General features: G+C 62.5%; 38 protein-coding genes and 2 tRNA genes. 26 read left to right on the top strand and 14 right to left on the bottom strand.

Going from position 1 to position 50,643, the window contains the following annotated elements; translation table 11 throughout:
* The 4 genes from ACK5L9_RS08605 to ACK5L9_RS08620 all read right to left on the bottom strand — a co-directional run.
* On the bottom strand, positions 1 to 333 hold a 333-nt coding region (locus tag ACK5L9_RS08605; protein ID WP_416911053.1), incomplete at its 3' end, for an IS5 family transposase.
* Between the two features lie 68 nt (positions 334 to 401).
* Complete coding sequence (locus ACK5L9_RS08610; RefSeq protein WP_416911054.1) at positions 402 to 1,397, bottom strand: BsuBI/PstI family type II restriction endonuclease; 996 nt, start codon at positions 1,395 to 1,397, stop codon at positions 402 to 404.
* Positions 1,398 to 1,538: 141 nt separating this feature from the next.
* Positions 1,539 to 1,613 (bottom strand) — tRNA-Thr (locus ACK5L9_RS08615).
* Between the two features lie 116 nt (positions 1,614 to 1,729).
* Entirely contained in the window at positions 1,730 to 2,086 is a 357-nt protein-coding gene (locus ACK5L9_RS08620; protein WP_416911055.1) for a hypothetical protein, read from the bottom strand.
* Between ACK5L9_RS08620 and murA the strand changes: the two genes are divergently transcribed.
* The 4 genes from murA (at position 2,066) to ACK5L9_RS08640 (ending at position 6,987) form a co-directional block, all read left to right on the top strand.
* A complete protein-coding gene (murA, locus tag ACK5L9_RS08625; RefSeq protein ID WP_416911056.1) occupies positions 2,066 to 3,337 on the top strand; it encodes a UDP-N-acetylglucosamine 1-carboxyvinyltransferase in 1,272 nt (423 codons plus the stop codon). The two genes, ACK5L9_RS08620 and murA, sit on opposite strands and share 21 nt — an antisense overlap.
* Positions 3,338 to 3,339: 2 nt before the next feature.
* Positions 3,340 to 3,816 carry a DUF2948 family protein gene (locus ACK5L9_RS08630; RefSeq protein ID WP_416911057.1) on the top strand — a complete coding sequence of 159 codons (477 nt, stop codon included), beginning with the start codon at positions 3,340 to 3,342 and terminating at the stop codon, positions 3,814 to 3,816.
* 504 nt (positions 3,817 to 4,320) lie between these two features.
* Positions 4,321 to 6,141, top strand: a complete 1,821-nt coding sequence (gene typA / locus ACK5L9_RS08635) for a translational GTPase TypA (protein WP_416911058.1) — start codon at positions 4,321 to 4,323, stop codon at positions 6,139 to 6,141.
* A gap of 192 nt (positions 6,142 to 6,333) precedes the next feature.
* The gene (locus ACK5L9_RS08640) at positions 6,334 to 6,987 is read left to right on the top strand and encodes a TetR-like C-terminal domain-containing protein (protein WP_416911059.1); all 654 of its coding nucleotides are present in this window, start codon (positions 6,334 to 6,336) and stop codon (positions 6,985 to 6,987) included.
* A 408-nt stretch (positions 6,988 to 7,395) separates the two neighbouring features.
* Here ACK5L9_RS08640 and ACK5L9_RS08645 read toward each other — a convergent pair whose 3' ends face one another.
* Positions 7,396 to 7,854, bottom strand: a complete 459-nt coding sequence (locus ACK5L9_RS08645; RefSeq protein ID WP_416911060.1) for an Lrp/AsnC family transcriptional regulator — start codon at positions 7,852 to 7,854, stop codon at positions 7,396 to 7,398.
* 122 nt (positions 7,855 to 7,976) lie between these two features.
* Here ACK5L9_RS08645 and ACK5L9_RS08650 point away from each other — a divergent pair, with 122 nt between their 5' ends.
* The 3 genes from ACK5L9_RS08650 to ACK5L9_RS08660 are packed head-to-tail and all read left to right on the top strand — an operon-like array spanning position 7,977 to position 13,203.
* Positions 7,977 to 9,761 (top strand): tyrosinase family protein, encoded by a 1,785-nt coding sequence (locus ACK5L9_RS08650; RefSeq protein WP_416911061.1) that lies wholly within the window; start codon positions 7,977 to 7,979, stop codon positions 9,759 to 9,761.
* 58 nt (positions 9,762 to 9,819) lie between these two features.
* Positions 9,820 to 11,568 (top strand): hypothetical protein, encoded by a 1,749-nt coding sequence (locus tag ACK5L9_RS08655; protein WP_416911062.1) that lies wholly within the window; start codon positions 9,820 to 9,822, stop codon positions 11,566 to 11,568.
* Between the two features lie 27 nt (positions 11,569 to 11,595).
* Complete coding sequence (locus ACK5L9_RS08660; protein ID WP_416911063.1) at positions 11,596 to 13,203, top strand: hypothetical protein; 1,608 nt, start codon at positions 11,596 to 11,598, stop codon at positions 13,201 to 13,203.
* 37 nt (positions 13,204 to 13,240) lie between these two features.
* Here the strand turns inward: ACK5L9_RS08660 and ACK5L9_RS08665 are convergent, their stop codons facing one another.
* From ACK5L9_RS08665 to ACK5L9_RS08675, 3 genes are all read right to left on the bottom strand, one after another.
* Positions 13,241 to 15,025, bottom strand: a complete 1,785-nt coding sequence (locus ACK5L9_RS08665; RefSeq protein WP_416911064.1) for an SLC13 family permease — start codon at positions 15,023 to 15,025, stop codon at positions 13,241 to 13,243.
* A gap of 241 nt (positions 15,026 to 15,266) precedes the next feature.
* Positions 15,267 to 15,455: a twin-arginine translocase TatA/TatE family subunit gene (locus tag ACK5L9_RS08670; protein WP_416911065.1), complete on the bottom strand. Its 189-nt coding sequence runs from the start codon at positions 15,453 to 15,455 to the stop codon at positions 15,267 to 15,269.
* Positions 15,456 to 15,567: 112 nt separating this feature from the next.
* The gene (locus ACK5L9_RS08675) at positions 15,568 to 15,801 is read right to left on the bottom strand and encodes a hypothetical protein (RefSeq protein WP_416911066.1); all 234 of its coding nucleotides are present in this window, start codon (positions 15,799 to 15,801) and stop codon (positions 15,568 to 15,570) included.
* A 437-nt stretch (positions 15,802 to 16,238) separates the two neighbouring features.
* On the opposite strand from ACK5L9_RS08675, the gene ACK5L9_RS08680 reads away from it, so the two are divergent.
* Positions 16,239 to 18,170 carry a potassium transporter Kup gene (locus tag ACK5L9_RS08680; protein ID WP_416911067.1) on the top strand — a complete coding sequence of 644 codons (1,932 nt, stop codon included), beginning with the start codon at positions 16,239 to 16,241 and terminating at the stop codon, positions 18,168 to 18,170.
* Positions 18,171 to 18,180: 10 nt separating this feature from the next.
* On the opposite strand, the gene ACK5L9_RS08685 is transcribed toward ACK5L9_RS08680, so the two are convergent.
* Positions 18,181 to 19,287 (bottom strand): ROK family transcriptional regulator, encoded by a 1,107-nt coding sequence (locus tag ACK5L9_RS08685; protein WP_416911068.1) that lies wholly within the window; start codon positions 19,285 to 19,287, stop codon positions 18,181 to 18,183.
* Positions 19,288 to 19,429: 142 nt separating this feature from the next.
* On the opposite strand from ACK5L9_RS08685, the gene ACK5L9_RS08690 reads away from it, so the two are divergent.
* From ACK5L9_RS08690 to ACK5L9_RS08750, 13 genes are all read left to right on the top strand, one after another.
* Positions 19,430 to 20,473 carry an ABC transporter ATP-binding protein gene (locus ACK5L9_RS08690; RefSeq protein WP_416911069.1) on the top strand — a complete coding sequence of 348 codons (1,044 nt, stop codon included), beginning with the start codon at positions 19,430 to 19,432 and terminating at the stop codon, positions 20,471 to 20,473.
* Complete coding sequence (locus tag ACK5L9_RS08695; protein ID WP_416911070.1) at positions 20,470 to 21,324, top strand: ABC transporter permease; 855 nt, start codon at positions 20,470 to 20,472, stop codon at positions 21,322 to 21,324. The genes ACK5L9_RS08690 and ACK5L9_RS08695 overlap by 4 nt, the downstream gene beginning before the upstream one ends.
* Positions 21,321 to 22,148, top strand: a complete 828-nt coding sequence (locus ACK5L9_RS08700) for an ABC transporter permease (protein WP_416911071.1) — start codon at positions 21,321 to 21,323, stop codon at positions 22,146 to 22,148. Before ACK5L9_RS08695 ends, ACK5L9_RS08700 begins: the two co-directional genes overlap by 4 nt.
* 32 nt (positions 22,149 to 22,180) lie before the next feature.
* Entirely contained in the window at positions 22,181 to 23,284 is a 1,104-nt protein-coding gene (locus ACK5L9_RS08705) for an extracellular solute-binding protein (protein WP_416911072.1), read from the top strand.
* A gap of 58 nt (positions 23,285 to 23,342) precedes the next feature.
* Positions 23,343 to 24,413, top strand: a complete 1,071-nt coding sequence (locus tag ACK5L9_RS08710; protein WP_416911073.1) for a UDP-glucose--hexose-1-phosphate uridylyltransferase — start codon at positions 23,343 to 23,345, stop codon at positions 24,411 to 24,413.
* A 1-nt stretch (position 24,414) separates the two neighbouring features.
* Complete coding sequence (locus tag ACK5L9_RS08715; RefSeq protein WP_416911074.1) at positions 24,415 to 25,173, top strand: DUF1868 domain-containing protein; 759 nt, start codon at positions 24,415 to 24,417, stop codon at positions 25,171 to 25,173.
* 42 nt (positions 25,174 to 25,215) lie between these two features.
* Positions 25,216 to 26,841: a Na/Pi cotransporter family protein gene (locus ACK5L9_RS08720; RefSeq protein ID WP_416911075.1), complete on the top strand. Its 1,626-nt coding sequence runs from the start codon at positions 25,216 to 25,218 to the stop codon at positions 26,839 to 26,841.
* A gap of 142 nt (positions 26,842 to 26,983) precedes the next feature.
* On the top strand, positions 26,984 to 28,039 hold the full coding sequence (locus ACK5L9_RS08725; protein WP_416911076.1) for a LacI family DNA-binding transcriptional regulator: 1,056 nt from the start codon (positions 26,984 to 26,986) through the stop codon (positions 28,037 to 28,039).
* Between the two features lie 100 nt (positions 28,040 to 28,139).
* Positions 28,140 to 29,393, top strand: a complete 1,254-nt coding sequence (locus ACK5L9_RS08730; protein ID WP_416911077.1) for an ABC transporter substrate-binding protein — start codon at positions 28,140 to 28,142, stop codon at positions 29,391 to 29,393.
* 57 nt (positions 29,394 to 29,450) lie between these two features.
* Positions 29,451 to 30,362, top strand: a complete 912-nt coding sequence (locus ACK5L9_RS08735; RefSeq protein WP_416911078.1) for a carbohydrate ABC transporter permease — start codon at positions 29,451 to 29,453, stop codon at positions 30,360 to 30,362.
* Positions 30,359 to 31,231 (top strand): carbohydrate ABC transporter permease, encoded by an 873-nt coding sequence (locus ACK5L9_RS08740; RefSeq protein WP_416911079.1) that lies wholly within the window; start codon positions 30,359 to 30,361, stop codon positions 31,229 to 31,231. Before ACK5L9_RS08735 ends, ACK5L9_RS08740 begins: the two co-directional genes overlap by 4 nt.
* A gap of 24 nt (positions 31,232 to 31,255) precedes the next feature.
* Positions 31,256 to 33,172: a glycoside hydrolase family 127 protein gene (locus tag ACK5L9_RS08745; RefSeq protein WP_416911080.1), complete on the top strand. Its 1,917-nt coding sequence runs from the start codon at positions 31,256 to 31,258 to the stop codon at positions 33,170 to 33,172.
* A 3-nt stretch (positions 33,173 to 33,175) separates the two neighbouring features.
* The gene (locus ACK5L9_RS08750; protein WP_416911081.1) at positions 33,176 to 34,258 is read left to right on the top strand and encodes an ABC transporter ATP-binding protein; all 1,083 of its coding nucleotides are present in this window, start codon (positions 33,176 to 33,178) and stop codon (positions 34,256 to 34,258) included.
* A gap of 46 nt (positions 34,259 to 34,304) precedes the next feature.
* On the opposite strand, the gene ACK5L9_RS08755 is transcribed toward ACK5L9_RS08750, so the two are convergent.
* Positions 34,305 to 35,441 (bottom strand): TIGR03032 family protein, encoded by a 1,137-nt coding sequence (locus ACK5L9_RS08755; protein ID WP_416911082.1) that lies wholly within the window; start codon positions 35,439 to 35,441, stop codon positions 34,305 to 34,307.
* Positions 35,442 to 35,622: 181 nt separating this feature from the next.
* Between ACK5L9_RS08755 and ACK5L9_RS08760 the strand changes: the two genes are divergently transcribed.
* Positions 35,623 to 44,511 carry a Calx-beta domain-containing protein gene (locus ACK5L9_RS08760; protein ID WP_416911083.1) on the top strand — a complete coding sequence of 2,963 codons (8,889 nt, stop codon included), beginning with the start codon at positions 35,623 to 35,625 and terminating at the stop codon, positions 44,509 to 44,511.
* A 27-nt stretch (positions 44,512 to 44,538) separates the two neighbouring features.
* Positions 44,539 to 45,117, top strand: a complete 579-nt coding sequence (locus tag ACK5L9_RS08765) for a hypothetical protein (RefSeq protein WP_416911084.1) — start codon at positions 44,539 to 44,541, stop codon at positions 45,115 to 45,117.
* A 487-nt stretch (positions 45,118 to 45,604) separates the two neighbouring features.
* Here the strand turns inward: ACK5L9_RS08765 and ACK5L9_RS08770 are convergent.
* A tRNA-Gln gene (locus tag ACK5L9_RS08770) sits at positions 45,605 to 45,679 on the bottom strand.
* A gap of 94 nt (positions 45,680 to 45,773) precedes the next feature.
* Here ACK5L9_RS08770 and ACK5L9_RS08775 point away from each other — a divergent pair.
* Positions 45,774 to 46,958, top strand: coding sequence for an NAD(P)/FAD-dependent oxidoreductase (locus tag ACK5L9_RS08775; RefSeq protein WP_416911085.1), 1,185 nt, complete (start codon positions 45,774 to 45,776; stop codon positions 46,956 to 46,958).
* Here ACK5L9_RS08775 and ACK5L9_RS08780 read toward each other — a convergent pair.
* Entirely contained in the window at positions 46,955 to 47,746 is a 792-nt protein-coding gene (locus tag ACK5L9_RS08780; RefSeq protein WP_416911086.1) for an IclR family transcriptional regulator, read from the bottom strand. The genes ACK5L9_RS08775 and ACK5L9_RS08780 overlap by 4 nt on opposite strands.
* 193 nt (positions 47,747 to 47,939) lie before the next feature.
* On the opposite strand from ACK5L9_RS08780, the gene uraH reads away from it, so the two are divergent.
* Entirely contained in the window at positions 47,940 to 48,293 is a 354-nt protein-coding gene (gene uraH, locus ACK5L9_RS08785; RefSeq protein WP_416911087.1) for a hydroxyisourate hydrolase, read from the top strand.
* A 3-nt stretch (positions 48,294 to 48,296) separates the two neighbouring features.
* Positions 48,297 to 49,553, top strand: a complete 1,257-nt coding sequence (locus tag ACK5L9_RS08790; RefSeq protein ID WP_416911088.1) for a urate hydroxylase PuuD — start codon at positions 48,297 to 48,299, stop codon at positions 49,551 to 49,553.
* Here ACK5L9_RS08790 and ACK5L9_RS08795 read toward each other — a convergent pair whose 3' ends face one another.
* Both ACK5L9_RS08795 and ACK5L9_RS08800 read right to left on the bottom strand, forming a co-directional pair.
* Complete coding sequence (locus tag ACK5L9_RS08795; RefSeq protein WP_416911089.1) at positions 49,554 to 50,330, bottom strand: alpha/beta fold hydrolase; 777 nt, start codon at positions 50,328 to 50,330, stop codon at positions 49,554 to 49,556. It abuts the gene before it with no gap.
* On the bottom strand, positions 50,327 to 50,643 hold a 317-nt coding region (locus ACK5L9_RS08800), incomplete at its 5' end, for a DsbA family protein (protein ID WP_416911090.1). The genes ACK5L9_RS08795 and ACK5L9_RS08800, both read right to left, overlap by 4 nt.

Raw genomic sequence — 50,643 nt, forward strand, 5'->3', positions numbered from 1 at the left:
CCCTTTTGCGCCGCTCGCCTTCTGGTGAGCCTGAACGATGGTTCCGTCGATCAACGCGTATTCGAAATCGGGTTCTCCACGTATCTCTTTGAACAGGCGCTCGAAAACACCCCCCTTGGCCCATCTTCGGAACCGCCGGAACACGCTGTTCCAGTTCCCGAATTCCACCGGCAGATCTCGCCAGGGCAGACCGGTGCGCACGCGCCAAAGGACGGCCTCCAGAAACAGGCGATTGTCCCTGCCCGTCACGCCTCTATCGCTCTTCTTGCCGGGAAGATGGGGTTCGAGACGCGCCCAAATCTCATCCGTCACCACAAACCGCTGCTCGTCCATTCAATCCTCCTTTTGGGAAGCTTGAATCAGAAATCACGCAGCTAAGGAACCCCAAATGTCCACGGACCCTAGCCTTCCACCCGGAGGTGCTTCGCCGGGTCAGACTGGATCCAGATGTAGGTTCCGACCGCGACGTTGCCGTGGGCCGACTGCCGGGCGGCGGCGTCCTTCCACGTCCGGTAGGTGGTGGTGAACCCGACCCCGGACTTGCCGCAGCGCGCGGCCATCCGCTCCATCTGGGCGACCTTGTGGAAGTCCACCTCGCCGTCGCTGGTGACGGCTTCGATCACCCAGAGGTGATCCGTCTCCGGGTTCCACAGCAGCGCGTCGGGCATGGCGTCCTCAAGGGTCAGCGTCACGCCCGCCTCGGCCATCCGCGCCCGCTCCGCCGCCGACACCCGGTCCCCGTCGCTGTCGTCAACGTAGAGAAGCTGGTAGCCCGGCAGGAACCGCGCCGCGTAGTGGTCCACGCTCGCCCGGATCAGGTCAGCGTGGCCGCTGTCCACGAGCTTCCGCGAAGCCTCTTCCATCTCGGCCTGGAAGGCGCGGCGTGACCGCGCGGCGTCGGCGCTCGCCCAGGCGGCCAACATTGCCCGCCAGTCCGGGTCGGGGGCCTTGAGGATGGCGACGAGCTCCTCGTCCAGCCGGTAGCATGAGTTGGGCGACTTCGCTTTGACGTGCCCGGCGATGAACGCGCCGTCCATGAGCGTGATGGGGACGATGCCGCCCAGCTCGCGCAGGGGCTTGATCCAGTAATCCCGGCCCTCGCGGTCCAGCTTGCCGCCGCCGCGCTGGAGGATGCCGATGTGGCAGGCGAGGTGGGCCGTGGTCGCGCCGTCCGCGACCTTCGCCCCGTCCGGGGCCTTCGGGAACCAGCTCGGGGTCTCGTCGTCCAGAAGCGCGAACACGCCGTCAGCGATGTCCCCGTTGCCGCCCAGCGCGACCGCGCCCAGCACCTCCGCGACCTTCGCACGGGTCACGCCCTGAAGCGTCTCGGGCACGGCAGGCCCGCCCGCCTTGAGCCGCCGATTCCTCAGCGCCAGAACATCGTCGTGCAGTGCCAAGCCGCCGCCTCCCCCGTGTGTGCCTCGGGGAAGTGCATACAACGCTGAGAACGTTCTGTGAATACACGAGTGGGGTAACTCTGGGTAACGGGCTCGCCCGCGCCCGCCGCGCCGCCCAAGTGCCTGATATGTGGTGGTTTCTGGTGCTGCCGGAGAGATTTGAACTCTCGACCTCTCCCTTACCAAGGGAGTGCTCTACCCCTGAGCTACGGCAGCAAGCCGTTCCCGTCGAAGTTACCCCGGGCGTTACCCCGGGGTGGAGGCGGGTCCGGGAAAACCCTACCTCCGTAACACGTTAGCGCCGCAGCCCCGCCCCTTACCAAGGGAGTGCTCTACCATTGAGCTACCACAGCGCCGTGGGGGGCGTTTAGACAAAGCTGGTCGGGCGCGCAAGGGGGAAAGTCGGAAAAATGCCTGCCCGGAAAGGCTGGCGGGGCACGGGTTTTCTGGACCTTGGCGTGCATGAAGGCTAACACGGGCGAATGACGGATCGGACGAAAGACAGGCGACAGCCCGGAAAGGGTGACGGCAAGGCCCGCGAAGAGCGGTTGCGCGATGCGTTGCGCGCCAATCTTCAGCGCCGCAAGGCGCAGGCGCGGGCGCGCCGGGAACAGGCCGCAGAGGACGATACCGCGAGCAGTTCTGATACAGGTGGAGATAACAGCTAGATGGACCAGATCATCGTTCACGGGAACGGCCCGCTGAAGGGCGAAATCCCGATTGCGGGGGCGAAGAATGCCTGCCTGACGCTTATGCCGGCGACCCTGCTGACCGATCAGCCGCTGACGCTGACCAATGCGCCGCGGCTGTCTGACATCCGGACGATGACGGCGCTGCTGCAAAGCCTTGGGGCCGAGGCGGCCAGCCTTCAGGACGGGCAGGTGCTGGCGCTGTCCAGCCACGATCTGACCAGCCACCGCGCCGACTATGACATCGTGCGCAAGATGCGGGCCTCGATTCTGGTGCTGGGGCCGATGCTGGCACGGGACGGGCATGCCGAAGTGTCCCTGCCCGGCGGCTGCGCCATCGGGGCGCGGCCGGTCGATCTGCATCTGAAGGCGCTGGAGGCAATGGGGGCGACGCTGGATCTGCGCGATGGCTATGTGCATGCCAGAGCGCCTGCCGGGGGGTTGACGGGGGCGGTGGTGGAGTTTCCGCTGGTCTCGGTCGGGGCGACAGAGAACGCGCTGATGGCGGCGACGCTGGCGCGCGGCACCACGGTCCTGAAGAATGCCGCGCGCGAGCCCGAGATCGTCGATCTGGCCCGCTGCCTGCGGGCGATGGGCGCGCAGATCGAGGGCGAGGGCAGCAGCACCATCACCATTGAAGGCGTCACCGCGCTGCATGGTGCGACTCATGCCGTGGTCACGGACCGGATCGAGCTGGGTACCTATATGCTGGCCCCCGCCATGTGCGGTGGCGAGGTCGAATTGCTGGGCGGGCGCATCGACCTGTTATCTGCCTTTTGCGACAAGCTGACCGAGGCCGGGCTGACCATCAGCGAGACCGCACGTGGCCTGCGGGTCGCCCGCGACAACGGCCGTGTGCGCGCGGTGAGTGTTTCCACTGCCCCCTATCCCGGCTTTCCCACCGATCTTCAGGCGCAGTTCATGGCGCTGATGTGTCTGGCCGAGGGGACCAGTGTTCTTGAGGAAACCATCTTCGAGAACCGCTTCATGCATGCGCCCGAACTGACCCGGATGGGGGCCCGGATCGAGGTTCACGGTGGCCACGCCACCGTCACCGGGGTCGAGCGGCTGCGCGGCGCGCCGGTCATGGCGACCGATCTGCGCGCCTCGGTCAGCCTGATTCTTGCGGGTATGGCCGCCGAGGGCAAGACCACTGTCAGCCGGGTCTATCATCTGGATCGCGGCTATGAGCATGTCGTGCGCAAGCTGCGCGGCGTGGGTGCGCAGATTGAACGAGTGAAAGAGGAATAGCCATGGCCGAAGATGCCCGTTTCGCCGATGCCGATCCGCGCCCCCTTGCGTTGCTGGCAACGGATGACGAAGATTTGCGGATCGTCTCGGCGCTGGTGCAGGACGCGATCGTGCCGGCGGCCGAGATCAGCTTTGATCCCAGAGCCCGGCGTCTGGCGCTGCTGATCAACCGGTTCCGTTGGGAGGATGCCGATCAGGCACGGGCCGAGGGGCGCGGTTTTGAGCGGGTGCAGAGCCTGCTGCTGCTGGGCGATGTGCTGCGGTTGCAAAGCGACGGGATCGACCGCAGCGGCGATACCGTGCTGGAGCTGCTGGCGCTGGTCTGGCAACCGGGCGAGGATGGCATGGGCCGGATGCTGCTGGAATTTGCGGGTGATGGCGCGCTGGCGGCCGAGGTGGAATGCATCAATCTGGAACTGCGCGACGTGACGCGGCCCTATCTGGCACCTTCGGGCCGGGCACCCAGCCATCCGGAATGACGCCCGTAACGGGCGTTTCCGTGATATGGACAGAGGTGGAAGGGCCCGTTCCACAGGGCCGGGCCCGGAAAGAACAGGAAACAGGCAGGGAAAAAGGAAGCCTTCCATGAATACCATCATCTATCTGGTCGGGCTGGTTGTCGTGGTCATGCTGATCATGTCGCTTCTGGGGTTTAGATAAGCGGGCGGTGACAAGGGGGACGGGCAAGTGGCCTTGGGCGGCGGCTGCGGGCGTGATGTCGCCGGAATGTCCGGTGGCCGCTGCGTGTCGCGAATCGGGCGGGTGTACTGGTCGGCGTGACTCTGGCCTGATGGCGCTGCACCCACCGCCCCCCGATCCTCCTTTCCATCTGCCTGCGCGACTTTTGGGTGCGGCGCGGGCCCGGTTCTGCCCTTCCGGCCCAGACCCGCATTCCTGTCGGATTGCGCCGATCTTTGGATTGCGTCTGGCCTTTCCGCTTTCCTTTCGTTAGGGCGACGGGCGTCAGCAAAAAGGCCATTCTCATGGATATCCGCAATATCGCCATCATCGCCCATGTCGACCACGGCAAGACCACGCTTGTGGATCAGCTGCTGAAACAGTCGGGTGCGTTTCGCGAAAATCAGGCGGTGGCCGAGCGGGCGATGGACAGCAACGACATCGAACGCGAACGCGGCATCACCATTCTGGCAAAGGCCACCTCGGTCGAATGGAAGGGCACGCGGATCAATATCGTGGACACGCCCGGCCATGCCGATTTCGGTGGCGAGGTCGAACGGATCCTGTCGATGGTGGACGGGGTCTGCCTGCTGGTCGATGCCGCCGAAGGGCCGATGCCGCAGACGAAATTCGTGACATCGAAGGCTCTGGCTCTTGGGCTGCGTCCGATCGTGGTGCTGAACAAGGTGGACAAGCCCGCCGCCGAACCCGATCACGCGCTGAACGATGTGTTCGACCTGTTTGCCAATCTGGGTGCCAGCGATGAACAGCTTGATTTTCCGCATATCTATGCCTCGGGAATCGGTGGCTGGGCGGATGAGGCGCTGGACGGTCCGCGTCAGGACATGTCAGCGTTGTTCGACATGATCCTGCGCCATGTCCATCCTCCAAAGCAGATCGCCCGCGAGGGTGAGCCGTTTCAGATGCTGGCAACCACGCTTGGTTCCGACAATTTCCTTGGCCGGCTTCTGACCGGGCGGGTCGAGGCCGGGCGGGCGAAGGCGGGCGACACGCTGAAGGCGCTGTCGCGCGATGGCCAGCGGATCGAACAGTTCCGCATTTCGAAGGTGCTGGCCTTTCGCGGCCTGACCCAGCAACCCATCGACGAGGCTGTGGCGGGCGATATTGTCACGCTGGCAGGTATGGCAAAGGCGACGGTGGCTGACACGCTTTGCGCCGCGGAAGTCGAGACCGCGCTGCCCTCGCAGCCCATCGACCCGCCCACCATCAGCGTGACCTTTGGCATCAACGATTCGCCGCTGGCCGGGCGCGATGGCAACAAGGTCCAGTCGCGTGTGATTCGCGAGCGTCTGATGAAAGAGGCCGAATCGAATGTCGCCATCAAGGTCGAGGACACGCCCGGCGGCGAGGCTTTTGTCGTCTCGGGACGCGGCGAGTTGCAGATGGGTGTGCTGATCGAGAACATGCGCCGCGAAGGGTTCGAACTGTCCATCAGCCGTCCGCGCGTGATTTTCCGCGAAGAAGAAGGTGAGCGGCTGGAACCCGTCGAAGAGGTCATCATCGATGTTGATGACGACTATACCGGCGTGGTTATCGAAAAGCTGACCGGCGACCGCAAGGGCGAAATGGTGGACATGCGCCCGGCAGGCCATAGCAAGACCCGGATCGTCGCGCATGTACCCTCGCGCGGGTTGATCGGCTATCACGGAGAATTCATGACGGATACGCGCGGAAACGGCGTTCTGAACCGTATCTTTCACGGATGGACGCCGTACAAGGGCGCCATTCAGGGCCGCCGTCAGGGCGTGCTGATCAGCATGGAGGATGGTATCAGCGTCGCCTATGCGCTGTGGAATCTGGAAGAACGCGGCAAGATGTTCATTGGCGCGCAGGAACAGGTTTATCAGGGCATGATCATCGGCGAACACTCGCGCGATAACGATCTTGAGGTGAACCCTCTGAAGGGCAAGAAGCTGACCAATATCCGCGCCTCGGGCACCGACGAGGCCGTGCGCCTGACCCCGCCCGTCCGTCAGTCGCTGGAAGAGGCCATCGCCTATGTCAACGATGACGAGCTGGTCGAGGTGACGCCGCGTAACATCCGGCTGCGCAAGCGTTATCTGGATCCGCATGAACGCAAGCGTCAGGCCCGCGCCGAGAGCTAGCGCATAAGTTGTGAGTTTACTTTCAAACTATCCCACAACCTGCCGATTTAGCTAAGTTCTCGCTCTGGATACGCCATGCTAGCATCTGCCAGCATGCAAGATCCGGAGTACACGGATTGTTGGGCGAAGCCGGGTTGTATCGGCCGGACGCCAGCTTTCCGCTTTTAACGAACAGAGACCATGGCAATGAACATGACCCCGACGCTTTCGTTCCCGCATGGCTTGGGCATGCATGAACGCGGCATCGCCGCATTGCTGACCCTGCTGGCGCAGGAAAGCCATGAATTGCCCGAATTTGACGAGGTGGTGCGCGTCGCCAAGGCCGATCCTGATCAGTTGCGCCGTCTGTTTCCGGACAGCAAGGCCGTTCTGGTCGCGGCTGCCGAACAGGCGCTGGTGCATCTGCTGGATGCCTGCACCAAGGCAGTGGTCAAGGTCGATCCCGATGACGCGATGGCGCAGTTCGGTGCGGTGGGGCAGGCTTATCTGGACTGGGCCGCGACCCATCACGTCCAGTTCCGGCTGCTGTCGGATCCCGACCGCATTGATCTGACCCGGCACCCTGCACTGCAACGCTATGCAAATTCGATCCGCGCGCTGCTGCTGCGGATGCTGGAACGCGCGCGCGACGCAGGTGCCTTGCACCCGAACGAGGATTTGCAGACGCTGCTGCTGACCAGCGGAATTTTCGCCTATGGTCTGGCGCGGATGGTCGTGGATCAGCAATTGATCGAATGGTGCCCCGGCGAGGATCCCAGGGATTCGGCGCAGCGTGCGCTGCTGGAGTTTTTGCGTCGGCTGGGCCGGGGCGCGTTGCGCAGTTCATCGCCGGTCGAGGCGCAATAGGGCCGTTTTCGGCCCCGACGCGCATTATTTCGCCGACTTTTTTCGCGATTGAGCGCATGACAGCCCACTGACCGGTGCAGCAATTGCCCGATAGTTATTTTCCTGCAATCATTGCGACAGGCGACGGTTTTTTCTCCACTCGGCCTGAAAGTGTCCGGATCGCCGCCGGACGCTGCGGGCGGCATTGTGTGGTTCTCGGCTGACGGAACCCTGCTTCTGCCCTTTTCGAATGGCGAACAAGCGATCGCCAAAGATGCGGGACAAGGTGGCGCACCGCCGTGTCCCCAAGGCTGCGGCAGTTCTGGGGTACTGCCGCAGCCACCTTTGACCGCCTTCTTCGCATCATCAGACATCCGGGGCAAGTAGATCAGGGCAGACGCACGACGTTCAGATCGGCGTTCAGATCGTTCAGATCGGCAGTCTGGTTTCCTCGCGCAGGGTCCGCACGACCAGCGACGAGCTATAGGCCTGAATAGGTACTTCGCGGAATGTGTCCAGAAAACTGTAGATATAATCCGTGTAATCCCCGGCGGTTCTGAACCGGGTGATCAGCAAGAAGTCATATTCTCCGGTGACCAGATAGCAGGCTACGACATTTGGCTGTCGGCGCAGGCTGATCATCATCCGCTGATCGACATCCGCAGTATCACGCGCCAGCCGGATCATGAATATGCCCGTGATCATCAGGCCCAGGGCGTGTGGGTTCAGCAGTGCGCGGCGACAGATGATGGTTCCGTTGGATTCCAGCGACTTGATGCGCCGGTGGCAGCTTGCGGTGGACAGATTCACCTTCTCGCTGATGGCGGCCAGCGGCAGCGAGCAGTTCTCTTGCAAAACCCTGAGAATGGCCAGATCGGTATCTGTCATATCTTCTCACCAGATGGAGGATCGGTGAAACAAACTTACACGATTTAGGCGCAACTAGAAATATAATTCACCCTTAAGGTGATACCTTTTCCTTAGGGAAATTTAAAAGGGGGGTATTTCATATGATCACGGCAAGGCCCACCTGGGACGACGAGATTTCCAAGTTGTTCGCATCCCCTTACTGGATTCCCGCAGACAGGCGTGCCGCTGTGGGGAAAAGCTGGATAGAGGAGATGAAGCCCTTTCTGGTCAGCCTTGACGACTACGCTTCGGTCAGGGAATGGTCAGTTACCATCTATGATCATGTCGCTTCGCGGGCGATGCCTCTGACCACGGATCCCGCCGAATACTGGCCCCTTGACGCGCTGGAGACCTTTCGGCTTTGGGTCAATCAGGGCTGGAGGCGCGATCAGGATGCGCCGTTCGATCACGCCGTGCGCCTGCCGGTTCCGACGCAGCCAGCCACACAGCCGTGGGTCCGCAAGGATCTGGCCAGCCTGTCGCAGGACGAAATCGATGCATTCCGGGCGCGTCTGGACGATGTGATGCAGGTGGGGCAGGCGGATCCCGCGTCCCGTTGGCAGCAATGGGCCTATCTGCACACCAACTGGTGCCTGCACTACCAAGAGGCTTTTGGCCTGTGGCACAGGGCCTATCTGATCCACCTTGAGCGGCTTTTGGGCATGCCGGTCCCCTATTGGGATTTCATGGCGTTGGATGCCAGCGATCCGGAAAGCCCGCGGGCCGGATTGCCTCGGGTGTTTCTGGACGAGACCTATCGTCATCCCGCGACCGGAGAGCTGCGGCCCAACCCGCTGCGGTTTGCGACGGCCAAGGATGGCCGGTCAAAGCTGTGCGAGAACAGGCCGGATTGTGGCCCGGATTGCCGTTTCGTGCAGCGCAATCCGCTGTTCTTCGGTTCTGATGACAAGAATCGTGCCGCACGGGACAGGCTTTTGGGGATGGTGCGGCTGTTTCAGCAGCAGGTGGTCGATGCCCTGGCCTTCGACAGGTTCAGTGTCCCGCAGGGGCCACTGGGCTATCCCTGGGCCAATCTGCCGGCCTTCGATCCGCCGCAGCCGGACAAGCTTTACCCGCACAGGTTGCAAAATTTCGATGGCGCGTTCGAACAGCCGCATGATAACTGGCATGGCTGGATCGGGCCGGATATGGCCGACAACGCCTATACCGCCTTTGACCCGATCTTCATCTGCTATCATGCCAATATTGATCGTATGCTGGAAATCTGGATCCGGGCGCATCCCGTGTCGCAATTCACCACCAATGTGGCCCTGCGGCCATTCATCGGGCCTCAGGTTGACCAGGTCGATGAAGCCACGGGCGATGTCTGGCGCTATACCACGCTGGGGGATATGGCGCAGGACAGTCGGCATATCGGCTATGATTATGGCCTGCCGGTGGCACCGCAATTCATCGGGGACAGCACTGTTTCCGGGGCCGGATCGCCTGCGGCGCAGCCGACCGGCGATGCGGGTATGCTGGCCGCATGGGTGATATTCGACGGCGTCCGCTGTACCCATGACAGCTATGCGATCGACGTGTTTCTTGGGGGCAGCAGCGAGGCTGCCGACGGGTTGGCCCATCCGGATAACCCCGCCTATGTCGGGCGGTTTTCGCGCATCGGGATGGGGATCGAGGACGACAAGGGGCGCTGTATCCGGCACGGGGTGAGGCGGGTGCTTGACGCCTCGCGCGCGGCGGCGGCACTGGGGATCGTTGCCGGGACCGATCCGGGGCTTGCGATGCGCGTGACCCATCTGCACAGCGGAGCCGAACTGACACCGGACGAATATCGTGACCTGCCCGGCTTTGTACCCGGTTTTCACTGGGGCGCGCTGGCCGATGCGCCTGTGAACGCTTTGCCGCCGGGGCGTTGCTGCCACTGACCGGTCCTGCCGGATGGTCTGTCTGCCGGCGGCGTCAATCGAGTAAAGGAGGCTTCTCATGCCTGAACCATGGGTTCATCTTTTTGCGAATATGTCACGGGCGGGCCGCATTCGCCGCAAAAGGGTCCGGCCGGCCGGTCTGGCCGCTGTGTTGCTGCTGACCTCGGGGGCTGCCGCTTGCGCGGATATGTTCGCGGCGCGTTCGTACCGGCAGCCGGTGCAGGCGATGGGCGCGGGGTCGGTCCCGTCGGTCAACGCCTGTCCGCAGGTCAGTCCGGGCATGCTTTACCGTTTTGTCGCGGGCATGGATCAGTGCGTGACGCCGCTTAGCCCGTCAGAGCTGGGCTTGATCAACAGCTTCTTTGCCACCAATGTCCTCAAGAAGGGACTGGCCCCCGGCAATGTCGCGGATATTGTGACATATCTCGATCAGGCCAGTCAGCCCGGTACGCGCAAGTCCTTTGTTGTGGGCGAGGGTGGCCAGATTCCGCTAAGCATCGCCAGCCGCGATGCACCGCGCGACTATCGCTATGTGGTCAGTTGGGGCACGTCTGCGTTGCTGAGTGCGGCTCCGGGTGGGCATTCGTCCTTTTTGCAGGTCATTTCCTGGGACGAAACAGCCAGACATTTCGATTATTTCCAGTATATGCCGCAAATCGACGACCAATCCGGGGCGGACAAGGTTTGGGCCTGGGCCGGGCGTTCGGATTTCGCCTATGACAGCCGGTCGCGCGGCAAGGGCTGTTTCGACTGTCATACGAACGGCACCATCATCATGAAAGAGCTGGAAACACCGTGGAATAACTGGAATTCGGAAACCGCGTCGATCGTGTCATCGCATGTCCCGCAGGCAGTGGCGGCCGAGGCGCTGTTTCAGGGCAGTTCCGGGGCGGCACAGCTGCAAAATCTGATTGAGGGCGGTTTGAACATTTTTCACGCCGAAAGGATCAAGCGCAACACGATATTGGACGCTTCGTCCCATACCTGTACCCTGACCGGAGTGCCGGACTTTCTGCATCACGTCACCACGGGCACCACAGTCAATTTCGTTTCAAGTCAGGTCCGCAGCGCGGGTGAAGAAGATGTTCCCGTGCCTCTGGCTCTGCTGTTTGGTGCGCGGCTGCTGCGCGAGACCCTGAATGTCAACCCTGATTTTTCGGGCGATCTGTCCGTCCCGCGCGCGGTTTACAACAATTTCCTGACGCAGCAGAAATATGCGTTGGTGCAGCAGGGGCGGAACGGGCCGCTTTATACTGCGCCCGGCTCGACCTATTTCGCGGCTTTCGTGCCCGATCTGTCTTTCGAGGATGTGCTGGTCGCGCGGCTTTTGACAAACGAGCAGGGCTGCTTCAGCGTTCCGCTGATCCCGGCAAAGTTCTTCGCGGCCATTGCGATGACCGATTTCGCGAACCCGGTATTTTCCGACAAACGCCCGCTGCTTCAGGCTTATGCGGACAAGATCGAACAGGGCACGGTTTCCGCCTCGCAAAACACCATCGTTGACGATTTCGTCGGCGCGGTGCGTCAGGCTGCCGGGGCGCAGGCGCCATGCGATTTTCAGGGCGACAGCGCGAATTGTTCCGCTGAACAGCAGTTTCTGGGCTATTGGGACATTCCCGGCGACTGGCGGACGGCCTATGCCGATCTTGTCGGTGCCTATTTGAAGAACTTTATGGGCAACGCGGGTGCAAAGACTGATCTGCTGCTGCGCGCCGAGGCGGTGCGCCACCAGTTCACCCAGTGGCCCACCATCAGCAATCTGGACGAATTCAGCCTTTTGTTGCCCGAACCCGGTGCAGCCAACTGATTTTATGGTTTTTTCAGGAGAAGACCCATGCCAAAACTGACCAGCTTTGATACTCCGGCCGGGATCCGGGATTTTCCCGGCGACGCCGTCAAACAGGCGGCCATGTCCGCCCGGTGGAGTGACAATATCAACAGGTTCACCGAACAGACCCTGCAAAACGATCCTTGGGATGCGACCAATCAGCCCGCCCTGACGCAATATTTCAACCCCCGTGACACTGACATTCCCGACGGTGCCCCGGTGGTCAGGATCCCCTGGACGGCATTTCCCCGCAGGATCATCTCGACCTTTCCCAATGTCGGCCAGAGAAAGCAGTGGGAATATGCCGATAACGGCCCCGACGATCCCAAATATCAGCCCAAGGGGCCGCGTGGCTGGCAGGACGAATATTGCGAATGGAGTGTGACCCGCAACGATCAGGGCAAGATCACCAGGGTGATGTTCACCTGCGAGAACCGGGAATATTGGTATACGCTGTGGGAAATCGACCCGCAGAAGGTGCTGGAGCTTTACCGGGATCTGGTCAGCCCTGCCGTCACACTCGACGATCTTGAACTGCGCGACAGGAACGGCAACAAGGTGATCGACCCGCGTACCGGACGGCCCGCCTATGATGATCGCAACAAGTGGAACAATTCCACGACCAACGGCGCGGTTCACCTGATCAGCAATCCCAACGCGCTGAGCGCCGAGATATTTCTGGGCGGTCAGGCGACGATCCTGCGCAAGAATACCGATAACGAGCCGATCACCGACAAGACGTCCCTGATCCTATGCAGCCGATATGGCACGCCGGGGCGCAACAGCGATCCGACCATCGGGGCCTCGGTCAATGCACTGGTGCGGCAAGGGCTTCGGATTTCGCTGAACAATCCCGTGGGGCTTTATATCCAGACCCCGGATTTCAGCAGCTTCACACTGCCCGGCACGGCGCCCTCGGGTGCCAGCCCGGCGGATTACTGGACGGTCAGGCGCGGTCGGGTGGCGCAGGACGGCGAGGCGCTGGATTTCATCCTGCACGCGGTTTTCGAGGTGCCCGAGGATCAGGGTTTTACGGTAGGCGACATGATGATCGGCGGGTTTCCCATCGATTACGCCGCCCAGATCACCCAGAATTTTCAGATCGCGCTGGCGGGCGTCGGGGTGCCGCAAATCTCGGTGCCGGATGAGCTGTCCTGCGCCGGTGCCGCGATGCCCGGACTGCCGCGGCCATATGTTCTGTGCGCGCCGTCGATGTTGCAGCCGACGCTTCGTTCCAATCTCAACATGCGGCTGGCACCGGGTGATCAGAACGTTCCGGCAGTGCTGCTGGCTTTTGACAGCGACAGCGCCGCGACACTGACGGTTGTGGGCGATCCGGGGGTGAATATCGTGATCGGGCGGACCTTTGCCCAAGATGGTGCGATGTATTTCGATCTGAGCATCTCGGTCGATCCCTTGGCCCCGCTTGGGGACCGAAGCCTGTTGCTGACCAATCCCGATGGCTCACACGGCCCGGCGGTCTATGGCCTGCTGGAGGTCGTGGCGGACCCGGCCCCGCAGGTGCTGACCGCAGCGCTTTCCAAGGCAGAGATGGCGGCGGTTCAGGCGATGATCCTGCTGCCGGACGGGCCGACAAGGCCGATGCGACGCTGACCACCAGTCGGCGCAACGGATAACCCCCGCCCCTGAATCACAACGGCCAGAAGATCGGTATGACCAGCACCGTGATGATGCCAGCGACGATGTTCAGGGGCAGGCCGACCCGCAGGAAATCGCCAAAGCGATAGCCGCCGGCAGTATAGACCAGGGTGTTGGTCTGATAGCCGATGGGCGTCGCAAAGCTGGCCGAAGCGGCGAACATGACCGCGATCAGAAAGGGGCGGGGATCCAGCCCCATCTGCGTGGCGATGCCGACCGCGATGGGCGACATCAGGATCGCGACCGCGTTGTTTGTTACCAGTTCGGTCAGGATCATGGTGAAGGTATAGACCACGGCCAGCGTCAACAGCGGGCCGCCAAAGCTGAGAGTCGGCACCACCTTGTCCACGATCAGCTGCACCGCGCCGGTATTGTCCAGCGCCGACCCAAGGATCAGCATCGACACGATCAGCAGCAACAGCCTGCCATCCATCGCGTCCAGCCCCTCATCGGGTTCGATACAGCCGGTCAGCAGCGTCACCGCCGCGCCGATCATCGCCAGCGTCAGAATCGGCGCCACATCCAGCGCCGCCAGCACCACGACGGCGACAAGGACGGCGATGGCGATAGGGGCCTTTTTGCGGCGAAAAGCGCGGGCGCTGTTGGGGGCCAGCGGGATCAGACGTTCTTCCTCGATCAGGCGGGCGATGTCCTCGGGCGATCCTTCGACCAACAGCGTGTCTCCGGCCAGCAGCGGAGTCTGGTCCAGCCTTGCGCCGACCGCCTCGCCCTTGCGATGCATGGCGATGGGATAGACACCAAATCGCCGCCGCAGATGCAGAGCCTCAAGCGTGTGGCCGATCGCATCAGCGCCGGGGCCGACCAGAACCTCGACGATGCGCGTGCTGCGGGCCTGCCCGGTCTCGGCACCCGCCAGAACCGCACCCCGCGCCGCGCCCTCGCGCAGGCCCAGAATCTCGACGTCACGGGTCTTGATGACGACCGTGTCGCCGGCCTCAAGGCGCACGGCCTCAAGGTCGCGGCGCAGCGAGACGTCGTTGCGGATCACGTCGATGACCCGCCCGCCGCCGCGCAGCAGATCGCGCGCCTGCAACGGCTGCACGCCGATCAGGGGCGAACCCTGCGGGATGAACAGATCGGCCATCCAGCCCTTTGCTTCGTCGCTTTGCAGCAGATCGACCATTGCCCTGCGATCAGGCAGCAGCCGTGGCGCGGCCAGCGCCAGATAGATGCCGCCGCCGATGGCGACGCAGATCCCAAGGGGCGCAATCTCGAACAGGCTGAACCGCGCCAGCCCCATATCATGCGCGACCCCATCGACCAGAAGGTTGGTCGAGGTGCCGACCAGCGTGACCGTGCCGCCCAGAATGACCATGAAGGACAGCGGCATCAGCAACCGCGAGGGCACCGTTCCGACCTGCCGCGCCAGCCCGATGGCCACCGGGATCAGCACCATCACCACCGGGGTGTTGTTCAGAAAGGCCGAGGCAATGGCCGCGCCCGCGAAGAAAACCACGACGGTCATCCTGGGGGAATGGCGGGACATGCGGCCAAGACCCTCGACCAGCATCTCAAGCGCGCCGGTCCTGACCAGAGCGGCGCTGAGAACGAACATCACGCCGATGGTTGCCGGGGCAGGGTTGGCCACTGCGTTGGTGATGTCGTCCGAACCGACCAGCCCAAGCGCCAGCGCGATGGCCGCGCCGATAAAGGCGACCATGTCAGCGGGGCGCCGCTCGGACAGGAAGGTGACAAAGACGGCGGCCATCAATGCCATGGCCGCATAGGGGGCAAACCCGCCTGGTTCCGTAAGCATGGTGCTGTTCCTTGTCAAAGTTGGGAAAGACCGGTGCGGCACCTGCCGCACCGTATCGTCGTCAATGTTCGAACAGGGCGCCAACCCCGAACAGTGCTGTCAGAACGGCAAGCAGCAAAAGCCAGTGCAGCAACGTTCTTGGCTTGCCTGCCGTCTTGCAGGTGCAGGTCTGACCGCCGGTCACGGCCTTACCGCACCGGGGGCAAGTGTTTTGTGTCATCTGTCAGGCTCTGCGCGCGGATCATTTTTCCGCGTCGGAACCGGGCACGGGCGAGGCGGGCTTTGTCTCTTCCTGGCGCAGGCCGTTCTTGAAGGCGGTGATGCCGCTGCCCAGTTCGCCCATGACGGAACTGATCTTGCCGCGCCCGAACAGCACAAGCGTGACGACGATGATCAGAAGAAGGCCGGGAAGGCCGATATTGTTCAGCATGATGTTGATCCTTGATGATAGCTGGTTGGTCGCCCGCGCCCGAAGCCGTCTTGCCGGTGCCGTCGCAACAGCAGGCCGCATCAGCGGTCCGGCGCGCGCGCATTCGTTCGAATCAGGCTATCATCGGAGGCGCATGGGACGACGGCCGTACCGGCGGATGCGGGACGGTCCATTCGCAGCCGGGCAGGGCAAGCCGGATCCATTTCGCGGGCATCGCCGACCCCGCGATTTCGGGCGGCGACAGCGCCCAATGCGGATCGGGCTGGGGAACCTGTCCGGCCTCTGTCAGGCGCACGACCCGAACCTCGCCGGCCAGCGCCAGATACTGCCCGGACTTGACCGCCACAGACAGCCTTTCCTGCGTCTTGCCGGAACCGGGCACCTGCCAGGCGCAAAGCAAGACCACAAGGACAAACCCTATCACCGCACGGACAAGCCGCACGATCAGGGCAGGGCGGAACGCAGTGGCCTTTCGAATCATTTACGCAAGATAGGCTGGTGCCGGTCATCGGACAATCGCGGATTCATGATTGGGCGGTTTTGCCCCGGATGGTGGCAGCCAGGGGAATGCATCGGCGACGACTCAACTATTTCGCCGGTTCACGCAAGAATGATCTTGCGCAGGGCCGGTCGCATCCCGATATTCAGAGCTTGCCTCCTGCAGGTGATTCTCGCAGTGTTGACCTTGGGCCGGCCGCGCAAGGGTTCATCCCATCCATCCGCCGAACCGCAACCTTCATGACATCAACCGATTCCCCCACCTTGCCTTCCAGTGCCCGCCACATGTCCGGCGACAGTCTGGACCTTGCCGACTATCTGTCCGAGGATCAGGTTCAGCCTGCCGGATCGCATCCGCAGGGCAGCGCTGCGTTTCTGCAACTGACGCTTGGGGCGGTCGGTGTCGTGTATGGCGATATCGGCACCAGCCCGCTTTATGCCTTCCGCGAGGCGCTGCGCCCCATTGCCCGCAGCGGCACCGTGACCGAGGCCGATATTCTGGGCCTGCTGTCGCTGGTGATCTGGGCGCTGATCCTGATCGTGACGGTCAAATATGTGTTGTTCCTGCTGCGTATCGATAACCGGGGCGAGGGCGGGATCCTTGCGCTGTACACGATGCTGCGGCTGGCCATCGGTCGTCGTTCGATCCCGGTGCTGGTGCTGGCGGTGATCGGGGCGGCGCTGTTCTTTGGCGATGCGACGATCACGCCCGCGATCTCGGTCATGTCGGCGGTCGAGGGGGTGGGGCATTATATGCCGCAGCTTTCGCATTGGGTGGTGCCCTTGACCCTGGCCATCCTGATCGGGCTGTTCGTGGCGCAATCGCATGGCACCGGGCCGCTGTCGGCGGCTTTCGGCCCGATCACTGTGATCTGGTTCCTGACGCTGGCTGGCCTTGGCCTGTGGCACGTCATGTCTGCGCCGCAGGTGCTGTCCGCGCTTAGCCCGGTCTGGGGCGTGGATTTTCTGATCGAACACAGCGCGCTGGCCTTTGCGGTGCTGGGTGCGGTGTTTCTGGCCGTCACCGGGGCCGAGGCGCTTTATGCCGATCTGGGCCATTTCGGCCGCCGCCCGATCATCGCCGCATGGTTCGGGCTGATCTTTCCGGCGCTGGTGCTGAACTACATGGGGCAGGGCGCGATCGTCCTGACCGACCCGTCGGCCATATCGGATCCGCTGTTCTCGATGGTGCCGGATGCGGGGATGCCGTGGTTCATCGGGCTGGCAACCCTCGCGACGGTGATCGCCGCGCAGGCGGTGATTACCGGCGCGTATTCGATGACCCGTGCGGCGATCCAGCTTGGCCTTCTGCCCCGGATGCGCATCCGCCACACCTCGTCCCGCCAGCATGGCCAGATTTACATTCCTGCCGTGAACTGGGCGCTTCTTGTCGCCGTGGTCCTGCTGGTCATCGGCTTTGCCAGTTCGGAAAGTCTGGCGTCGGCCTACGGGATCGCCGTGACCGGGACCATGGTTGTGACCAGCACGCTTGCCATCCTGTATATCCTGCGCTCGCGCCGGATGCCGGTGGCGCTGGTGCTGCCGCTTGCGCTGTTCCTGCTGTCGGTCGAGATGGTATTTTTGGTCTCGAACCTGACCAAGTTCGCGGATGGCGGCTCTGTTCCGGTGATCATGGCGACGGCCATCGCGATCTGCATGTGGGCCTGGTGGAGGGGGACGCAGAAGCTGCTGCAAAAGCTGCACCGAAGCAGCGTTGACCTGGATTCTTTTGTCCGGATCATGAAGGACAGTTCGGTACACCGCGTCCCCGGCACGGCGTTTTTCCTGACCGCTGACGCGAATGTCGCGCCCTCGACGCTGTTGCATAACATCAAGAACAACAGCGTCCTGCATGCCCAGACCGTGATCATGACGGTCGAGACCCTGCGCGTCCCCGTCGCCCCCGAGGAAGAGCGGATCAGCCTCAAGCCGCTTGACGGACCGTTCACGCTGCTGACGCTGCGCTTTGGCTTTATGGAAACACCCAAGATCGTGCGCTCGCTGGCGCTGGCCCGCGACAAGGGCTTTCGCTTTGATGCCGCCAGAACGGTTTTCTTTGTCGCCCGCCGACGCCCCGTCGCTTCGGGCAAGCCAGGTCTCGACTTTGCGCTGGATCGCCTGCATTCGGTCATCCACCGCTTTGCCGCAGACCCCAGCGATTATTTTCACCTGCCAAGGGATCGCGTCGTCGAACTGGGCGAACGGGTCGCGGTCTGACAGCCGCGTGTCACAGTACCAGCGCGTGCAGCGGCAGGAAGGCCGCGCCCAGATGGGCGGCGTCGCCCTCGATGCGGCTTTCCAGCAGGGCCGGGTTCGGGGTGTCGGTGCCGGAAAATGCGCCCTGTGCCTCGGCGATCAGCATCTTGCGCAATTCCGGCGGGGCGTCCCCGCCAAAGAAGATCGCGCCCGGATCGACGATTGCCTTTATCGCGGCAAGGATGTCGCGCAGTTGCGGGCCGCATTCACCGATCCAGTCGCGCAGGCCCGGCCAGTCCGGGTCGAAATTCGCGCACATGTCGGAAATGCGTCCGACCTCGATTCCGCGCGCGTTCAGGCGCTTGCGCAATTCGCCAAGTGCGGGGCGGCTTTGCATGCGGTCGGTGCCGAAAAAGCCCGATAGTTCCCCCGCATTGCCATGCGCGCCGACCATGGCGCGGCCCTCCCAGAAGATGCCGCCGCCGAAACCATAGTTGAATGACAGATAGGCCAGGCAGGTCAGATCCGCCCCGCCGCCGGTAAAGAACTCGGCTGTGGCGCTGGTTGTGGCGTTGTTTTCGGCGAATGCCGGCAAGCCGAGCCGTTGTTCCAGCAGGGTCACGACCGGAATGCCGCGCCATGCCGCCAGCGGCAGCGGCGTGAAGAATTTCTGCGGATCGCCGTTGCGATAGCCCTGCAATGCCACACCTATCCCAAGCAGTCGATGGCTGGCGCATGGCGGCAGGGCCAGCCGCGTTTCCAGCTCGGCAAAGACAAGGGCCGGGTCGTTCGGATCGGCATCAAGCTGCTGAAGGCCGACCGCGTTGCCGGTCAGATCCAGAAGGCACAGAAACGCGGCCTCAGTCGTGATCGACAGCCCCAGCGTCGCGAACCCTTCGGGATCCAGTTCGACCGTCGGGCTGGGTTTGCCGCGCCCCCGGATCTCGGCCGCGCCAAAGCGGACAAAGCCGCGCTGATGCAGCCCGTCCAGCAGGCGATGCACCGATTGCTGCGACAGCGAGGTCAGGCCGGTGATGTCCGAACGCGGCAGCGACCGGTGCCGGAACAGCACCGACAACAGCGCCCTTTCGCTGTCGGCCAGCGGCTCGTGCGAGGCCACGTTGATTCGCTCATCCATACTGCGCCTCGACTTATGACGGGGGACTGATGATGCAGTTTCCATCCACAAGGCGGGATTCTCAAGGAAAATAACCCGCAAAGTGTCATATTGTTTTTACTTACGAATGGTAATAAAATGCATCCAGAACGAGGAGGACAATATGGCCGCGATTGACATTGACGGTTTGTCAAAAAGATTTGGTCAGTTTCAGGCGCTGTCCGGCATTTCGCTGACAGTCGCCGAAGGCGAGTTCGTCACGCTGCTTGGGCCTTCGGGTTGCGGCAAGACGACACTGCTGAAACTGATCTCGGGCTTTCTGGAGCCGAATGACGGGACAATCAGCATCGGTGGCAAGGATGTCACGCGGACCCCGCCCGAGGCGCGCGACACGGCACTGTGCTTTCAGTCCTATGCGCTGTTTCCGCATCTGACCGTGTGCGAGAATCTGGAATTCGGGCTGCGGCAGAAACGCCTGCCAGCGGATGAACGCAAGACGCGGGTGGGCGATGTTGCGGAAATGCTCAGCCTGACGGCGCAGCTTGACAAACTGCCCAACCAGCTTTCGGGCGGGCAGCAGCAGCGGGTTTCGCTTGGGCGTGCGCTGGCGATGCGACCGGGCGTGATCCTGTTTGACGAGCCGCTGTCCAATCTGGACGCCAAGCTGCGCGATCAGGTGCGGATCGAAATCCGCCGTATCACCCGCGATTTCGGCCTGACGGCGATCTATGTGACCCATGATCAGGCCGAGGCTCTGGCCATGTCGGACCGGGTTGTCGTGCTGAATGGCGGCAAGGTCGAACAACTGGACACGCCCGAGGCGCTGTATCACAGCCCGCGCACGCCCTTTGTGGCCGATTTCATCGGTGGCGCGAATCTGTTCGACGGCATCGTGCGCGGTCAGGTCGCAGGCGATCTGTGGCAGCTTGACACCCCGGCGGGCACATTTCTTGCCCGCAATTCCGGTCAGGCGCCCAATGGCAAGGTGACGGTCGGCTGGCGGCCCGAACATGCCGTGATCGGAACCGAGGGCATCCCCGCGCGGGTCATCCACCGCGCCTTTCAGGGCCATTTCACCGACCTGACGCTGGAGGCGAACGGCATCCCCTTTCGCGTCCAGATGCAGGAAACCGATGTGCGCGAGGGCGATCAGGTTCATGTCGCCATCGCGCCCGAGCGTATTCTGGCGCTGGAGGCGCGGGCATGACCGCGCGCAAATGGGTGCAGGTCATCCTGCTGCTGACACCGGGGCTGGGGCTGATTCTGGCACTGATCGGAACGGTGGTCTGGATCGCCGTCGCGCAGTCCTTTGGTCTTTACAACCTGAACGGCGAAAGCGTGTTCTCTCTGGAACACTGGGCCGAGGTCACAGGCCGGAAATCATATTATCGCTCGGTCAGCTATTCTCTGTATGTGGGCACGGTCAGTGCCATCCTGTCGGTGATGCTGGCCTATCCGCTGGCGATCTGGCTGCGCAAACCCTTTCCGGGGTCGATGACCATTGGCGCGGTGCTGAAGGCGCCGATGCTGGTGCACGGGCTGGTCGCGGCATTTCTGTTCGTCAATATCGTCGCTTACCACGGCATGCTGAACCAGTTCATGCAATGGCTGGGGATCTGGGACGCGCCGCATCGGCTGCGCAATGACGACAATGCCATCGGCGTGCTGATCCTGCAGGTATGGAAGAACATTCCGTTCGCGCTGTTGCTGTTGACCGGCGCGGTGCAGGGTATTTCCGACGATGTGCTGGATGCCGCGCGCGATCTGGGCGCGGGCAGCTGGGACAGATTCCGCAAGGTGATCGCGCCTCTGTCGGTCTCGGCCATGCAGGCGGCGATGGTGATCATCTTTATCGGGGCGCTGGCCGATTTCAGCTTTCAGGTGATCACCGGCCCAACAAACAAGCAATCGCTGTCGCAACTGATGACGGCCTACAAGGGGCGGGGCGACTGGAACTCGGCGGCGGTGATCGGTGTGACGCTGATGATCTTTGCGATGCTGGGATCCGCCGTGCTGGCCGCCGTGTCACGCCTGATTCTGCAAGGGAAACTGAAATGAGCCAGCCCGTCCTCAACCGCGCGCTGTTCCTGCTGCTGATTTTCGGCGCTTTCATCTGGCTCGTCCTGCCGTTCTCGCAGGCGATCCTGTGGTCGCTGGTCGATCCGTCGCAGCCATGGACGGCGGACAAGCTGCTGCCGCCGGTCATGTCCTTCTATCGCTGGACGGATATGTGGCAGAACTCGCTTCTGAAACAGGCGCTTGTGACGTCCTATTCCATTGCGCCTGTGGCCGCGATCCTGTCGCTGACGCTTGCCCTGCCCACCGCCTATGCACTTGGCCGGATCGAGTTTCCGGGCCGCAACACCGCCAAGATGGCCTGCCTGCTGCCGATGGTGGTGCCGGGCTTTGTCACCGCGATTTTCTTTTCGTCACTGCTGTTCCAGCTTGGGCTAAGTTCATCGCGCTATGGGGCCATCGTCTTTGCCCATGCGGTGCTGAACCTGCCCTATTCGATCCGCATCCTGACCATCAGCTTCGAACAGGTCCGGCAGGATCACGTCGATGCCGCCCGCGATCTGGGGGCAAGCCCCTGGGCGCGATTCCGGGTGGCCTATCTGCCGGCGCTGAAACCGGGGATCATGGCCAGCCTGCTGATCATCTTTATCCAGTCGATCGAGGAATTTGCGATTTCCTACATCGTCGGCACGCCGGATATCGTCACGATCCCGACGCTGCTGTTCTCGGCACTGGGGCAGGATTTCGTGCGCCCGAACGCCGCCGTCCTGTCACTGATACTGGTCGTTCCGAATGTGATCCTGATGCTGATCCTGGAACGACTGATGAAATCCGCGAACCCCACGCTGTCATCCGGCAAGGGCTGACGCGAATAACTGTCCAACCAGAGGAGAATAACATGCTGAAAACCCTGTTCGCGTCTGCGGCGGCCATCGTGCTGACCGCCTCGCTTGCCACCGCCGCCGATCTGACCGGCAAGACCTGGGACGAGATCGTCGCCCAGGCCAAAGAGGAAGGCCAGATGACATGGTTCGTCTGGTACCTGACCGACGACCTGCGCCGCTTTGTCCAGCCGTTCGAGAAAGAATACGGCATCAAGGTGACGATCCCCGAAGGCACCGCATCGGGCAATTCCGACAAGCTTTTGGCCGAAAAGGGCCGCGAGACGGGCGATATAGATGCCTTCGCCTGGGGCTTTACCGATTTCGACCAGATCGACAATGCCAGCATGTTCCACAAGCTTGATATCCTGCCCGAAGATGCGGGCCGCGTGGGCCAACTGGCGGGTAGCGACGGCGAGGGCTATGTGCTGGCCTATTGGGGCAACCAGACCGGCATCGCCTATGACCCGGCCCATGTCGATGAGGCGAACCTGCCCCAGTCGCCCGAAGATTTCGCCGCCTTCTGGCAGGCCAACCCCGAGAAATTCGGCTTCAACTATGAAAACGGCGGCGCGGGTCCGTCTTTTGCGGAAAACATCATGCGGGTGGTCGCCAAGGTGGATAGCTCGACGACCGAGGCCAGTCCGGAATGGATCGCCTCGTTGCAGCCGGCGGTGGATTTCCTGAACGAATATGCCGAGGATTACATCATCACCACCGGCAATGCCGACAGCATCACCCGCATCTCGGATGGCGAAATCTGGATGGCTCCCGCATGGGAGGATCATCTGGCCGGTCTGCAAAAGCGCGGCGAGGCCCGCAAGGAGATCAAGCTTTATGTCCCCGAAATGGGCATGAATGGCGGTGGTAACGGCGTGGCCATCCCGCTGAACGCCGCACATCCGGCGGCGGCGGCGGTATTCATCAACTGGCTGACCTCGGCCGAGGTGCAGACCGCCTTCAACGAACAGTTCGGCACCGCGCCGATGAACGCGGCGGCGGATGACAGCAACGCGCTGGTCCCGAACGACCAGCGCCAGTTCAGCGTGCCGGGGCTGTCGAAGCCGCAGCGCGATGCGATGAAAACCGTTCTGATCGACGATGTGATCCTGGAACGCTGACGCAAAACGGGCGCGGCGGGGTTGTCCTGCCGCGCCGATGCCTTGGACCCGAACGACCTTGAACGTACCACCCCCCCTGACCGAAACCTTCCCGCATCGTCGCCTGAACCCCCTGACCGGGGATTGGGTGCTGGTCTCTCCGCAGCGTGGCAACCGCCCCTGGCAGGGTCAGCAAGAGGACGCGGCAGTGCCCGCCGCGCCTGCGCATGATCCGGCCTGTTTCCTTTGCCCCGGCAATACCCGCGTGACCGGTGACGTGAACGCCGGTTATCGCGGCCCCTTCGTCTTTCCGAACGATTTTCCCGCGATCCTGCCCGATGCACCTGCGATCATGCAGGACAGTCCGCTGTTCCGCGCCGCCCCCGTCCGGGGCGAGGCGCGGGTGATCTGCTATTCCGAACGCCACGATCTGACCATGGCGCGCCTGCCCGTGCCCGCGATCCGCAAGGTGATTGATTGCTGGGTGGCGCAATATGCGGAACTGTCTGACCGCCACGACTGGGTGGAGATCTTTGAAAATCGCGGCGCGGCAATGGGCTGTTCCAACCCGCATCCGCATGGCCAGATCTGGGCCACCGACAGCGTGCCCAGCCTGCCCGCCCGCGAAGATGCGACGCAACGCGACTGGCTGGTGCAGCATGGTTGCCCGATGCTGCGGATGGTCGCCGAACAAGAGATCGCGCGGGGCGAACGGGTGGTCTTTCAGACGGCGGAATGGCTGTGTATCGTCCCGTGGTGGGCGGTCTGGCCTTTCGAGACGCTGCTGCTGCCGTTGTTCCCGGCCACGCGGCTGACCGATCTGACGCCCGCGCAGCGCGACGATCTGGCGCTGGCCCTGTCGCGGCTGACGATCCGCTATGACAATCTGTTCGGCACCGATTTTCCCTATTCGATGGGCTGGCACGGCGCGCCGGGTCGTGACGACGCCCCTCACTGGACCTTGCACGCGCATGTCTTTCCGCCGCTGCTGCGTTCCGCCACGGTGCGGAAATTCATGGTGGGATACGAGCTGATGGCAGAGGCGCAGCGCGATCTGACACCCGAAAAGGCCGCCGCGCTGTTACGCGCGCAATCCGATACACATTATCTTAACCAGTCCGCGGAAAGCGGCCCCGCCAAGCAGGCATGACATGACAACGATTAACTGGTCCCTGACCGCGCCCGCCCGCGATGCGATGATGCAGCACCTGACAGGTGCGAACAGCACCGCGCCGCGCCCCGAATCCATCACCCTCCCCGGCGAAGGGGGCAAGTTCGACCTCGATGGCCGTGTGATGGACCACCCCGGCAACACATTCCTGTGCCATATCGACCCGGATTCGGTGTTTTTCCGGGCGGCCTGCGATTATCATGACGCGCTGACTTCTGATCCTCTGGCGGCAAGCTGCCTGACCTTCCTGCCTAAATCCAGCCTGCATATGACGGTGTTCAACGGCATCAGCGGTAGCCCTCTGGGGGCGGATGGCTGGCCGCGCGACATCGTGGCGGGCAGCGATCTGGCCACGATCACCGCCGCATTTCAGGATCGCCTGGCGGGCTTTGACGGGCCGCAGGGTTTCCGCGTCCGCCTGGCCGGGTTCCACAAGCCGGGGGGGCTGACGGTTCTGTCCGATGGTGCCGGCGAAGAGACGAAGCTGCGCGGCGTTCGGCGCGATCTGGAGCGGCTGACCGGCCTTTGTCGTGGCGATGTGGACAGCTATCGTTTTCACGTCTCGCTGGCCTATCAGTTGCGCTGGCTCGACCCGTCCGAGGCGTCAGAGCTGATTGACCGCATCGAACGGTTTTACGCCCGGCATCTGGCCGGACTGGATTCTCTGACCCTTGGCCCGGTCGAGTTCTGCGTGTTCCGCGACATGCACCATTTTGAAACCGTCGCGCGACTGGGCTGACCGGCGGCGCCGGGCCACGCCTTTCCAGAGGATAGCACAGAATTGGCCGTCATCGGTTTCATCGTCCACCTGCTCAGCGCGGCGACATTGCTGCTGTTCGCGGTACGCTTCATGCGTATCGGGATCGAACGATTGTGGAGCGCGCGGATCCGCAGAAACCTCAGTGCGGGTGCCTCGGCCCTGTCGCTGCTGGCCAAGGGAGCGGGGCTTGGCTTTGCGTTGCAGGGTGCGACCGTGGTGATGCTGATGGCGGCGGGGCTGGCCGAAAGCGGCACGATTCCCGTCCTTTCGGCGGCGCTGGTGGCGATGGGGGCCGATTTCGGTTCGGCCATGGTGGTGCAGTTCCTGACCCTGCCGGTGGGGGCGGTCGGCCCGCTGCTGATTCTGGCGGGCGGCTGGCCCTATCTGAACGCGACAAGGCCGGAACGCCGCAACCTTGGGCGCGTGGCCCTTGGGCTTGGCCTGATCTTCCTGTCTCTTGGCCTGATCCGCGAGGCAGTCGCGCCGCTGCGCGATTTTTCGGGTGCCAGCGCTGTCCTTGCCTATGTCAATGCCGATCTGGTCACGGCGGCGGTTCTTGGGGTGGTGCTGACGCTGTTGATGCATTCCAGCCTTGCCGCCGTTTTGACTTCGCTGGCCTTTGCGGGCCACGGGCAACTGGGCCTGCCCGCCGGTCTGGCCTTTGTCATCGGCTGCAATATCGGCAGTGCGCTGCTGCCGCTGTGGCTGCTGCGGCGCGATGCAGGGGCGGGGTCCGTGGTGGCCCGTGCGCTGGCCAGCCTGCGGATCGGGCTGGCCGTGGTTTTTCTGGCGGCTCTGTCGCTTGCGCCGGATCCTTCGGGCGTGCTGTCGGCCTGGCCGGTGGATCGCCTGATCCTGACGGGTCATGCGGCATTCAACCTTGCGCTGCTGCTGCTGGCTCCGGCCATTCCGCTGATCCTGCGGCTGTTTCCCGTTGCCGGGCGGGCCGGTGAGGACGAGGTCTTTGCCTTGCCGCCGGGCGAGACCGACCCGCAGGTGCTGGCGATGGCGTTCAGGGGGCAGGTCAACCGGATGCTGGATCTGCTGGTGCAGATGTTCGATCTGGTGACGGGCGAGGCACGAGACCTGACCGCCGTGACGCGGCATGAGCGGCGCATGAACGCCGCCCTTGGCGGCATTCGCCGGGCCTATGCGCAATTGCCTGAAAATCACGAGGCCCCCGGCCGACAGATCCGGCAGATCATGGATTTCGCGATCCGTATCGAAGCCTCGGCCGATTTGCTCAGCGGCAAATACGCGACCATCCGTCAAGAATCCCTGCGCGGAGACTATGTCTTTTCCGGGGCCGGAGAGGCGGAAATCGCCGATCTGATCGGGCAGGTCCGCAAGGGAATGGTGCTGGCGCAGAACACCTTTTGGCGCGAGGATGTGGCGGCGGCCCGCGAACTGGTCGTCCACAAGCGGCATGTCGCCCTGCTTGAGGCGCAAAGCAAGCAGAACCACCTTGCCCGCGTCCGCAAGGGCAACCTGCTGAGCCTTGGTTCCAGCGATGGCCATCTGGAGCTGGTCGCAGCGCTGAAATCCATCAATTCCAAGCTGGCGACGATTGGCTATGCGGTTCTTGATGCGCATGGCGAACTGGCGGAGACGCGGCTGCGGGTGGGGCGCGACGATCAGGCGGGCTGACGCTGCACCGCGCTGTTGCCACGAGGCCGGGGTTGCGGTCGTGAAGGGATGTGAATGAAACGTCCGGTGCGATTGCGTGATTGACTCGCTCCGATCTGATGCGTAACGATGAGAAAACGTTTGCGCATCAGATGAGGGTGCTTTGGGCAAATCCGGTGATGACGATGGCAATGGGCGCGAAGGGGTTCCGTCGCGCCCGACGATCCGGAATATTGCCGAGCGTGCACAGGTCAGCATCACCACCGCGTCGCGGGCGCTGAACGATACCGGACGGATCGGGGAAGAGACCCGCAAAAGGGTGCGCAAGGCCGCGCAGGAACTGAATTACCGTCCCAGCAGCGCGGCGCGGGCGCTGGTGCAGCGCCGGACCTTCACGCTGGGGTTGCTGACCAATGACCGCTATGGCCGCTTTACGCTGCCGATGCTGGCTGGCGTCTCCGAGGCGCTGGCGGATGAGGATGTGTCGATCTTCCTCTGTGCCGAGGAATACGCCCCTGATCGACTGCGCGCGAATATCGCCGCGATGGAGGCGCGGGGCGTTGACGGGCTGATCGTGACGGGCAAGCGGGTGGACAAGGGCGTCCCGGCCGAGCTTTTGCCGCAGGGGATTCCTGTCGTCTTCGTGCATTCCGCCGCCGCGCTGGGGTCGCACCGCTTTATCGGCGATGACGAAGGTGGTGCACATGCGGCGGTCTGCCATCTTGCGGCTTGCGGGCGGCGACGGATCGCCCATGTCAGCGGACCGGACACGTTTCACGCCGCGCGCCTGCGGGCGGATGGCTGGCGCCGCGCGCTTGAGGAACGCGGGCTTGCCCCGTTCGGCGCGGCGCTGCATGGCCCCTGGACCGAGGCGCACGGGTTCGAGGCCGCGCGTCACCTGTTCGACCGCGATCCCGCCGACAGGCCGGATGCGGTGTTCTGCGGCAACGATCAGATCGCGCGCGGGCTGATCGATTCGCTGGCGCTGATGGGGCTGAATGTTCCCGATGACGCCGCCGTGGCCGGTTTCGACAACTGGGACGTCTTTGCCGAAGCGACGCGGCCGCCTCTGACGACAATTGACCCGCAGCTTGGTACTCTGGGGCGGGCTGCGGGGGGGCGGATTCTGGACCTGATCAATGGCAGGCAGGTCGATCCCGGAACGGTCAGTGTGCCAGGCGTGTTGGTAAAGCGGAAATCTTGCGGCTGCGCGCCCTAGCGCGGCATCCGCAAACACGGCCCGGCTGATACAAGGCCGGTTTTTTGTACGGAATTTGCGCAAACGCTTGCGCATTTTTTACCAAAAAGGGGAGGGGAATATGACACGGAATATCCTGATGGCGGGTTTCGTTGCCGCTGCGGCACTGGCGGCACCGGTATATGCCGAAGATTTCACCATTTGGGTGCGCGACAGCGGATCCGAGTTCATGCCAAAGATCGTCGATGCGTTCAACGCCTCGCAAAGCGACCACAAGGTCACGCTGCAAATCGTTCCGGCGGCTGAACTGGTACAGAAATACGGCATCGCGGCGGCAGGCGGTTCCGCCCCCGAGGCGCTGTCGGTCGATCTGATCTATACGCCGGCCTTCGCGGCTGCGGGGCAGTTGACCGACATCACCGACTGGGCAAAATCGCTGCCCTATTTCGACCAGCTTTCGCCCGCCCATATCGCGGTTGGTACCTATGAGGACCGGATCTATGCGCTGCCCTTCTCGGCCGAGGCATCGGTGCTGATGTGGAACAAGAAACTGTTCGCCGAGGCCGGGCTTGACCCCGAAAAAGCGCCGGCGACATGGGCCGAAATCCGAGCCGCAGCCGAGGCGGTCGCAGCAATTGGGGCTGATACATACGGGTTCTATTTTTCGGGCAATTGCGGGGGCTGCAACATCTTCACCTTTGCGCCGCTGATCTGGGCGTCGGGGGGTGACATCTTCGAGGATGAGGGCCGCAAGGCCACGATGGATTCGCCCGTCATGCGCGATGCGATCGAGCTTTATCGCGGGATGGCGCTGGACGGGCTGGTCCCGGCAGGGTCGCAGACGGACAGCGGTGCGAATTTCTTTGCTGCCTTCGCGAATGGCAATATTGGTCTTGCCTCGTCGGGGGCCTTTGCCATTGGCGCGCTGAACAACCAGTATCCCGATCTTGACTATGGTGTGACCCATATTCCCGGTAAGGATGGCGGCTGGTCGTCCTTTGCGGGCGGCGACAATATCGTCATCTCGCGCGGGGTGGGCGAGGCCAAAGTCGAAGCGATCAAGGCTTTCATCGAATTCGCCTATACGCTTGAGGGGCAAAAGACACTCGCGGCCAACGGCTCGTTGCCGGTGCGCGGCGACATCGCTGCCGAGGCGCTTGAAGGGCTGGACCCACGCTATCTGATTGCGGCCGAGGCCATGTCCAAGGGGCGCACGCCCTACAGCATCGTCTTCAACGACCTGATCAATTCGCGCAACGGTCCCTGGATCACCATGCTGAACAAGGCGTTTTTCGCGAAATCGGATGATGATGTGCAAGAGGCCATCGACGACGCCCAAGAGGAAATGCAGTCGATCATCGACATGGCCTATTGACGGCCCGTGGGCGGGGCGCGCGTCGTGCCTCGCCGTGCTGACCCAATGGGGGCGATCATGGCATCTGCAACAACCGGGCGTCCGCGACGCCGCAAATCCGCTGTCGCGCGGTGGGAGGGGCTGTTCTATGTCCTGCCCGCGCTGGTTCTGGTGGCGGTGTTCTTTCTGATCCCGCTGGGAATGACCGTCTGGATGTCGTTCCACAAATGGCCGCTGATCGGCGTGCCGCGCTTTGTCGGGCTGAAGAATTACGAAAGGCTGCTGGGCGACAGCAGCTTCTGGGCCTCGATGTGGTTCACGGTCAAATATACCGTCGCGGCGACCGTCGGGCTGTTGTCCATCGGTCTGGGGCTGGCGCTGCTGGTCCAGCGCGAGGGGCGGGCCATCGCCGTTTACCGCACCATCTATTTCCTGCCGGTGGTGACGGGTTTCGCCTCGGCGGCGCTGTTATGGGCGTGGCTGTCCAACGTGGATAACGGGCTGTTTTCGCCGCTGGCGCAGATGTTGGGGCTGACCGAACAGCGCGTGAACATCCTTGCCACGTTTCAGCCCGCCTTCTGGTCGGTCACGATCATGGTGCTGTGGAAGATGGCCGGGTTCTATATGGTGATCCTGATGAGCGGGCTTCAGGCGATCCCGCAGGATTATCAGGAAGCCGCGCGAATCGACGGGGCCAGCGCCTTTCAGCGGTTCCGCTTTATCTCGGCCCCGCTGATCCGCAAGCCATTCGCGCTGGCATTGATCCTGTGCGTGTCGGGTTCGATGCTGGCCTTCGATCAGTTCTATATCATCCTGGCGGGCGGGCCCCAGAACCAGACCATCACGGCGGTTTACAATATCTTTCTGGAAAGCTTCGTCTCGTTCCGCATGGGTTATGGCGCGGCGTTGTCGGTGGTGTTGCTGGCCGTCCTGATGGTGCTGAGCGTGGTGCAGCTTGTGCTGCTGCGCGACAGGGGGGATCAGCGATGACCACAGCCCCCCCGTCCGCCCCGCGCCGCAAGGGCCGGATGCGCCACCACCGGCTGATCTTTCATGCCACAGCCGTGCTGACGGCGATCATCTTTCTGGTGCCGCTGGTCTGGGTCGTTCTGGCCAGCTTTCGCGGCCCGTCCGAGGCGGGCATGCCGCCGCTGCCGCCCTGGCCGCAGCAGGGGTTCGTTTTGGACAGTTATCACCGGCTGAACAATTTCGGCACGCCAATCCTGCGCCATGCGACCAATTCGCTGATCGTCTCGGTGGGAACGGCGGCGCTGACGATCATCGTGTCGCTGTTGGCGGGATACGGATTTTCGCGCTTTCGCTTTCCGCTGAAGGGGCTGGCCTTCGTGCTGATCCTTGCCACGATCATGATTCCCTTTCAGTCGATCCTGACGCCGCTGTTCCTGCTGCTGGCGAAGATGGGGATGCAGAACACGCTGGCCAGTCTGGTCCTTGTCTACACCACGCTGCAACTTCCGTTTTCGGTGTTCATGATGCGCAACGCCTTTGACGCCGTCCCGCGAGAGATCGAAGAGGCTGCGCGTATCGACGGTCTGCGCGGGATCCCGATGCTGACACGGGTGATGCTGCCACTGGTCGCGCCGGGGATCGTGACTGTCGGGCTGTTCGCCTTTCTGAACGCCTGGAACGAGTTTCTGGCCGCGCTGGTGCTGCTGTCCGATCAGTCGAAATTCACGCTGCCGGTGCTGATCAGTTCGGTCCGGTCAGGGCGCTATGGAGCGGTTGACTGGGGGGCGGTGCAGGCCGGGGTCACGCTGATGATGATCCCCTGCCTTGTTCTCTTTCTGCTGCTGCAACGGTCCTACATCCGCGGTCTGACCGCCGGCGCCGTCAAGTAAAATATACATACGAAAGGTATGGAAATGAACAATACGCAAGCTGCTGTCGGGCATCCGGCAAAGTTTCGTCCGCTGAAGATCAATCAGGTTCGCGTGGACGGCTTTTTCGGGCCGCGCATCGACCAGATCGCCATCAAAACCGCCCGGATGCTGTTTGACCGCTGTATCGCGGCGGGGATGCTGGACCAGATCGACCCCGACCGGCCCAACCCCGGCATGCGCATCCCCTTCCAGAACAATCACGAGGTTACGCCGCAAATGTTCTGGGATTCTGATCTTGGCAAAAGCATCGAGGCGGCGGCCTATGCGTTGTTCCGCCGCGCCGACCCCGATCTTGAGGCGCAGGTGGATGAGGTCGTGGATGCCTTTGGCCGGTTGCAAGACGATGACGGCTATCTCAATTCCTGGTTTCAGCGGATGGAGCCGGGTAAACGCTGGACCAACCTGCGCGAAAAGCATGAATTGTACAATGCCGGGCATCTGATCGAGGCGGCGGTGGCCTATTTCCACGCCACCGGCAAGCGCAAGCTGCTGGACATCATGGGCCGCTATGCCGACCATATCGCGCGCCGTTTCGGGCCTGACAAGGATCAGTCCCACGGCTATCCCGGCCATCCCGAACTGGAACTGGCGCTGGTCAAGCTGGCCCGCGCCACCGGCAGGCAGGACTATCTTGATCTGGCCAAATATTTCGTCGATGCGCGCGGGACCGAGCCGAATTTCTTCGATGACGAGGCGCGGGGCAGGGGCGAACGCCCCGAGGATTTCGCCTTTGGTACGCTGGAATATTGTCAGGCACACAAGCCGGTGCGGGACCAGACCGAGGTGGTGGGCCATGCGGTGCGCGCGGCCTATCTGTACGCCGGAATGGCCGATGTCGCGACGGAATTTGCCGATGACAGCCTTGACCCCGCGTTAGAGGCGCTGGGGTCGCATCTGACCGAACGGAACCTCTATGTGACCGGCGGCTTTGGTCCCTCGGCGCTGAACGAGGGCCTGACATTCGATTACGACCTGCCGAACCGCACCGCTTATGCCGAAACCTGCGCCTCGGTCGCGCTGGTTTTCTGGGCCAGCAGGATGCTGGGGCGTGGCCCCGATGCCCGCTTTGCCGATGTGATGGAGCGCGTGCTGTATAATGGCGCGCTGTCCGGCCTGTCGCTGGATGGCGAGAGGTTTTTCTATGACAACCCGCTGGAAAGCCGGGGCGACCATCACCGCTGGCACTGGCACAGATGCCCGTGCTGCCCGCCCAATATCTCGCGGCTGATCGCCTCGGTCGGAACCTGTCTTTTCGGGGTCTCTGACACGGAAATCGCGCTGCATCTGTATTGCGGCTCGCAGGCGGAAATCAGCGTCGCGGGCACCGATGTCGCCTTGCGGGTCGAGACGGATTACCCCGTTTCCGGGCGGATCAGGGTCCGCGTCGATCCGGTGGCCCCTGCCGATTTCACCCTGTCGCTGCGCATTCCCGGCTGGGCCTCGGACCATGCCGCGGCGGTGAACGGTGACAGTATCGACCTGCCCGTTGAACGGGGCTATCTGCGCATCACGCGCCGGTGGCAGGCAGGCGACGAGATCGCGCTGGATCTGGGGATGGAGCCGCAATTCATCCATGCCAATCCGGCGGTAGCTGCCGATCAGGGGCGTGTGGCACTGATGCGCGGGCCGCTGGTCTATTGTCTGGAACAGGCTGACAACGCGCCGATGCTGAATTCCTGCATCCTGCGCGACGATGCCGTGCCGCGCCTGACCGAAATCAATGGATTGCCGGGCATTGTCGGGCTGGAGGTCGAGGGGATGCGTGAAACCGGCAATGGGGCGCTGTATTCAACGACGCCGCCCCGCCGGGCACCGACGCTGCTGCGTGCGGTGCCCTATTACGCCTGGGACAACCGTGCGCCGGGCGAAATGCTGGTCTGGATCCGGCGGGAGGCATAGGCGATGGCCGCGAACACGACCGATACTCCGGCCGGGCTGGTCCTGAAGGATCTGTGCAAATCCTTCGGTGCCATCAACGTCCTGAAAAACATTAACCTGACTGTCAAAGGCGGCGATTTCGTGGTGTTCGTCGGCCCCTCGGGCTGTGGCAAATCCACCCTGCTGCGCATGATCGCCGGGCTGGAGGATGTGACCAGCGGTGAATTGCATATCGGCGGGATCGACGTCACTGATGTCGATCCCGCCGACCGGGGCATCGCGATGGTTTTTCAGACCTATGCGCTGTATCCGCATATGAACGTGGCGCAGAACATGGGCTTTGGCCTCAGGGTTGCGGGCGTGCCCAGGGCCGAGATAGACCGAAAGGTGCAAGAGGCCGCGCGTGTCCTGCAACTGGAACAGTATCTTGACCGCAGGCCCGGCCAGTTGTCGGGCGGTCAGCGACAGCGCGTCGCCATCGGTCGCGCCATTGTCCGCGACCCCGAAGTGTTTCTGTTCGACGAACCGCTGTCCAATCTGGACGCCGAATTGCGCGTCGGTATGCGGATCGAGATAGGCCGCCTGCATCAGGAACTGGGCAACACCATGATCTATGTGACACATGACCAGACCGAGGCGATGACGCTGGCCGACATGATCGTGGTGCTGCGCGCGGGCCGGATCGAGCAAGTCGGATCACCCGAAACCCTGTATGACGACCCCGACAACATGTTCGTGGCGGGCTTCATCGGCTCGCCCAAGATGAACTTTCTGCCCGGCACCATGCGCGCGGGCACGCTGATCGTCGAGGGGCAGGCGATCACGGTACCAAAGCTTGCCAACATGCCCGAAGGGGGCGATCTTTGGGTTGGCATCCGTCCCGAACACATGCGTATCGCCCGCGAGGGCGAGGCCTCGATCCCCATGCGCGTCGATTATTTCGAGTTTCTGGGTGGGGCCAGCTATCTTTACGGCACGGTTGGCACGGCAAGCTGCATCGTCGAAAGCCACCGCGAACGATTGCACGCCTCGGGCAGCCGGGCGGGGCTGGCGCTGGACCCCGACCGCATCTGCCTGTTCGACCTGAACGAACAACGGATCAGATAGCGCGGCGGCGGCCCGTCACGCCCTGCTGTGAAACGGGGCTTCCGGTTCAGGTGGGCGCAAGCCCGGTGACGGGTGCGGGTTTGATCATGAAGCGGATTTCGTCAGTCTTGAAGCCAAGAGCCATTGGCCGCCGCACACCGGCAAGGCAGGCTACGTCATAGAGTTCCTGAACCATTCCGTTTATTTCTACGCGATGTTCGATGTCTCCGGTTTCCAGATTGACGACCGCCACCATACAGCGCGCCGAGATTTTCCCGGCTTCCAGTCTCTCTTGCAGTTCCAGCCCTTCGAAGGCGGCATCGCGGCGCGGTTTGGAAACTCCGATAATGGCGTATTTGCCCAGAAATGACAGCCCCCGCGCATAACCCGGCAGAAAACAGATTTCGTCGAAAGTTCCGGTTTTCGGATCGATTCGCCCAAACAGACCCTTTCCCGACTGGATAAGATAAAGATTATCATTATACAGCCGCGGCGAATGCGGCATCGAAAGGCCCTGCGCCACGATGTCGCGGCTTGCGACATCAATCACCACGCCGCCATCGCGCCGGTGTTCACGCCAACCGCCGGCGATATTGCTGGTGGATACGCAGGTCACAAAGGCCGGCCGGTCGCCATCCATGGCCAGCCCGTTCAGGTGGCAGCGATCCTCGGCCGCGACCCGGTCGATAAAGGGCGGCAGCCAGACCGGCACAAAGCTGTGGTGATCATCCAGTGTCGCAAGGCAGTTGAAGCGGGTGACGACGAACAGCGGCGGGCGCCCATCCTTGAAGGGATGAATGTCGTGAATATCGACATCCCCCGTGCTGCGGCCCTCAAGCGGCGTGAAAACAGCGTCATAGCCGTCATGGCTTTGCCCCGGTTCAAGGAAATTGCGGAACCGCCAAAGCTGATACAGCGACGACAGCCAGAACTCGTCACCCCCGGCGGATATGCCAAATCCCATGCAGCGCGGAAAGCTGCGTTCGAACACGGACAGCCTGCCGCTTTTCGGGTTGGTTCCCAGCAAGAAGAACTTTCCGGCCTGATAGGTGGTAAAGGCCAGGCTTGCCCCGCTTTGCGCCAGCCAGGGCGTGAAAAGCCGCGACGGGATCATCTGGAGTGCCGGTGCGGCAGGTGTCTCTGCCGCAGCTTTTTCGACGGTTTCCGATGGCTGTTCGACAAGGCCGGTTTCTTTATTCATCATTGAAAATCCCCTGATCAGCCCGATGCCCGCATTTCAGCGCGAGTGTTTCAGGCGTGTACAAATACAAAAATGTTTATTCTGTATTGACCTGATTTACCGACAATGGCAAGACTCCGATAGCTCCAATTTTAAACCGGTTGGTAAGACCGGTTATAACATTTTGATTCTTAGGAGAATTATAATGGGTGACTATGGCGGTCAGGCGATTTTCAACTCTGATCTGGACTCGTGGCAACGATTCTCAAAAGTTGTAACAACTATAGATGATTTCAACGGTGACGGGTTTTCAGACTATCTGGTTACATCGCCATATGCTGCTAACGATTTCACCCGAATCGACGACGATGGGAATGATGTGCAATCGAGGGGGCGGGGTGTCAGCTATGTCGTCTTCGGGACGGCAGATGGACCCGCGACATTTGATCTGGCTGATCTGGATGGCACCAACGGGTTTTCCATCGGCAGCAGCAACTACGTCGGCGAAGGAGTTTATAGCACCAGGGATCCAGTCACTGATTATGAGACCACTTGGCAAAACTGGGGCAGCAATGCGGCGGCACTGGGCGATGTGAACGGCGACGGGCTGGCCGATTTCGCCATCTCCGGAAACAGCGGGCACCGCTATGGCGATGGCTATTACGTGGGAACCGCGCTGTATATCGTGTTCGGGACCGATGACGCGCGGCCAGCGCATATCGACCTTGCCGATCTTTCCGACGATGAGGGCTTTAGTATCGGTGGCCTGCGCGGCCTGCTGACCGAGGTCGAAGCCGCCGGCGATATCAATAATGACGGCCTGAACGATTTCATGCTGACTGCGGCCGAGGGTTGGTACTATGGCGAATCCTTGTTCGCATCTGCGTTGTCGGACGATGACCGGCCGGTGCTTGGATATGTGATTCTGGGCGATGACGGGCTGGATTCGATCGGCGGTTTCGATGTCAACGATCTGGACGGCACGAACGGCTTTACGATTCTGGGCGGCGACGGCGAACATGGCGCAGGACGCTATCGCGAGTACGGATATGGCGAATCCGATTCCGAAATTTCGACGGAAATTTCGACGACAATTGCGACGGAACTGACCGCCATCGGTGATATCAATGGCGACGGTTTTGATGATCTGCACGTCCGGACGACCAAGTCCACGTCCGAAACGCAAGCCGATTACTCGGAAACGGGGTATGGCGATGACGCCTACCACTGGCGCATCGAACAATCCACCGAGGTCCAGACGACCGAGGTAATCATCTTTGGCGACGATTCCGACAGCCCGGAAACCGTCATGGTGGATTCCGACAGCGCTTCGGGCAATGTCCAGCAGGTGAACTGGGTTGGCAGCGTCAGCGATTCGTCGTCTAGCACCACTTACTATTCGCCTTACTGGGAAGGCCAGGGATGGGTTGGCGTGCCGGTCCGGCATCTGACCGGCGCAGGCGATTTCAACGGCGACGGGTTTGACGACGTCGCGCTGGGTCATCCCAGCCTTTCCAACTGGGGCCCGGCAGAGGACATGTTCGAGCCGCTCAACGGACTGGTCATGGTCGTGTTTGGCGATGAAGACGGCGTTTCCGACAGTGACGGCATGCCGACGTCGATCACACCCGACACGGCGGACATGCGGATCTGGGACAGCAGCCAGCAGCTCTGGGATGATGACACCGAAGGTTGGTCGGGCCGCTTGGTGTCAGAATTCGGTCAGGTGGCGGTCCAGGCCGGTGACGTGGATGGCGACGGACAGGACGACCTGCTGATTGCCGCACGGGGACACAGCGGCACGGTCGATGATGCCTTTGCCGATTCGCTTGGGTTGCTGGCCTATGTGGTGTTCGGGCGCGATGCCGGTGACGCACAGGTTGATCTGGACTTGTCCGAGGATGCCGACGGGCTGGATGGGAATGGCTATCTGTTCCACGGCATCGAACCTCACAGCGACTTTTCACGAATCAGCGACGATCAGACCAACTTTACGCAGTGGCTGAACCCTGCCGGCGATGTGAATGGCGACGGCTTTGCCGATTTTGTAATCGGCAGCGATGTCACGCAATATAGCGCAGGATACGAATATGTGGCCGGGAGGGCATTTCTCGTTCATGGCGGGACCGACGCACTTGAGGCAGCGGACAAGGCCGACGGCACCGACGACAATATTATCAACCTTGAGAATGTTGATGTCGATGTGGATACGGGACGGGCTCCCATCAAGGTCTGGATGCACACCGACAGCTTCAGCCGCGACGAAGGTGATCAGGACGAACTGAGCAGCCTGTCCTTCCAGGTCCGGCGCGACGGTGATCTGACTCAAAGCGTCACCGTGTCCTATGCGGTCGAGGGGTTGGATACGGTTTCCGGCGGTTCAGCCGATGGCGACGATTTTCTGGGTAATGCCCTGCCAAGCGGCAGCGTGACCTTTGTCGAGGGCGAGGATACCGCGTGGATTCAGATCGACGTCACGGGGGACATCGATGTCGAACAGGACGAGGGCCTGCGCGTTCGTCTGACCGAGGTGACTGTGCCCGATGGCTATACCGGCGCGCTGATCGGACGTGCCGATGCCATCGGCGTGATCCGCAACGATGATCTGCCGTCTAAAGTTTCGGTCTCTCCGGCGAACGCGACCGAGGGCGATGGCACAGATCTGGTGTTCCGGGTTTCGCGGCAATACGATCTGCAATCCGAAGTCACCGTCGATTACGTGGTCAGCGCCTATAGCTATAGCGGCGTAAGCTCGGGCGATGTGGACGGCGGTCTGCCACAGTCCGGAACGGTGACATTCGCGCCCGGCGAGGATGAGGTTTTCGTAAGTCTTGGTGTCGTTGATGACAATTTGGACGAAGACGCCGAATATCTGGAAATCCGTCTTTCCAACGCGCAGGGCGATGGCATTTATGGCGCCCCCGTTCTCGCGGATTCGCATGCCTATGGCTATATCTACGACGACGACGATTCTGCCCGGTTGCAAGTCGTGGGCCGACGTGTCGTCGAAGATGCCGGGACGCTGGATTTCACTGTGACCCGCACTGGCGATCTGAACTCGCAAGTCACGGTTGACTGGACGATCCCCGATGGCGGTTCGGTCAACAGCGACGATATCGACGGCACGCTTCCGCTTTCGGGTACGCTGACCTTTGCCGCGGACGAGCGGGTCAAGACCGTTTCGGTCGGCATCATTGATGACAGAATGGCTGAAAACAGCGAGACGCTGGAACTTGCGCTGTCGAACGCCGTCGCCACCGGAGGGTCCGGGCTGACGACCATCGTAACCGCCTCGGCCATTGGCACGATTGACGACAATGACCAGCCGATCCGTGTCTATACCGGCAGTGCAAGTGGCATTGAGGGCGATGGCACGATGGGTTTCACGATCAATCGCTCGGGCAACAACATGGCGCCCTTCTCGGTCGGTTATTCGATTGAGCTTTACCCCCACTCTCAAAGTGCCAGCGACGCCGATCTGGACAGTGCGCTGCCGATCACCGGAACGGTCCAGTTCGCGCAAGGCGAGACGAGCAAAAGCTTTTTTATCGGCATTGCCGATGACGATCTGGTCGAAGGGACGGAATATCTGCAATGGCGCCTGACCAGTGCCAGTTCGACGGTCGAGGATGTGACCTTCAATATTTCAAGCGGATATCGTTACGCCGCTATCTATGACAACGATTATCCGGTCAATCTTTCGATCAGCGGCAACAATGTCGCCGAGGGCGGCGGTGCGCCTCTGGTCTTTACGCTGACGCGTTCGGGCCGCACCGATGTGGCTGCCCAGGCCACCTATGAGTTCTTTCAGTACCAGAACCAGCCCGAGGCAAGTGATTTCGTCAACGGCTTCCCGGCAGGCGGCGTGGTTACATTCGCGGCGGGCGAGACGGTCAAGCGGATCAGCCTCGACATCGCCGACGATGCGATTGCCGAAAGCAACGAATATCTGGGCATGCGCATCACCGATATCAATGCAGGCGGGGTTCCAGTTACGGGCGAAGGCCGCAGCGCCTATGCAGGGATCATCAACGACGATTTGAATGTAGAACTGTCGGTGGACACGGTATCGGGTTCCGAAACCGGCGGCCCGATCACCGTGACGATCCGCCGGTCGGGTGACACCTCGGCGGCTGTGGATGCCGACTATCAGATCTCGGCCGGGGCCTATGCCAGTGCCGCAAGCCAAGCGGATGTGCAGGAAGCCGTGCCGATGACCGGGACAGTCAGCTTTGCGGCGGGCGAGACGGTCAAGACCATCCAGATCACCCCCATCGACGACGATCTTGTCGAGGCCGACGAATTTCTTGAGGTGACGCTGACCGACGCGCGCAGCGACGAGGACGTTACCATCGTTCGCCAGACAGGTCCATCCTATGTCCGCATCGTCAGCGAGGATCGCAATGTCGAGATTTCGGTCTCGGGCGAGGCGAGAAACGAGGATGACGGCCAGCTTCGCGCCTTCATCACCCGCTCGGGGCGCACTGATGTCGAGGTGACGGTCGAATACCGGGCCGAATCCTATGACGTCTCGGATGACGATGTGAGTGAAACCCTGCCCGTGACCGGCAGCGTGACCTTTGCTGCGGGCGAGACCAGCAAGGTCATTACCCTGCATCCGGTTGCCGATGACATTATCGAACAGAACGAATACCTTCAGGTCACGCTGACCGACAGCTATCTGTCGGGCGCGGATGCGGACGATGGCGCTGTGGTGATCCGCCAGACCTTCCCCGCCTATCTGCAGATCGTGAACGACGATCATCCGGTGCGGTTCTGGACTTCGTCTGCCAGAACCGACGAGGGCGGCAGCCTGGGCTACGCGGTCTATCGCAGCGGCCGAACAGATGTCGCGGCCAGCGTGGACTGGGTTCTGGACGGTGGTTCGGTCGAGTCTGGTGACATAACCGGTGGCATCCCGCAAAGCGGAAAGCTGAGCTTCGCGGCGGGCGAAAGCGTCAAGTACCTCAATTTCGGCACCGTCGATGACAGCATCGTCGAGGGCACCGAAAATGCGCGGCTGAACCTTTCCAATCCGGCGGCGGCGGATGGCAAACAGGCCGAGGTCACTGGCGGCGACGGCTGGGGCTATGTCTATGACAACGATTTCAATATCGTTCTGCGCGTCGCGAATACGTATGCCTATGAGGATAGCGGAGCCCTGCGCTTTCTGCTGACCCGCTCGGGCGAATATAACGCCGATGTCACGGTTAGCTATCAGTTCGACGGCGCAGGCTGGAACCCGGCCAGCGCGGATGATGTGACCGGCGGGTTGCCGCAAGGCGGCAGCGTGTATTTCGCCGCAGGCGAAACAAGCAAGGTGATTTCGCTTGGCATCGTTTCGGACAATCTGGTCGAAGGCAGCGAAAATGTGTCGTTGACCCTGACCGGCGCAACGACGACGACCAGCCACGGGATTGATCTGCAAAGCTGGTCCAGCATCGGAAGCATCCTGAACGACGACTACAACATCGACCTTGGCGTCAACGGCTACAATGCCAATGAAGGCGATGCGATGACCTATGTCCTGACCCGCACGGGCGCGACGAATACCGAGGTCACTGTGGATTACAGCTTTGCCGGTGCCGGGCGGGATCCGGCGTCAAGCGACGATGTGACCGGCGGACTGCCGCAAAGCGGGCAGGTCACGTTCGCGGCGGGCGAGACGCATAAATATCTGGCGGTCAACACGGTCGAGGATGACGATATCGAGAATAGCGAAGGCCTGTCGCTGACCATCGACAACGCTTCGACGACCAGCGACCGGGAAATCACGGGTATCGGCGCCTCTCGCATGGCTTATATCAACAATGACGATTTCCCTGTTGTCTTCTCGGCCTATGGCATTTCGGGCTATGAGGATACCGGCGTTCTGACCTTCGTGGTCACGCGCAGCGGCCACACCGCGACCGCCGCCACCGTCGAATATTCGTTGTTGGGGAATATGGCCGGTTATGCCAGCGCTGACGATGTGCGGGGCGGTCTGCCCCAAAGCGGCACGATCAGCTTTGCCGAGGGCGAGACCAGCAAGTCGATCACGCTTGTTCCGATCGCCGATTCCGAGATCGAGAACGCCGAGTTGGTGCAGTTCACCCTCAGCGATCCGACCGCAGAGGATGGCAGGGCGACCCAGTTGTCACAAGTCAGCACCCGAGCCTATATCTATAACGATGATCTGGCACCCAGCATCAGCGTGTCCGGCGGCGGCAGTTTCACCGAAGGCAATTCCGGTACGCAGCCCGTTCCCTTTACCTTTACCCGGACGGGCGACCTGACGGACGCGCTGAAGGTCGATTATGCGCTTTCCGGGACGGCGGACAGTCAGGACGTGACCGTCAGCATTCCGGGCAGCGGCAGCCTGTCCTTTGCTGCGGGCGAAAGCAGCAAGACGGTCCTGATCGGCATACAGGGCGATCGGTTCATCGAACCGCACGAGAATTTCAGCCTGACGATCACCGGGCTGACCTCGTCCGATCTGCGCAGCTACGAGATCCGCAGCGGCGTGGTCGTGACCAGGATCCTGAATGACGATGGTCGCCCGCCGATCATTCCGCCTGGGGTCGAGGCAGATGTCTTTGGCGATCCCCATATCGTCACGCTGGACGGGCTGACCTATGACTTCATGGCGGTGGGTGAATATATTCTGGTCGAATCCATGCCTGACGCGCGCGATCCGTTCCAGGTGCAGGTCCGCTTTGAACCTGCGCCCGGTTCTGATCTGGTGTCGGTCACGACCCGCGCGGCGGTTCAGGTGAATGGCCATGTGGTTGAACTTGACGCCCTGAGCGATTCTCCGTTGCTGATTGATGGTGTCCCCACGGTCATCGATCCGGCCCTGGGCGCCATCGACATTGATGGCGACGAGACAAGCGATGTCTTCCTGATGCAGGAGGACGGCATGAGCAAATATGTCATCGTCCTGAACGACAGCAACGAACAGCTTATGGTCGGCATGGCCGAAGGCTATATGAATGTCTGTGTGTTCCTGGCCGAAGACCGGGTCGGCGGCGTTCGCGGGTTGATGGGCAATGCCGATGGCTCGATCGCCAATGACATCGCGCTGCGCGACGGAACCGAACTGGGAACCGAGCCGGATTTCGACCAGCTTTACGGCGATTTCGCAGCAAGCTGGCGTCTGGATGCGTCGGAGGCCGAAGGTTCGGACAAGGCATCGTTGTTCACCTATGCCGATGGTGTGACGACGGCGGATTACTACGATCCGGAATTTCCGGCCGCTGTCATCAGCCTTGACGACGTGCCCGCCGATCTGTTGGCGCGGGCCGAGGCGGCGGCGGATGCGGTCGGCTTGACCGATCCGATCCTGCGCGAGGCGGCGATCCTCGACTATATCTTCACCGGCGATCCCAGCTTTGTGACCGGGGCGACTGGCCTTGCCGCCGAACCGGTCGAGACGCTGACCGTCGCCGTCGAGGATGACGACCAGATGACCAGTCATGTCGCGGCGGTGACGACCGAACTGACCGAGGGCGATGCGGGTGCCAGCGCGGCGCAGTTCCGGTTCTACCGGACCGGCGACACCGAAACGGCGATCACCATCGCCTATACGCTGGCGGGAACGGCGGATGCCGACGACCTTTCCGGTGACGCCGTTCTGTCGGGCAGCATCGTGATCGCCGAAGGCTCTGCCGAGGCATTGCTTGATCTGTCGGTTCTGGGCGACCTGCGGACGGAACAGGATGAAACCCTGATCGTCCGGATCACCGGGGTCAGTCAGGGCCTTGTCGGCGCGTCCAGTGCGCGCACGACCATCCTGACCGACGATTTCGCCCCCGATGCCGTGGATGACAGCTTCTCGGTCCAGACCGACACCACACTTGCCGGTAATGTTCTGGCCCCGAACCCGGATGCACCCGACAGCGACGCCGATAACGACACATTGTCGGTCATCGCGCTGGACGGGGTGGTGCTGACCGGGGGATCGGCGGAAAAGCTGCTGACTTACGGCACGCTGACCATCGCGGCGGACGGACAGATTGCCTATGTTCCCGATGCGCGGGCCGATGCGCTTGCGCCCGGCACGGTCGTGACCGAGCAGTTTGAATATACGATCAGCGATGGCAATGGCGGCATCGACACGGCCAGCGCCGGCATCTCGGTGATCGCGCCGGCCGTGGCGGTTGACAATCACGCGCCCGTCGCGACGGGTGACACTGTCGCCGTGGACGAGGATGACAGCGTTACCATTTCCGTTCTGGCCAACGATACGGACAGCGACGGCGACGATCTGGCAGTCGCGGCCTTTGGCCAGGGCGCGCATGGCAGCGTCATTGGCGGGGATGATGACAGCCTGATCTATGTGCCGGATGCCGATTTCCACGGCGAAGACAGCTTTACCTACACGATCACCGATGGGGTGCAGACCAGCACGGCGACGGTGAATGTTACGGTCAATCCGGTAAACGACCTGCCCGAAACTATGGACATCGCGGCAAGCTTCGGTGAAGCCGACACCATCACGGTTGACTTGTTATCCACCGCCAGCGACATCGACGGCGATGCGCTGACGGTTGCGGATGTCAGTATTTTCGGTGCCGATGACCGCATGGTCAGCGGAACCGTGTCTGCGGCGGGTGTGCTGAGCCTTGATCCCGGCCAGTTCGACGATCTGAACGATGACGAAAGCCTTGATGTCATGGTCAGCTATCAGATCCTGGATGGCACGGACAGCATTCCGGGCATGGCGGTTCTGACCATCCTTGGCGAAGGGTCGGCGGAAGGGCCCAACCTGATCCAGGGTACCTCCGGGCGCGACATCCTGAAGGGTACTGACGGGGCCGACGAAATAGACTTTGCAGGCGGCTTTGGTGATGTCGGGATCGGAGGCGGTGGCGATGACGTGTTCGTCTTCACGGCCAATATCTCGAATGGCACCGCCGACAGCACGCGCATCGCCGACTGGTCCGTAGGCGACAGCCTGAGCGGCATCACCTTTGAGGATGTCGATCTGTCAAGCCTGCGCGGCAACAGCACGATGATCCGCTTTGCCTATGGCCCCGACAAGGATGTGCTGACCATCACCGGCGATGTCTCCGACGGGTTGTCGATCATTTTCGGGGATATGTGGGCGGTATGATTCTCGCTTGTGAAAAGGAGTAGTGACATGAAAAATGGTTTGATCGCGGGCGTCATCGCGACGGGGTTGCTGTCCGCAATCGGCGTTACTGCCGAAGCCGCGACCTTTCCCGGCTTCAGCAGCACCGGGAACGAGTTGCTGAACATCGACGCGACGCTGGATTACGATCCGGCCTTGCTGGGGCTGGCCATCATCGACGATGGCAGCGACCCTGATGTGTTCGTCGATATCGTCCTGCCGCAGGGGCTGACGGGCGGCGGGGGCTTTATGTTCGGCATCGGTGCCGAAACCTGGTCCGGCACGATCGCGCAGTTCGATCTGGCCGAGGATGGCGGCGCGGGGCTTGACAGCTTTTCGATGCTGGTTGACCTGACCAGCGCGCCGACATTGATCAGCCACGCCATCGCAATCTTTACCGGTGATCTGGACAACGGGGGCATGACCTCGTTCCTGGTCGATGGCGTAGTGTTTGCCCCCGGCAACCTGCAAGTCCTTGCCGCGCAACGCGACCCCGCCACCGTGATCCCGCTGCCCGCAACCCTGCCCCTGATTGCGGGTGCCTTTGCCCTGCTGCCATGGCTGCGCCGCCGTAACACAACCGGCTGATATTGCGCAGGAGGAAAAGGGGGGGCGGGTCGGGCAAAGCCCGACCCGCTCGCTGCCGCCCGGCCGGACGCGCGCTTCGCGCGTGGCCCTGCCAGAAAGACAACAATTAGCCACCTATCCCTTGATCTGATCAGGGCCAGCCTCAAGCTTTGACGAAAAACCGTCGCACAGGGCGACGAATGGCTGCCGCATATAGCCAAACGCGTTCGAAATGATCGCGTTGTTTTGCTATTCTGTCAGGCTATGATCCTTTGATTTTACGCTGATGCTGTGCCAATTTGACGATCAGACTGGCTTCCGTCAGCTATACCAACACACAAAACCAGCCCCGGAGGCTGCAGCCGATTGCCCTGACGCATTTCCGCTGACGCGCTGCAACCGCTGATGTCCGGTGGCGGCGGCGTTTTCCCATGTCACAATGGTGACATCGTGTCACCTTCTCCCGAAACCGGGAAAGCGTCTGAACGCGCGGGAATTTCAGGATTTATGGCTGGGGCGGTAGGATTCGAACCTACGGTACACGGTACCAAAAACCGCTGCCTTACCACTTGGCTACGCCCCAACTGTGCGGGGGTGAATATCCAAGTGTGACAGGGGGTGCAAGCCGAAATTTGAAGAAACTTGCCCGCATCTTGCGGGGCATGTAGGAGCGCCGCATGAAGCAGGTGGATATCGCAATTCTTGGGGCCGGGGCGGCAGGAATGTTCTGTGCGGGCACGGCGCTGGCGCAGGGAAAGCGGGTGGTCGTGCTGGATCATGCCCGCCATCCGGGCGAGAAGATCCGCATCTCGGGCGGGGGGCGGTGCAACTTTACCAATCTGGCCAGCGGGCACGAGCGGTTCCTGTCGGGGAACCCGCGTTTCGCCGCCTCGGCTCTGGCGCGGTTCCGGCCTGCGGATTTCGTGGCCCTGGTCGATCGGGACGGGATTGCCTGGCATGAAAAGACGCAGGGGCAGTTGTTCTGCGATGGCAAGGCGACGGCGATTGTCGATATGCTGTTGAATCGGATGCGCGGGGCCGAATTATGGCTTGAGACGCCGGTGACGGCGGTGCGGCGCGAGGAGGGGGGCTTTGTCGCCGAAACCGGTCGCGGGCCGTTGCAGGCCGCGCGCGTGGTGGTTGCGACGGGGGGCAGGTCGATCCCGAAGATGGGTGCGACCGGCATCGGCTATGACATCGCCGAAAGCTTTGGCCTTCGCGTGACCGCGACGCGGGCCGGGCTGGTGCCGCTGACCTTCGCCGAACAGGATCTGGCATTGTGTCGGCCATTGGCCGGGATTTCGGTCGAGGCGCGGGTCCGGCATGGCAAGGGCGATTTCCGCGATGCGCTGCTGTTCACCCATCGCGGGCTGAGCGGGCCCGCGATCCTGCAAATCTCGAATTACTGGCAGGCGGGCGAGGAACTGGAGATCGACCTGGCACCCGGCACCGAGATGGCCTCGACGCTGAAAGAGGCACGTCAGGCGGCAGGGCGCGTCCTTGTGGCCTCGGCGCTGGCGCGGCACCTGCCCGAGCGGCTGGCGCAATCCCTGGCGGCTGAGGCGGGGCTGGCGCAGGCGCGGCTGGCGGATCAGCCGAACAGGGTGCTGGAAGGGCTGGGTCAGCGCATCAACCGCTGGCGTCTGCGCCCGGTCGGGACCGAGGGCTATCGCACCGCCGAGGTGACGCTTGGCGGGGTGGATACGCGCGATCTGGATGCTGCGACAATGCAGGCGCGGGGCGTGCCGGGGCTGTATTTCATCGGCGAATGCGTCGATGTGACTGGCTGGCTGGGTGGGTATAATTTTCAATGGGCCTGGGCTTCGGGCGATGCGGCGGGGCGGGCGCTGCGGTCGTCTTAACCGCCCATCGCGCGGCTGAGATCGGAGGCCGCCGCAATGACCGCAGCGCCAAGGGTTTTCACATGTTCATGCCCGACGCGCTGGCTGGGCGCGCTGATGCCGATGGCGGCGATCACCGCGCCGGTGGCGTCAAGGACGGGCGCGGCGATGCAGATCAGGCCGCGGGTCTGTTCTTCGTTATCAAGGGAAAAGCCGCGGGCGCGGGTGCGGGCCATGTCGTCCCGCAGCGCCTGTTCCGTGGTCAGGGTGTTGTCGGTCAGCCGGTCCGTTTGCGGTGCGGGCAGGCGGTCGGGCTGGCCGAATGCCAGCAGCGCCTTGCCGATACCCGAAGCATGCAGCGGCAGCCGCGCGCCGGGCGGAAAGCTGGCGCGGATGGTCTGTCCGCTTTCGACCTGCGCGACCAGCAGCGCTTCTTCGCCGCCTGCGATCCCCAGATTGGCGGTCTCGGTCGTGTGGCGCATCAGCGCGCGCAGGATCGGGGTCGCGCGTTCGACGATTCCGGCGCGTTGCAGGAAGGCCGTGCCGAGGCGAAAGCTGGCGGGGCCGATGCCCCAGGCCTGCGTGGCCTCATCGCGTTCGGCCATCTCATGCGCGGCCAGCGTGGCCAGCATCCGATGCACGGTCGAAGGCGGCTGGCCGGTCTGGTCGGCGATCTCGGACAGGGTCAGGCCACGATGCGCCGCCAGCAGATGCATGATCTCAAGTGCGCGGTCCAGAACCTGAACCGTGCCCGGAGATTCGGGGGCGCTGCGCGGGCGGCCGCGTCGGCGGGTGGGTTCGGCCATCATCTACCTCGTGCCTGGTGACGCCCTGTCATGCGAAGGAACGCGGGGTCCGGCAAGGGGAAAATTGCAACCGACTGTTCGGCAAAAAAATTCCGGCAGAAACCGGCCATCGCGGAAATCACCTGCGGCGATGGACACCGCACGCAGAGCGGTGCAAGCTGAATGTTCCATGTAATAGCGAGAACCGGAGGCAAGGATGCAAGGCTATCTGACGACGCATGTGCTGGACACCGCGCGCGGAAAACCTGCCGAGGGAATGGAGATCGTCCTGTTCCGCCTTCAAAAGGGCCAGCGGGTCCAGCTTGCGCGGCTGCGCACCAATGCCGATGGCCGGACCGACCGCCAGATCCTGCCCCCCGAGGAATTTGCCACCGGCAGTTATGAGCTGGAATTTCACGCGGGCGACTGGATGGACGCGACCGGCATCCCCACCGAATCGCCGCGCTTTCTGGATGTGATCCCCATCCGTTTCGGCATGTCGCGGCAGGATCATTATCACGTGCCGCTGCTGGTCTCGCCCTTCGGCTTTTCCACCTATCGGGGAAGCTGAGCGATGATTCCCGACCATATCGTCATCTGGGAATGGCTGGTCTTTGCGATCCGCTGGTTGCACGTCATCACCGCAATCGCCTGGATCGGGTCGTCCTTCTATTTCATCGCGCTGGATCTGGGGCTGGAAAAGCGGCCGGGCCTGCCAAGGGGCGTGCACGGAGAGGAATGGCAGGTTCATGGCGGCGGCTTCTACCATATCCAGAAATACCTGGTCGCGCCCGAGCGCATGCCGCAGCATCTGACCTGGTTCAAATGGGAAAGCTATTCGACCTGGCTGTCGGGGGCGGCGCTGCTGGCCGTCACCTACTGGGCGGGGGCGCATCTGTTCCTGATCGACCCGGCCAAGGCGGATCTGGCGGTATGGCAGGCGGTGCTGATCTCGGCCGGGTCGCTGGCGGTAGGGTGGCTGATCTATGATGCGTTGTGCAAATCGCGCCTTGGCGACAGGCCGACCACGCTGATGCTGCTGCTGTTCGTGGCGCTGGTGGCGATGGGCTGGGGCTATGACCAGATCTTCACCGGGCGCGCCGCGCTGCTGCATCTGGGAGCGTTTACAGCAACCATCATGACCGCGAATGTGTTTCTGGTGATCATGCCGAACCAGCGCATCGTCGTGGCTGATCTGACCGCCGGACGCGCGCCCGATCCGGTCTATGGAAAAATCGCCAAGCTGCGTTCGACACATAACAACTATCTGACGCTGCCGGTTGTCTTTCTGATGCTGTCCAACCATTTTCCTCTGGCTTTCGCCAGCAGGTATAACTGGCTGATCGCCGCGCTGATCTTTCTGATGGGGGTCACGATCCGGCATTTCTTCAACACCATGCATGCCCGCAAGGGGCGGTTGTGGTGGACATGGGCGGTGACTGCGATCCTGTTCATCATGATCATGTGGATCAGTTCGCTAGGGCTGAACCAGGGCACGCAGGACGAGGCCGAGGCCCGCAGCCTGTCGCCCTTTGAACAGCATTTCGCCGAGGCGCAGGGCTTTGATCAGGTTGCCGATATCGTCATGGGCCGCTGTTCCATGTGCCATGCGCGCGAGCCGGGATACGAGGGGGTCTATCACGCGCCGAAGGGGGTGTTCCTTGAGACGCCGACCGATATCGCCCGCGAGGCGCGGCAAATTTACCTGCAATCGGGCCTGACAGATGCCATGCCCCCCGCCAATGTCAGTTTCATGGAACCGGACGAGCGTGCGCGGATCATCCGCTGGTATCGTGGCGCGGGCGGGGCTGATCTGGCGTTGAACCGCTGATCAGGCGCGGTCCAGATTGACCGCAATCAGCCCCGCCACCTGATCGGCATGGGTTATCGGCAGCATGTGCCGCGCGCCGGGTACACTGGCGCGACCGACATCGGGCAAGCGGGCGGCCAGCGCCTCGGCGATGGCGTGAACCACGGGCGGCGAATCCTGACCCGAGATGATCAGCACCGGTGCCGTGATCGCCTCCAGCCCGCCGGGGCGCAGGATATTGGCGCGGTCATCGGACAGGGCGGGTGAATTTTCGGCGATCAGGCCAATCCTGTCGCGCATATGCCGCTGCATCCGGGGCGGCAGGTCATCATAGCCCTGAGCGCCCCAGATCGCCATAAAGACCCGCGCCGCCTGATCGCTGTGCCCGGCGGCGATCAGTTCACCCATCTGTTCGTGCAGCGCACGCTGTTCGTCGTCGCGGGCGGCGGCGAACAGGACCGGCTCGATCAGGGTCAGGCTGCGGATGGCCTCGGGCGCGGCGACGGCAAGGCGCAGCGCCACGGTGCCGCCAAGGCTGTGCCCGATCAGATCGACGGGCCGGTCGATGAAACTGGCGGCGATGCGGGTGACGGCGGTGTGATAATCGGGGCCATCGGGCGCCGGGGTCCAGTCGTCGCTGTGGCCATGGCCGGGCAGGTCAAAGGCCCGCAGGTCGATCCGCCCGTCCAGCCGTCCGGCGATGCCGGCCCAGTAACTGCCGCTGGCCAGCATACAATGCAACGCCAGCCCCGGACGGTCGGGATTGCCGGACCAGTGGCGCATGTGCACCCCGCTCATGCCGAGGCCAGGTGCCGGTCGAGAAAGTCCAGCCGATCCTGTCCCCAGAACCGCTGACCCGTTTCGCGCACGATATAGAAGGGCGCGCCGAAAGCCCCGGCTTCGACCGCCTGTTCCAGGTTGCGACCATATGTCTCGGCGCCGACGAACAGCCCCTTGTCGGCCAGATCCGGATCAAAGCCATGCGCGCCCAGAATGTCGCGGATGACGGTATCGTCGCTGATGTCGCGTTGTTCGGCCCAGCAGGCGCGCAGAAAGCCTTGCACCAGCCCGCCCGGATCGCCGCCCTCCGCCTGCTGTGCGGCGATGATCG

Source organism: Paracoccus sp. (in: a-proteobacteria) (assembly GCF_047973135.1).
In the GTDB taxonomy this organism is placed as follows: domain Bacteria; phylum Pseudomonadota; class Alphaproteobacteria; order Rhodobacterales; family Rhodobacteraceae; genus Paracoccus.

What these genes read in the sequence shown, in the direction of transcription:
- murA (WP_416911056.1), top strand. Translation starts at nt 2,066, where the DNA reads ATGGACCAGATCATCGTTCACGGGAACGGCCCGCTGAAGGGCGAAATC.
- ACK5L9_RS08630 (WP_416911057.1), top strand. Translation starts at nt 3,340, where the DNA reads ATGGCCGAAGATGCCCGTTTCGCCGATGCCGATCCGCGCCCCCTTGCG.
- typA (WP_416911058.1), top strand. Translation starts at nt 4,321, where the DNA reads ATGGATATCCGCAATATCGCCATCATCGCCCATGTCGACCACGGCAAG.
- ACK5L9_RS08640 (WP_416911059.1), top strand. Translation starts at nt 6,334, where the DNA reads ATGACCCCGACGCTTTCGTTCCCGCATGGCTTGGGCATGCATGAACGC.
- ACK5L9_RS08645 (WP_416911060.1), bottom strand. Translation starts at nt 7,854, where the DNA reads ATGACAGATACCGATCTGGCCATTCTCAGGGTTTTGCAAGAGAACTGC.
- ACK5L9_RS08650 (WP_416911061.1), top strand. Translation starts at nt 7,977, where the DNA reads ATGATCACGGCAAGGCCCACCTGGGACGACGAGATTTCCAAGTTGTTC.
- ACK5L9_RS08655 (WP_416911062.1), top strand. Translation starts at nt 9,820, where the DNA reads ATGCCTGAACCATGGGTTCATCTTTTTGCGAATATGTCACGGGCGGGC.
- ACK5L9_RS08660 (WP_416911063.1), top strand. Translation starts at nt 11,596, where the DNA reads ATGCCAAAACTGACCAGCTTTGATACTCCGGCCGGGATCCGGGATTTT.
- ACK5L9_RS08665 (WP_416911064.1), bottom strand. Translation starts at nt 15,025, where the DNA reads ATGCTTACGGAACCAGGCGGGTTTGCCCCCTATGCGGCCATGGCATTG.
- ACK5L9_RS08670 (WP_416911065.1), bottom strand. Translation starts at nt 15,455, where the DNA reads ATGCTGAACAATATCGGCCTTCCCGGCCTTCTTCTGATCATCGTCGTC.
- ACK5L9_RS08680 (WP_416911067.1), top strand. Translation starts at nt 16,239, where the DNA reads ATGTCCGGCGACAGTCTGGACCTTGCCGACTATCTGTCCGAGGATCAG.
- ACK5L9_RS08685 (WP_416911068.1), bottom strand. Translation starts at nt 19,287, where the DNA reads ATGGATGAGCGAATCAACGTGGCCTCGCACGAGCCGCTGGCCGACAGC.
- ACK5L9_RS08690 (WP_416911069.1), top strand. Translation starts at nt 19,430, where the DNA reads ATGGCCGCGATTGACATTGACGGTTTGTCAAAAAGATTTGGTCAGTTT.
- ACK5L9_RS08695 (WP_416911070.1), top strand. Translation starts at nt 20,470, where the DNA reads ATGACCGCGCGCAAATGGGTGCAGGTCATCCTGCTGCTGACACCGGGG.
- ACK5L9_RS08700 (WP_416911071.1), top strand. Translation starts at nt 21,321, where the DNA reads ATGAGCCAGCCCGTCCTCAACCGCGCGCTGTTCCTGCTGCTGATTTTC.
- ACK5L9_RS08705 (WP_416911072.1), top strand. Translation starts at nt 22,181, where the DNA reads ATGCTGAAAACCCTGTTCGCGTCTGCGGCGGCCATCGTGCTGACCGCC.
- ACK5L9_RS08715 (WP_416911074.1), top strand. Translation starts at nt 24,415, where the DNA reads ATGACAACGATTAACTGGTCCCTGACCGCGCCCGCCCGCGATGCGATG.
- ACK5L9_RS08730 (WP_416911077.1), top strand. Translation starts at nt 28,140, where the DNA reads ATGACACGGAATATCCTGATGGCGGGTTTCGTTGCCGCTGCGGCACTG.
- ACK5L9_RS08735 (WP_416911078.1), top strand. Translation starts at nt 29,451, where the DNA reads ATGGCATCTGCAACAACCGGGCGTCCGCGACGCCGCAAATCCGCTGTC.
- ACK5L9_RS08740 (WP_416911079.1), top strand. Translation starts at nt 30,359, where the DNA reads ATGACCACAGCCCCCCCGTCCGCCCCGCGCCGCAAGGGCCGGATGCGC.
- ACK5L9_RS08745 (WP_416911080.1), top strand. Translation starts at nt 31,256, where the DNA reads ATGAACAATACGCAAGCTGCTGTCGGGCATCCGGCAAAGTTTCGTCCG.
- ACK5L9_RS08750 (WP_416911081.1), top strand. Translation starts at nt 33,176, where the DNA reads ATGGCCGCGAACACGACCGATACTCCGGCCGGGCTGGTCCTGAAGGAT.
- ACK5L9_RS08755 (WP_416911082.1), bottom strand. Translation starts at nt 35,441, where the DNA reads ATGATGAATAAAGAAACCGGCCTTGTCGAACAGCCATCGGAAACCGTC.
- ACK5L9_RS08760 (WP_416911083.1), top strand. Translation starts at nt 35,623, where the DNA reads ATGGGTGACTATGGCGGTCAGGCGATTTTCAACTCTGATCTGGACTCG.
- ACK5L9_RS08765 (WP_416911084.1), top strand. Translation starts at nt 44,539, where the DNA reads ATGAAAAATGGTTTGATCGCGGGCGTCATCGCGACGGGGTTGCTGTCC.
- ACK5L9_RS08775 (WP_416911085.1), top strand. Translation starts at nt 45,774, where the DNA reads ATGAAGCAGGTGGATATCGCAATTCTTGGGGCCGGGGCGGCAGGAATG.
- ACK5L9_RS08780 (WP_416911086.1), bottom strand. Translation starts at nt 47,746, where the DNA reads ATGATGGCCGAACCCACCCGCCGACGCGGCCGCCCGCGCAGCGCCCCC.
- uraH (WP_416911087.1), top strand. Translation starts at nt 47,940, where the DNA reads ATGCAAGGCTATCTGACGACGCATGTGCTGGACACCGCGCGCGGAAAA.
- ACK5L9_RS08790 (WP_416911088.1), top strand. Translation starts at nt 48,297, where the DNA reads ATGATTCCCGACCATATCGTCATCTGGGAATGGCTGGTCTTTGCGATC.
- ACK5L9_RS08795 (WP_416911089.1), bottom strand. Translation starts at nt 50,330, where the DNA reads ATGAGCGGGGTGCACATGCGCCACTGGTCCGGCAATCCCGACCGTCCG.